This is a genomic window from Saccharopolyspora cebuensis (assembly GCF_039542665.1).
GTDB lineage: Bacteria > Actinomycetota > Actinomycetes > Mycobacteriales > Pseudonocardiaceae > Saccharopolyspora > Saccharopolyspora cebuensis.
Map to the genome: position 1 here is coordinate 718,611 of NZ_BAABII010000016.1, position 48,323 is coordinate 766,933.

Consider the following 48,323-nt stretch of genomic DNA (forward strand, 5'->3'; position numbering starts at 1 on the left):
CGGCGAGACGGTCACCCCCACCGGCGCGGCGCTGCTGGGCGCGGTGGGCACCAGCTACACCCCGCCGCCCGCGATGACGGTGCGGGCCACCGCGTTCGGCGCGGGCACCAAGCGGTTCGCGCAGCGGCCCAACGTGCTGTCGGCGACGCTGGGCGAGCCGCGCGACGCCGCCGCCACCGAACCGATGGTCGTGCTGGAGTCCAATGTGGATGACGTGTCGGCCGAGGTGCTCGGGCACGTCGTCGACCGCGCGCTGCGCGCCGGGGCCGCCGACGCCTGGACCTCACCGGCGACCATGAAGAAGTCCCGGCCCGGCAACACCGTGCACGTGCTGTGCGCGCCGGACCGGGAGGCCGAGCTGACGAGGCTGCTGCTCGCCGAGACCGGCAGCCTGGGCCTGCGCCGCCACCAGGTCGACCGCCGCGCCGTGCCGCGCAGCACCACCACGGTCGAGGTCGAGGGCCACCCGGTGCGGATCAAGCAGGGTCCGTGGCACGCCAAGCCCGAACACGACGACGTCGCCGCGGCGGCCGAGGCCCTCGACCGGCCGCTGCGCACCGTCGCCGCCCAGGCCCTCGCCGCCCACCAGGAGCACCGGCTCACCCGCACGAGCCACGAGTGAGGGGCCCCTTCATCCGGCATGGTCGGATGAAGGGGCCCCTCACCTGGTCCTGACCACCCGGTCGGGTCAGAGGAACTTGTCCAGCGTGATCGGGAGATCGCGCACCCGGACTCCGGTGGCGTGCCAGGCGGCGTTGACCACGGCCGCCGCCGTGCCCACGATCCCGATCTCGCCGATCCCCTTGGCCCCCAACGCGTTGACGTACGGGTCGTCCTCGTCGATCCAGTCCGCGTCCACCGATCCCACGTCGGCGTTGGCGGCGATGTGGTACTCGGCGAGGTCGTGGTTGACCACGTGCCCCTGGACCGGGTCGAGGTAGCTGTGCTCGTGCAGCGCCATCGACATGCCCATCGTCATGCCGCCGATGAGCTGCGAGCGCCCGGTCTTGGCGTTCATCATGCGCCCGACGGCGAACATGCCGAACAGCCGCGGCACCCGGATCTCGCCGGTCATGGCGTGCACCCGGACCTCGGCGAACTGGGCGCCGAAGGCGTGCATGGCGTACTGGTCGCGGTACGGGTTGTCCGGCACCTGCCCGACGACCTCGATCCCCTCGTCGGGAACCGGGCCCCCGGCGGGGAGTTCGTCGCGCAGCCGGCGCGCGGCGTCGACGATCGCCGAACCCCAGGACATCGTCCCGGTGGAGCCGCCCGCGCCGCTGGCGTAGGGCAGGTCGGTGTCGCCGATGCTGAGCACCACGTCGTCCAGCCCCACCCCGAGCGCGTCGGCGGCGATCTGGGTCAGCGCGGTCCACGCCCCGGTGCCGATGTCGGCGGCGCCGACGCGCACCCGGTACCGGCCGTCGGGCCCCACCCGGATGGCCGCCTGGGAACCGCCGTGCGGCAGCACCGGGTAGCTGGAGGCGGCGACCCCGGTGCCGACGAGCCACTCCCCGTCGCGCCGCGCCCCCGGCGTGGGATCGCGGTCGTCCCAGCCGAAGCGGCGGGCGCCTTCGCGCAGGCAGGCCTCCAGGTTGCGGCTGGAGAACGGCAGCCCGGTCTCCGGGTCGGTCCGCGGGTCGTTGCGGACGCGGAACTCGATCGGGTCCATCCCGCACGCCAGCGCCATCTCGTCCATCGCGACTTCCAGCGCGTGGGTGCCGGGGCACTCACCGGGCGCCCGCATCCACGACGGCACCGGGACGTCGAGCGCGGCGATCCGGTGCGTCGACCGCCGGTTCGGCGCGGCGTAGAACATCCGGCTGGGCACCGCGGTCTGCTCGGCGAACTCCTTGATCCGGGAGGTCTGCTCCACCACGTCGTGCCCGATCGCGGTGAGCGAACCGGCGGGGTCGGCGCCGAGCTGGATCCGCTGGATGGTGCCGGTGCGGTAGCCGGCGAGGCTGAACATCTGCTGGCGGGTGAGGGCCAGCTTCACCGGCCGCGGCGTCACCAGCCGGGCCGCCATCGCGGCCAGCACCGTCGGCGCGTGCGGCTGGCCCTTGGAGCCGAAACCGCCGCCCACGTGCGGGCACACCACGTGCACGTGCTCGGGGTCCATCCCGAACACCGCGCAGATCGCGTCCCGCACCCAGTGCACGCCCTGCGTGGAGTCGTACAGGGTGAGGTCGTCGCCCTCCCAGCACGCGATGGTGGTGTGCGGTTCCAGCGGGTTGTTGTGCTCCAGCGGCGTGGTGTAGACGGCCTCGTGGGTGACCGCCGCGTCGGTCATCGCCCGGTCGAGGTCGCCCTGCGCGGTGTCGGTGGTGAACCCGCCGTTGACCGCGTCGGGCTTGTAGAGGTCCGTGCGGTCGGCCGAGAGCCGCGTGTCGTGCTCCCGCCGCTGGTACTCGACGTGGACGAGCCCGGCGGCGTAGCGGGCCACCTCGGGCGTCTCGGCGAGCACGCCGCCGATGAACTGGCCCCGGAAGGCGACCTCGCCGGACTGCAGGATCGCCAGCTCCTGGTCGTCCGCCGAAGCCACGCCGGGTGCGTTGTGGTGGGTGAGCACGCCCACCACGCCCGGTTCGGCCAGCGCCGCGCTGGAATCGATGGCCACGACCCGCCCGGCCGCGACGTCGGCCTGCAGCGGGTGCAGGTACACCGGCCGGTCGACCGGGTGCTCGAAGGAGTAGCGGGCGAGCCCGCGGACCTTGTCGGCGCCTTCGACCCGGTCGACCGGCGCGCCCAGAGGTGTCGTGGTGGTGGCCGTCATCGCTGATCACCCGCCAGTTCGAGGAGTGCGCCGAGGATCATGTTGCGGGCCAGCGGCACCTTGAACTCGTTCTCGGGCAGGGTGCGCGCCTCCGCGAGTTCGGCGTCCGCGGCGGCCCGGAAGTTCTCGGCGTCCGCGGCTGCCCCGCGCAGCCGGTCCTCGGCGAGGCTCGCCCGCCACGGCTTGTGCGCGACGCCGCCCAGCGCCAGCCGGACGTCGCGCACCACGCCGTCCTGGACGTCGAGGGCCGCCGCCACCGACACGAGCGCGAACGCGAACGAGGCGCGGTCCCGGGCCTTGCGGTACCGGGAGCGCACCGCCCAGTCGGCGGGCGGCAGGTCCACCGCGGTGATCAGCTCGCCGTGCTCCAGCACCGTGTCGTCCTGCGGCACGTCGCCGGGCAGCCGGTGCAGCTCGGCCAGCGGGATCCGCCGCTGGCCGCCGGGTCCGCGCACGTGCACCACGGCGTCCAGCGCGGCCAGCGCCACCGCCATGTCCGACGGGTGGGTGGCGATGCACGACCGGGACGCGCCGAAGATGGCGTGCTCCCGGTGGAACCCCTCCAGCGCGGCGCAACCGCTGCCGGGCTCGCGCTTGTTGCACGGCGTGGTGACGTCCTGGAAGTAGACGCAGCGGGTCCGCTGCAGCAGGTTCCCGCCGGTGGTCGCGAGGTTGCGGAGCTGACCGGACGCCCCGGCCAGCAGGGCCTGGGACAGCACCGGGTAGCGCTCGCGGACCAGCGGGTGCCCGGCGAGCGCGCTGTTGGTCACCGCGGCGCCGATCCGCAGGCCGCCATCGGGCAGCTCCTCGACGCGGTCGGAGGTCAGCGTGCGGACGTCGACCAGCAGGTCCGGTTCGGTGACCTCCAGCTTCATCAGGTCGACCAGGTTGGTGCCCCCGGCCAGGTAGGCCCCGGCCGGGTGCTCGGCCACCGTGGCCACCGCCCCCTCGACGTCCGCCGCGGATTCGAATCGGAAGGGCCTCATCGACGCGCCACCTCCTCGATGGCCGGGACGATGTTGGCGTAGGCACCGCAGCGGCACAGGTTGCCGCTCATCCGTTCCCGCACCTCGTCGCCGAGGTCGGCGCCGTCGTCGGTCACCTTGCTGGGCCAGCCGTCGGCGAGCTCGTCGAGCATCCCGACCGCCGAGACGACCTGTCCGGGCGTGCAGTAGCCGCACTGGAACGCGTCGTGCTCGACGAACGACTCCTGGACCGGGTGCAGTTCCCCGGCCTCCTCGGCCAGCCCGGCGGCGGTGGTCACGGTCGCCCCGTCGAACGCCACGGCGAGCATCAGGCAGCTGTTGACCCGGCGGCCGTCGCACAGCACGGTGCACGCGCCGCACTGCCCGTGGTCGCAGCCCTTCTTGGGGCTGGTGATGCCCAGCCGGTCGCGCAGCGCGTCCAGCACGGTGGTCCGGGTGTCGATCGTGACCCGGTGCGTGGTCCCGTCCACCACGAGGGAGATATCGGCGTCCACATTCGCCTCCATTCACAGGCGGTCGCCTTCCGGGCTTACCCCGCCGCACCCCGCCTCACGCCCCGGCGGCCGACTATTGTCGGGCAGCGCAGGCCACGACGAAGGAGCTCAGGTGAGCAACCACGGCTACGGTCCCCGCGAACTCGATCTGGACGCACCGAGCGCCGCCCGCGCCTACGACTACTTCCTCGGCGGGGCGCACAACTTCGAACCCGACCGCCGCTTCGCCGACGAGGTGCGCGCGATGGTCCCGTGGGTGGCCAACGTGGCGAAGCTGAACCGGTCGTTCCTGCAGCGGGTGGTGCGCTTCTACCTGGACCGGGGCATCACCCAGTTCATCGATCTCGGGTCGGGCATCCCGACCGTGGGCAACGTGCACGAGGTCGCCCAGGCGCGGGACCCGGAGGCCGCGGTGGTCTACGTCGACTTCGAACCGGTGGCCTGGCACTCGGCCCAGACGTTGCTCGCGGACAACCCGCGCGCGACGATCATCCAGGCCGACGTCCGCGACCCGGCGGCGATCCTGGGCCACCCGGACACCCGGCGGCTCATCGACTTCAGCCGCCCGGTCGGCCTGCTGGTGGTCGGCGTGCTGCTGTTCGTCGGCCCGGAGGACCGGCCGGCCGAGCTGGTGGCGGCCTACCGGCGGGAACTGCCGCCGGGCAGCTACCTGGCCCTGTCGCACCTGACCGACGAGGACGCCGACCCGGCCCTGCGCGCCGACGTGGAACGGCTGATCGCGCTGTACTGGTCGGCCAACGAGCACGTCCACTCCCGCACCCGGGAGGAGTTCGCCTCCTGGTTCGAGGGCACCGAACTGGTCTCCCCCGGGGTGACGTTCCTGCCCGACTGGCGGCCCGACTCGGCGGAGGAGCGCGACGACGTCGCGCGTCCGCTCGGGTACGGCGGCGTCGGCCGCGTCTAGGGCCCGAACGGGCTACCGCCGGACGACGGAGCACCGCCCGAACGGACCAGCGGGACGCGTCCGGTCGAGCGACACGCCCAACCTGATCGTGTGCAAACGCCTCCGGTGCGTTGGCCGTCGACGAGCGGCCTGGTTTCGTGCAGGGCGTCGGCGATCACCCGAGCGGAAGGACCGGTGCGCACCATGCAGAGCTTTCAACCGCCGGAGTACTACATGCCCTACCCGGCGCGGTTGAACCCGAACCTGGAGCGGGCGCGGGAGCACACGAAGGCGTGGGCGTACCGGATGGACATGATCGACGTGCCGCAGGAGGGCGTGCCGATCTGGGACGAGCACGACCTGGACTCCCACGACTACGCCCTGCTGTGCGCCTACACCCACCCCGACGCCGACGGGCCGGAACTCGACCTGATCACCGACTGGTACGTGTGGGTGTTCTACTTCGACGACCACTTCGTCGAGCTCTACAAGCGGCGCCCCGACCTCACCGCCGCCCGCGCCCACCTGGACCGGCTGCGGGCGTTCATGCCGGTCGAGGGCGACATCACCGAGACCCCCACCAATCCCGTGGAGCGCGGGCTGGCCGACCTGTGGGCGCGCACGGTGCCGGGGACCGGGCTGGACTGGCGGCAGCGCTTCGCCGAGAACACCAAGCACCTGCTCGACGAATCCCTGTGGGAGCTGCTCAACATCAGCGAGGACCGGGTGTCCAACCCGATCGAGTACGTCGAGATGCGCCGGAAGGTCGGCGGCGCGCCCTGGTCGGCGAACCTGGTGGAACACGCGGTGGGCGCCGAACTGCCCGCCGCCATCGCCGAATCCCGGCCGATCGGGGTGCTGCGGGACACCTTCGCCGACGGGGTGCACCTGCGCAACGACCTGTTCTCCTACGACCGCGAGGTGCTCGACGAGGGCGAGCTGAGCAACGGCGTGCTGGTCTTCGAGCGATTCCTGGGGTGCTCCACGCAGGAGGCCGCCGACACCGTCAACGACCTGCTCACCTCCCGGCTGCACCAGTTCGAGCACACCGCGCTGACCGAGGTCCCGGCGCTGCTCGACGAGCACGGCATCGACCCGGCGGGGCGGCTGGCCGTGCTCGGCTACGTCAAGGGCCTGCAGGACTGGCAGGCGGGCGGGCACGAGTGGCACATGCGCTCCAGCCGGTACGTGCACGAGGGCGGCAGCACCGAGACCCCGTTCCTGGACGGCCCGCAGGGCCTGGGCACCTCCGCGGCGCGCATCGCGTCCTCGCTGCTGGCCACCGCACCGCAGCGGTTGCGCTCGTTCAGCCACCGGCCGTTCGAGCCGGTCGGCCCCCGGGCGGTGCCCGAGGTGCACGTGCCCTTCCAGGTCAGCCTCAGCCCGCACCTGGACAGCGCCCGGGAGCACCACGTCGAGTGGGCGCACCGGATGGGCATCCTCGACGACGTCCCCCGGGTGTGGAACGAGGAGCAGCTCCGCGGGATGGACCTGCCGCTGTGCTCGGCCGGGCTGGACCCCGACGCCACCGAGGAGCAGCTGCACCTCTCCGCGGACTGGCTGGCGTTCGGCACCTACGGCGACGACTACTACCCGATCGTCTTCGGCCGCTCCGCCGACCTGGTGGGCGCCAAGGTCTGCACCGAGCGGCTCAAGGAGCTGATGCCGGTCGACGGACCGGCCGCGGTGGTGCCGGTGTCCCCGCTGGAGCGGAGCCTGGCCGACCTCTGGGAGCGCACGGCCGGGCCGATGCCGGTGGAGTACCGCCGCGAGTTCCGCCGCTCCGTCGAGGCGATGGTCGACGCGTGGTTGTGGGAGCTGCACAACCAGCTGCTCAACCACGTCCCGGACCCCATCGACTACGTGGAGATGCGGCGCGGCACCTTCGGCTCGGAGATGACGATGAGCCTGTGCCGCCTCAACCACGGCAGCGCGGTGCCGCCGGAGATCTACCGGACCCGCACCATCCGGAACATGGAGAACTCCGCGATGGACTGCGCCTGGATGATCAACGACCTGTTCTCGTACCGCAAGGAGATCGAGTTCGAGGGCGAGGTGCACAACCTCGTGCTGGTGGCGCAGAACTTCCTGGACTGCGACCTGGCCACCGGCTACCGGCTGGTCCACGACCTGCTGGACGCGCGGATGCAGCAGTTCCAGCACGTCGTCGACACCGAGCTGCCCGCCCTGTGCGAGGAGGAGGAGCTCGGCGCCGAGACCCGCGCGGCGCTCGCGCAGTACGCCACCGAACTGCAGGACTGGCTGGCCGGAATCCTGCTCTGGCACCAGCGCACCGACCGCTACCAGGACGAGAACCTGCGGTACAACCTGCCGCACGCCCCGGCAGCGGCCGAGGAGCCCGCGTTCGTGCAGCGCCCGACCGGCCTGGGCACCTCCGCGGCCCGGCTGAGCCTGGGCTGAAGACCCCCGGGGGCGGTGCCGACCGCCGCCCCCGGGCTCCGGCTAGCGCTCGTCGCCGGCCTGCTGCTCGGCGTCCTGGTCCACGCTCTCGTCGAGCTCGTGCTCCCGCCGCTCGGCGATGGGCCGGTCCTCGACCGGTTCGTTCGCGGTGTCCGGGCGCTCCTGGGCCAAGTACTCGTCGACCGAACCGCGTTCGCGCTGCTCGCGTTCGGTCGGCGGGTCCGCCGCGACCGGGGACCAGCCCTCGGCGGGCTCGATGCCCCCTTCCAACGGGTCGGTGCCCAGCTCCTCCTCGTCCGTGCCCTCGGACTGGTCCAGGGTGGTGCCCGGTTCCTCGGGGGCGTCCGGGTTCGGCTCGGTCATCGTCACTCCTCCCTCTGGTCGGGTCAGCGCGCTCCGAAATCGCTGCCGCGGGCCTCGTCGATCCCGGCCCACGGATCGGCCTTGCGCGCCAGCCGCCTGGCCAGGTTCGCCAGCCCGTAGGACCGCGGCTCGACCCGGGACAGCTCCCCCGGATCGATCGGGGTCGCCGCCGGTGCTCCCGGGCGGGCCCGCAGCGAGTACGGCGCGATCATCGTCTGCCCGTAGGCGTTGCGGTTGATGTCCAGGAAGATCCGGTCACCCCGCTTGTCCTTGCGCTGCTCGGTGGTCAGCCGGTCCGGTTCGGCCTCGGCGGCGGCCTCGACGAGCTCGCGCACCGCGGCCCGCACCTGCTCGAAGTCGCGCCGCGCGCGCAGCGGGGCGACCACGTGGAACCCCTTGCCGCCGGTGGTCTGCACGTGCGGGTCGAGCCCGGCGTCGCGGAACCGCCGCGCGATGGTCCGCACCGCGCGGCGCACCTCCGGGGTCCCCGTCCCCTCCGGCGGGTCCAGGTCCACCACCACCAGCCGCGGCCGCTCCAGGTCGTCCACCCGGGATAGTCCGATGTGGAATTCCAGGCAGGCCTGGTTGGCCAGGTACAGCAGCACGGCGGGATCGTCGACGACGACGTGGTGCACGCTGTCCTGCTTGCCCCGCTGCGGCACCTCCGCCACCGGCACCCAGTCCGGGAAGTGCCGCGACGCCTCCTTCTGGAAGAAGCCCCCGGCGTCGATGCCGTCCGGGTAGCGACGCAGCGTGAGCGGCTTGCCCCGCAGGTGCGGCACCATCACCTCGGCCACCGCGCGGTAGTGCTCCACCACGTCGGCCTTGGTGATGCCCTCCGCCGGGTACATCGCCTTGTCGCCCCGGGAGACCTCGATCCGCCGTCCCGCGACCTCCAGCACGCCCGTCACCGCACACCTCCCGGTCGGCCCGGCCGCACCGGGCGCACGACGTCCTTCGGCCCCGACGTACCCGATCGCCCCGCCCGGCAATCCCCCGCCCGGCGGCCCGCTCGCTCGCCTGTTCGCCCCCGGTACCGGCGTCGCGGGACCGCCGGACGGGTGGTCGCGCACCCCCGTCAGCGCTGTGACCAGCGGCGGACCCGAACAGGCGATGCGTGCGCCGACGTCGGTGCCGGGGTGGGTGATGGTGCCGGTTCCGGGGCCGGGGAATCCTCGCTGGTACCGGCCCGACGCGGCCGCTGGGACGAACGGGTGACCAGCGGAACCAACGGGCCCCGAAAAGGGTCGATCATCGTGGAGGAGCACTCGGAGCCGAACCAGGAGCGACATGGAACAGCACGTGTACGCCGAACTCGTCGGAGGCCCGGAGGACGGCCGGAGCTTCATCATCCCCACCGCCGACGCCGCGCTGCCCCTCGGGCAGTTCACCTTCCCCGCGCCGTGCGACGGCGAGGACGACGACAGCCGCTACGACCGCAGCGACCAGCGGGCGGACGGCGTCTGGCGCTACCAGTACGCCGGGCTGGCGCGCAGCCTGGGCTGATCCCGCGCCGACCGCCTGCGCGTCGAGGCGCTCCCCGCGGGGCACGACTGCGCACCGGACCGGCCGCGGTGCCCGGCGGCGGACCGCAGGGGTGCGGATGGGCACCGTTGACCAACCGCACCGCGGCCATCATCGCCGATGCCGCCCGCGCCGCACCAGGCTCCCGTCACCCGCGATCCGTCGCGGTGGCGTGGTCGTAGTAGGCGAGCACGCCCGCCGCGGCGTGCAGGGCGAATCCGGCGTCCGCGTCGGCGGGTCCGGCCGCCAGCGCGAGGACCCGGCGCAGCGACCCGTCGACCAGTTCGTCCAGCGCGAGCCAGCGCGCCGCCGGGTCGTCCCCTTCCGCCGCGTCCGGCGCGAAGTCCCGGGTGCAGCGGGCGAGACCGGCGCGCAGCGCCGCCACCGCGTCGTCGAACCCGGCGCTGTCGGCCGGACGCGCACGCGGCGCGCGCTCGGCGACCAGGCCGGCGACGTGGCGGATGTCGTCCACGTGGTCGGCCAACCACTTGCGCTTGCGGTGCACGTGCCCGAGCTGCGGCCAGCGCTTGCGCGCGGCCTGGCGGGAACGTCCGGTCACCGCGCTGAGATCGGCCAGGCTCGCGCCCAGCCAGATCGCCCGTCGCGCCGCGTCGGCGGTGACCTCCGCCGCCGCGACACCGATCAGCTCCTCCGCCTCCAGGGCGGCGCCGAACCCGCGCAGGGCCTCCGACCGGCGCCGCCGCTCCTCTCCGATGTCGTTCTGCTTGCTGCCGGGATCGACGGGCTCGACCTCGACCCCGGCGACCACCTCGTCGACCGCCTGCCGCGCGCTGCGCACGCCCACCACCTCCTGTGAACCTGAGGTTCACACTCTAGCGCGTAAACCCTCGGTTCACAACCGGCCCCCGAAGGCCGGGAGGCGCATAGCCGCGGCCTCACGGACCGTTCGGCCCGAGGCACTTGCCCCCGCCGCACCGACTGGAGTTCGATCGGAGGTGCCGTCGACCTCGACCGTCCGCTGTGGACGGCCGCTTCCGGCCGGAGGAGGCCCGCGTGCCCGCAGACGACCACCGCGCAGAACCACCGGGAACCCCGTTCGCCGTCCGCTGGGCCGAACTCGCGGACGCCGACCCGGAGCGTCCCGCGTTGACCTGCGAGGGCACCACCCTGACCCGGCGCGAGCTGGAGCACCGGAGCAACCGGCTGGCCCGGGAGCTGGCCGGGCGCGGGGTCGGACGCGGGGATTTCGCCAGCATCGTGCTGCCCAACGGGATCGGTTTCGCGCTCGCCGAACTGGCCGCCTGGAAGGTGGGGGCGATCCCGCAGCCGCTGAGCCCGAAACTACCTCCGGGCGAGCTGGCCGAGATCGTGGCGCTGACCGACCCGGCCGCGCTGATCGGCGACGTGGAACCGGTCGTCTCCGGTCACCGCCCGGTGCTGCCCGCGCGGTTCACCCCGCCCGAGGAGCAGGACCCGGGCCCGCTGCCGCCCGCGGTCTCGCCGTCGTGGAAGGCGCCGGTCTCCGGTGGCAGCACCGGGCGGCCGAAGGTCATCGTGGCGGGACGACCGGCGCTGGTGGAGGAGGTCGAGGCTTCCGCCGACGCGTTCGGCATCGAACCGGACGGGGTCGCCCTGGTGCCGTCGCCGCTCTCGCACAACGGGCCGAACATGGCGGTGGCGCTGGGCCTGCTGCGCGGCAACCACGTGGTGCTGATGCGCCGCTGGGACGCCGCCGAGGCGCTGCGACTGATCGACGAGCACCGGGTGAGCTGGCTGTACGCGGTGTCGACCATCCTGCACCGGATCGCCAAGCTGCCCGAGGAGACCCGGGCGGCGGCCGAGCTGTCGTCGCTGCGCACCGTCTTCCACACCGCCGCGCCGGTGCCGGTGTGGCTGAAGCGGACGTGGATCGACTGGGTCGGGCCCGTGCTGCGCGAGCTCTACGCCGGGACGGAGGCGCAGGCCTCGACGCTCATCACCGCCGAGGAGTGGCTGGCGCACCCCGGATCGGTGGGCCGGGTGCAGCGCGGGCAGATGCAGGTCCGCGACGAGGCCGGGCACGTCCTGCCGCCCGGGCGGGAGGGCAAGGTCTGGATGCGCCCCGATCCGGGCGTCGAGCCGACCTACCACTTGCTCGGCGCCGAACCGGAGTCCGATGCGGCCGGGTGGGAGACCCTCGGCGACATCGGCTGGTTCGACGAGGACGGCTACCTCTACCTCGGTGACCGGGAGGCGGACATGATCCTGGTCGGCGGCGCCAACGTCTACCCGGCCGAGATCGAGGCCGCGCTCGGCCTGCACGAGTCGGTGCTGGACAGCTGCGTGATCGGGCTGCCCGACGAGGACCTCGGCAACGCACCGCACGCGATCGTGCACCCGCGCGGACCGGTGACCGAGGAAGCGCTGCTGTCCCACCTGCGCGGCCACGTCGCGGCCTACCGGATGCCGCGCAGCGTCGAATTCGTCGGCACCCCGCTGCGCGACGAGGCGGGCAAGGTCCGCCGCTCCCGGCTCCGCGCCGAACGCCTGCCCTGACCGGCGAGTGGGCCGGCAACGGCTCAGGACAACGACCGCAGCACGTGCTCGCAGTCGTCGATGATCTCCCGCGCGATGTCCTCGGCCGGTCGCAGCCGCCGGAAGCCGCCGACGACCTGGCCGATGTAGAACGACTCCAGCTCGCGGGCCCCGGCGTGCCCGGCTCCGGCGGCGGCGTCGATCCGCCGCCACGCCTCGTTGACCAGCACCGGTTGCAGCGGCATCGGCAGCGCGGCCGGCCCGGCGGCCCACTCGTCGTGCCAGGCGCTGCGCAACTGCCGCGCGGGCTTGCCGGTGCGGGTCGGCGAGCGCAGGGTGTCGCCGCTGCCCGCCGCGAGGAACTTCTCCTTGACCACCGGCGAGGTGATGTCCTCGTGGCTGGACAGCCACACCGAGCCGCACCACACCCCGGCGGCGCCCAGCGCCAGCGAGGCCGCCATCTGCCGCCCGGAGGCGATCCCGCCCGCGGCCAGCACCGGAACGTCCCCGGCGAGATCGACGACCTCGGGCACCAGCACCATGGTGGCGATCGTGCCGGTGTGCCCGCCGGCCTCGGTGCCCTGCGCCACCAGCAGATCGACGCCGAGGTCGAGCTGCCTGCGGGCGTGCTCCGGTGCGCCGACCAGCGAGGCGACCACGACGCCTGCGGACTTGCCCCGCTCGACCAGCCCCGGCGGCGGCGTGCCCAGCGCGTTGGCGACCAGCGAGATGCGGTGGGAGAAGGCGACGTCGAGCAGCGGCTGCACGATCTCGGCCCCCACGCTGGCCGCGAAGCGGTCCCCGCCCAGCGCCGAGCGGTCGATCGGTTCGAGGTCGTAGCGCTCCAGCAGCCCGTTGAGGAACGCGTAGTGCTCGTCGGGGATCCGGGCGCGCAGGCTCGCGACGTCCTCGTGCGGATCGGATCCGGCGATGCGTCCCGGGACCAGCACGTCGATGCCGTACGGCTTGCCCCCGACCTGCTCCTCGATCCAGGTGAGCTGGACGTCGAGCTCCTCGGGCGTGTAGCCGGTGGCGGCCAGCACGCCGAACCCGCCGGCGTTGGTGACGGCGGCGACCACGCCCGGGGACCGGTTGAACCCGACCAGCGGGTGCCGCACGCCCAGCATGTCGGTGACAGCGGTGCGCATCGCGCGCTCCTCCCCCTCCGCGGCCCCGTCGCCGTCCCGGGGCCTCCGGGCATGATGGCCGATCGACGAGCCGCCGCACCACCACGCACGCACCGCCCGGCCGCGCAAGCCGCCACCCGGGTGGCATCTACCCGGGGTTCACTGTGGACGGACGATCGCGCGGATTTCCGTCCACTGGGCGGGATCAACGCAGGTGGCGTATTGCTACGCGGGGTGAACAAGTGTTTACTCCAAGTCCGGAACACATCCGCAGCCCAGCCCGAGGAGCTCGAGTGCGCACCGCGCTGCACGTTTCCGGCCCACCCCTGCGGCATTCGCGCACCGTCATCGGCGTGCTCGCGTCGTGCGGTATCGCGGTGTCGCTGATGCAGACCCTGGTCGTCCCGCTGCTCCCGGAGTTCCCCCGGCTGCTGGACACGACGCCGGGCAACGCGGCCTGGCTGGTGACCGCGGCGCTGATCTCCGGCGCGGTGTTCAGCCCGGTGCTCGGGCGGCTCGGCGACATGTACGGCAAGCGCCGGATGCTGCTGGTGGCGCTGGGGCTCATGGCGCTGGGCAGCGCGATCGGCGCGGTCACCGACGACTTCGCCGCCGTGCTCGTCGGCCGGGTGCTGCAGGGCACCGCCGTCGGGGTCGTGCCGCTGGGCATCAGCATCATGCGGGACCTGCTGCCCGAGGACAAGGTGGCCTCCGGCGTCGCGCTGATGAGCGCCACCCTCGGAATCGGCGGGGCGATCGGGCTCCCGATCACCGGGGTGGTCGCCCAGCACCTGAGCTGGCACTGGCTGTTCGCCGGGGCGGTGGCGTTCGCGCTGCTGGAGATGCTGCTGGTGCGGCGGATCGTGCCGGAGTCCGCGCTGCGCACCGGCGGACGGTTCGACCTGCTCGGCGCCGTGGGCCTCAGCGCCGCGCTGACCTGCCTGCTGCTGGCGATCTCGAAGGGCAACGACTGGGGCTGGTCCAGCGCGCTGGTGCTGGGCCTGTTCGGCGGCGCGGCCGTGCTCTTCGCCGGGTGGGGCTGGTACGAGCTGCGCACGCCCGCCCCGCTGGTGAACCTGCGGGTGTCGGCCCGGCCCGTGGTGCTGCTGACCAACATCAACTCGGTGCTGGTCGGGATGGCGATGTTCGCCGGTTTCCTGGTCGGCGCCCAGCTCATGCAAGCACCGGAGGCCACCGGCTACGGCTTCGGCATGTCGCTGGTGCTCTCCGGGGTCGTGCTGCTGCCGATCGGTTCGGCGATGGGGGTGTTCTCCCCGCTGTCGGCCCGGATCACCCGCCGGTGGGGACCGCGCACCACGCTGATCACCGGCAGCCTGGTGCTGGTGGCGGGCCACCTGGCGAGTTCGGCGCTGCACGGCCCGCTGCCGGTGGTGGTGGGCGGGCTGACGGTGGTCGCCATCGGCGGCGCGCTGGTCTACGGGGCGCTGCCCACCACGATCATGCGGGCGGTGCCCTCGACCGAGACCGCCGCGGCCAACAGCCTGAACACCCTCGCCCGCTCGATCGGCACCTCCGGGTGCAGCGCCGTCGTGGCCGCGCTGACGACCGGATCGGTGGTCCACGTCGCCGGGGTCGAATACCCCTCCGGTGCCGCCTACTCCGCCGTCTTCCTGGTCGCGGGCGGGGCCGCGGCGCTGGCCGTGCTGCTCGCCGCGCTCACCCCGGCACTGCCCGCGCCCGGCAGCACGACCGCGTCCGATACCTCCTACGAACCGGTCCGGTCGCGCTAGCCTGGTGCCCATGCCCACGGTCGGCGATCAGCGGCGCGCCACCTGCGCCACCCGCGACGCACTGCTCCGGGCCGCCCGCAGGCGCTTCTCGCTGCACGGCTACGCCGACGTGACCCTGCGCGACATCGCGGCCGATGCCGAGGTCAGCGCCGCGCTGGTGGTCAAGTACTTCGGCAGCAAGGAGAACCTGTTCGCCGAAGCGTCCGGCTTCGAGCAGGACGCGGCCCGGCTGCTGGACTGCCCGCTGCCGGAGCTCGGCGAACACCTGGTCCGGACGCTGCTGGACTACCACGACCGCACCCAGGGCGATCCGCTGCTGCGCGCCCTGTTCACCTCCGCCCGCCCCGCGGGCGCCCAGTTCCGCACCAACTTCGAGCACCAGCTCGTCGAACGCCTGGCCCAGCGGCTGACCGGCCCGGACGCCCGGCTGCGCGCCGAGCTGGTCTGCTCGCACCTGCTCGGCCTGAGCGCCGCGCGGCTCGTGCTGCGCACCGGGGCGATCAGCGCCGAGCCGCGCGATCGCCTCGTCGCCTTCACCGCACCGCTGCTGCAGCGCTGGCTCGACGGCCGCTGACCGGTCGCGCCCGGGTCGTCCGCCCGGTCCGGGTCCCGTCAGTCGGCGAGGACGTCCGGCAGCGGGCGCTTCCCGCTGCGCGGCACGCCGTCCGCGGCCGGATACCCCAGCCGCAGCACCAGGTGCGGTTCGCCGGACATCCCCAGCGCCGCGCGCACCCCGGAGCGGACCTCCGGCAACCGCAGCGGTTGGGTCATCACCGACCCGACCAGGCCGAGCCGGGTGGCCTCCACCCAGGCGCGTTCGGCCGACTCCCCGACCTGGAGCTGCTCGCGCGGACCGTCTCCCCCGGCGCCGAAGACCAGGACCAGTTCCGCGGACAGCCGCTCGGCCAGGCGGTGCTCGTCGGGCACCCGGGCCGCGGGCCCGGCGAGCCCCGCGGCGGGCGCCCCGGAGGCGGCCAGCGCCCCCGGAGCCAGTCCCGCGTCCCGGGAGCGCCCGGTCCACTCCGCCAGCTCCCGCTGGTAGCCCGCGTCGTCGCGGTGCACCCGGGCGGCGTAGCCGAGCAGCTCCGCCACCTCCCGGGCGGTCTCCCGGCCCTCCAGCCAGGCCACCGGGGCGGTCGCCGCGGCCAGCACGGCGGTGCGGGTCAGCGCGGGCACCGGCCGCGCGGCGAACGCCCGCCGGTGGCTGGACCGGCGGGCCAGGGCGCGCAGCCGCTCCCGGTCCAGCGGGGTGACGGGCTGGCGCCCCCGGGCGGTGACCGTCGCGGTGGTCGCCGCCGACGGGCGCCACCGGATCTCCGGCGACCGGCCCAGCGCCCGGACCGCGATCGCGAGGTTGGCCACCGCCGCCCCGCAGGAGATCCGGGCGTCGCGGCCGTGCGGATCGTGCTCCCGCAGCGGCGCCTCGTCGCGCTGCTCCAGGACCGCGCGGCGGCCCTCGACCCGCAGCGACCACGGCTGGGTGTTGTGCACCGAGGGAGCCCGGCTCACCGCATCGGCGAGGACCGCCGTCTCCTCGGCCGACCAGCTCGCGTCCTCGCCCGGCCCCGGAACCCGGTGCCGGGCAGCGGTGTGCCACGCCATCGTTCGTCGACCTCCCGTGCGGCGGATGTCCCAGCGCCACGGTGCCGGGCGGCCACCGCGCGGGCCAGGGGCGGAAGACCCGGCCGGAATCGCCGAGCGGCCGCGGCGGCGGCACCCTTCCAGTAGCGGTCGGACCGATGACGGCCGGGCCGATGGACGCGGTCCGGCCGGCGAAGACCGGACCGGCACTGGCGGGGTGATCGCCTCAGCGGCGAAGCTGGACCACCGAGACCGCAGAGGAGGACCGAACGAATGACGACAGCACCGCACGGCACCGCGCTGTGGCACCCGTTCGCGGACATGTCCGAGGTCAAGGCCGAGCAGTTCTGCGTGACGAGGGCGGAGGGCGTCTGGATCTACGACGACCGGGGGCGGCGCTACCTCGACGGCACCGCGAGCCTCTGGTACGCCAACGCCGGGCACGGGCGCACCGAGATCATCGAGGCCGCCGCCGCGCAGATGCGCGAGCTGGCGGCGTACTCGGTGTTCAACGACTTCACCAACCCCCGCGCCGAGGAGCTCGCCACCCGGCTGGCCGGGCTCGCCCCGGTGGACGACGCGAAGATCTTCCTCACCACCGGTGGCGGTGAGGCGATCGACACCGCGGCCAAGCTCGCCCGGCTGTACTGGGCGCGGCGCGGGCACCCCGAGCGCACCCACATCCTCAGCCGCGGGTCGGCCTACCACGGCACCAACGGCCTGGGCACCGGCATCGGCGGCATCGAGGCCAACCGCACCGGCTTCGGCGCACTGCTGCCCGACGCGGTGCGGGTGGCCCGCGACGACGCCGACGCCCTGCGCGAGACCGTCGAGCGGCTCGGCGCCGAGCGGGTCGCCGCCTTCTTCGCCGAACCCGTGCTGGGCGCGGGCGGCCTGCACCCGCCGGAACCGGGTTACCTGGAAGCGGTGGCCAAGATCTGCGCCGAGCACGACATCCTGTTCGTCGCCGATTCGGTGATCTGCGGCTTCGGTCGGGTGGGTACCTGGTTCGGCGTGGAGCGGTGGGGCCTGCGCCCCGACATGATCACCTTCGCCAAGGGCGTCACCAGCGGTTATCTCCCGCTCGGCGGGGTGGTCGTCGGCGATCGGGTGGCCGAACCGTTCTGGCGCGGCACCGGCGGCGCGTTCCGGCACGGCGCGACCTACTCCGGGCACCCGACGGTCGCCGCCGCCGCGCTGGCCAACCTCGACGTCCTGGAGCGGGAGTCGCTGCTGCGGCGGGCCGACGAGCTGGAAGGACCGCTGCACGAGGCGCTGCGCTCGCTGGCCGGGCACCCGGCCGTCGGCGAGGTCCGCGGCGGCACCGGGCTGCTGGGGGCCGTCGAACTGGCCCCCGACCTGCTGGCCGAGGACCCGGGCGCGGTGCCGCGCGCGCAGCGCGCCGTCCGGGACCGCGGGGTGGTGGTGCGCCCGCTGGGCACGGCGCTGGCCGTCTCCCCGCCGCTGACCATCACCGAGTCCGAGATCGGCCTGATCACCGACGCCCTCCGGGAGGGCCTGGACGCGATGCTGCGCTGACCGCGGCCGCAGGCGGCATCCGAGCCCGCGCGGCCCGGATGCCGCTCGGCGCGGAACGGCGCCCCTGTTGAGGTGGACGGCGGACCACTTGGCAAGATACGACTTCCGGGTGATCCACACGCGCGGGCGGACGGAGGACAGAGCCAGGTGAACACCCCAACCGCACAGGTCGACGACCTACGGCTGATCGCACTCCCGAGCGCGGTGAACTGCACCGAGCTGTTCGTGCGGTTCTCGCTCACGGAATGGTCCCTGCGGTCGATGATCGACGAGGCGTGCACGCTCGCCGCCCAGTTCGTCACCGCCGCCGTCGACAGCGCCGACCAGGAATCGCCCGGTTTCATCACGGTCCGGCTGCGGCTGTCCGGCGAATCGCTGGTCGTCGAGGTCGAGGACGAGAGCGCCACCGAGGCCCCCGCCGTCTCGCCGAACCTGGCCAACGGCCGCTGCGACTCCACCGCGCTCAGCGGCGGCGGCTCCCTGGTGTGGTGCGAGCTGCCGCTGCCCGGTGGGGTGTCGGCCGATTCGGTGCCGCTGCCGCGCCGCTCGCCCAAGCGCTCCGCGCCCGCCGAAGGAGCCGCCGAGGTCACCGCCGAGATCGACCCCGAGGTGATCAAGCGGCTGCTGACCGGGCTCAACCGCGGCGTCGGGGACTGATCGCCGGACGTTTCAACCAGCGCCGCACCGGGCATGTCCGGTGCATGGACGACTTGAGCTTCCGCACCGATCTGGCCCAGCAACTCCGCGTGGACTCCGTGCGGGCCAGCGACGCCGCCGGCTCCGGTCACCCGACGTCGTCGATGTCGGCGGCCGACCTGCTGGCCGCGCTGCTCGACGGCCACCTCCGGCTGGACTTCGGCAAGCCGGACGACCCGCGCAACGATCACCTGATCTTCTCCAAGGGGCACGCCTCGCCCCTGTACTACTCGGTGCTCAAGGCGGCAGGCGCCATCGATGACGAGGAGCTGCTGACCTTCCGCAAGTTCGGCAGCAGGCTCGAAGGCCATCCCACCCCCCGGGTGCCGTGGACGGACGTGGCCACCGGCTCGCTCGGGCAGGGGCTGCCCATCGGCGTGGGCGTCGCGCTCGCCGCCCGCGACCTCGACCGGCTGCGCAACCGGGTCTGGGTGCTCTGCGGCGACAGCGAGATGACCGAGGGATCGGTCTGGGAGGCCCTGGAGCACGCCGGGCACGCCGGGCTGGACAACCTGGTGGCGCTGGTCGACGTCAACCGCCTCGGCCAGACCGGCGAGACCATGCACGGCTGGGATCTGGAGGTCTACTCCGCCCGGTTCCACGCCGCGGGCTGGCGGACGCTGCTCGTCGACGGCCACGAGCCGGAGCAGATCGAGACGGCGATGCAGGAGGCCACCACCCCGGACGGGCGGCCGGTGGTGATCCTGGCGGCCACCAAGAAGGGCAAGGGCGTGGCCGCGGTCGAGGACGAGCCGGGCAAGCACGGCAAACCGCTGCCCGACGCCGCCGAGGCCATCGAGGAGCTCGGCGGGGCCCGCGATCTGCGCGTCGAGGTCGCCAAGCCCACCGAGGACGCCGTGCCGCACACCTTCTCGGCCACCGGGGGCGCCGCGCCGGAGTTCGAGCTCGGCAGCGAGGTCGCCACCCGCAAGGCCTACGGCCAGGCGCTGACCGCGCTGGGCGGTCGGCGCGGCGACGTGGTGGCGCTGGACGGCGAGGTGTCCAACTCGACGTTCTCCGAGGTGTTCCGCGAGGCGCACCCGGAGCGCTACTTCGAGATGTACATCGCCGAGCAGCAGATGTTGGCCACCGCGGTGGGCATGCAGGTCCGCGGGTGGACGCCGTTCGCCTCGACCTTCGCGGCGTTCCTCAGCCGCGCCTACGACTTCGTCCGGATGGCCGCCGTCAGCCGGGCGACCCTGAACCTGATGGGCTCGCACGCGGGCGTCGCCATCGGTGAGGACGGCCCGTCGCAGATGGGTCTGGAGGACCTCGCCGAGTTCCGCGCCGTGCACGGCAGCACGGTGCTCTACCCCAGCGACGCCAACCAGACGGTGCGGCTGGTCGAGCTGATGGCCGAGCAGGAGGGGATCAGCTACCTGCGCACCAGCCGGGGCGCCCTGCCGGTGCTCTACGCCCCGGACGACGCCGACTTCCGCATCGGCGGCTCCCGGACGCTGCGCGAGGGCGACGACATCACGCTGATCGGGGCCGGGGTGACGCTGCACGAGGCGCTGCGCGCCGCCGAGCAGCTCTCGGTCGCCGGCATCCAGGCCCGGGTCATCGACCTGTACTCGATCAAACCGGTGGACGTGGACGCGGTGCGCGGTGCGGCCGTCGAGACGCAGGCCATCATCACCGCCGAGGACCACTGGCCCGAGGGCGGTCTCGGCGAGGCGGTGCTCAGCGCGCTGGCCGGCTCCGGCATCGCCACCCCGGTGCGCCAGCTCGCGGTGCGCGAGATGCCGGGATCCGGCTCCCCCGCCCAGCTCCTGCACCAGGCGGGGATCGACGCCGAGGCCATCGCCGGCGCGGCCCGCAAGGTGCTGGGCCGATGAGCCGCCCAGCACCTTGCGGGCCCGCAGCAGCAGGCCCGGCGCACGGCTCGTGCGCCGGGCCCGAGCACGGAGGAGGATGCGATGTCGTCGGGACCCGAGCACGGTGAACTGCTGCCCTACCTCGCGCACGTCCGGTTCCCCGCCGACGCGCAGGAGATCCGCAGGCTCTGCGAAGAGCAGGGCGCGCCCGCGGCATGCCTCCGGCGGCTGGAGGACCTGCCGGCGGGCGTCTACGTGGAACCGGACACGGTGCTGCAGGCGCTGCGCTGAGCGCGGCACCTGCCCGCCGTCGTGGCCGCGCTAGGGCACTGCCCGAGCGCGCTGGCCAAGTTCGGGCCGCGGGTGGCCGTGACAACACCGCCGGACCCGACCTCGCCGGGCGGCGCGCATCGCCTTCAGCCTGCTGTCGGCGGCCTCCCCCGACGACGATGTCGTTCGGGGGAGGCCGCCAGTTTGTAACATATCGATGAATTGTTACACAAAGTGCCAATAGTCACAAAATGTATACTTCACCCGAATGGTCCACTTGGTCCGAGCTATGTTGATCGACGGACATTACCTCGTGTTGATCATTCAGGGGTGAAGGAATCGTTGACGTGACGCACTTGAGGCCCCGCATGAGTACCCACGGACCCGTTCGGGCCGGAATTGACATAGCAATCAATCTCGCATGTTGACCCAAGAGGGAGAGCTGTCCGCAAATGGCCAACCCCAAGCTTCCGCCACGAAATACAAAGTACCCGCCAGGCTGGTGGATCTGCAGGGTGATCGGATTTGCCATCATCCCGCCGGGAATTCTGCTCAACCTCTTCGACGTGCCGAAATCGATCATATTCCTGGTGATATTTTGCACCGGGCTGATCGGGGTCGGGCTAATTGTCTTCACCGACCGATGGGCCAAGCGAATTCACGAAGCCGGAGAGCATCGACAAGGCGATAGTCACCCGGCAGCGTCGGCAGTAAGCAGTGAAGACGAGCCGCGGTAACGCACCATGATTCACCCCAAGCCCCCACTGCGCGATGTCAAATATCCGCCAAGTTGGTGGACATGCCGAGTGATCGGATTTTCCATCGCGCCACAAGGAGTTCTGCTCAACCTCTTCGACGTGCCGAAATCGATCATATTTCTAGTGATATTTTGCACCGGGCTGATCGGGTTCAGAATAATTGTCTTCACCGACCGATGGGCAAAGCGCATCCGCGAAGCCGCAGAGAACCAAGGCACCGATGGCAACCTGGACGCTGATTGGAAGCGCTGATGCGGCGGGGGCGGCGACCTGCGAAGCGCGCCGATCCCACCCTCCCTGGAACAAAAAACCGCAGAACTCGACCCGCAGTACCACCGGGGGCTGCCGCGGGAGGAGCTATCGGTGCAGTTGTCGTCGACCGATTGATTCAAGGGAGCCGGGCGAGATGAATCGACAAAAAAGGGCGATCACCCTTCCTTTCTTGGCCATAGCGCTCGCGACGTCTTTCATTGCATCCTTTGCTGCCGCACTTTTATGGCCAAGAGGATCAGGGGGGAGCTATATTGCTGGCGGCGTTGGCGTTGGCCTTGCCCTGGCGGCTGTTTTTGTTGCCCTCTACGTCCGTTCGACGAAAAGGTAGGTGCCGGCGGCCACTCCACCTGAATTGCTGGCAGCATAAGAGTTCTGGGCGGCGAACCAGGAACCTCATCGCTTGGGATCCCGCCGGCACGGACGCAAACGTCCAGCGGATTCGCCCGCGAGGCGCTCAGCCGCACGGGCGGCATCCCAAGCAGGCGAGCACACCAGCGACGCGAACCAAACGCATCACAAGCCGTTGCCGCCCTCGAACCTGCCGGGCCCGCCGACCCCCACGTCCCGCACCGTCTACGTCCGCGAACGCCGTACCCGGACTGCTCGGCCAGCGAGGCTGGAAAGCCCTAGCCGGGAGCCGAGCCGCGGCGGTTCCGCCTGGCCTGCACGCAGCACAGCGCGCCGCCCAGCAGGGTGGCCACCGCCAGCACCACGGCGCTCACCATCAGGCCGCTCAGCAGGCACATCACCGCGAGCACCGCGAGCAGCGCCAGGGCGAGACCGGCCAGCGCGTGGCGCAGGCCGCGCCAGCGCGGTCCGGGATCGAACCGTTCGAACTGCTCCGCGAGTCGCGGATCGGCTCCGACGAGACCGGCTTCGATCTCCGCCAACCTGTCCCGCTCGTGTCTGCTCAACATGGCGAGCTCCTAGCGACGTGTGGTCCGACACCAAGGAAGTACCCGCTCCCCGTCGCCCCCAATACCGGGAGTTTTTCCCAGCGTGCCATGGGAAGGCCGGTCACCGCGTGCGGCGAGCCGGGTGAATTCCCGTCACTCCGGGCGACGACCCGGCGCCCGGCGAACACGGTGCGTCGTCACGGGCTCCGGACGGCCGCGCGAGGCGGGACGGGCGTCAGGCCGACGCGTAGTGCCGCACCCCGTCGATCTCCTCGGCGCGCAACCGCCCCTGGAGCACCAGCACGTCGAGGTGCGCCTTGGTTTCGAGCACCGCGAGCATCTGGTTGTAGGGGTCCAGGTCGTCGAGGGCGCGTTCGCGGCGGGTCCAGGTCAGGCCCCGGGCCGCCGCATAGGCGGTGTCGGCGCCGCGCTCGACGACGTCGGCGCTGGCGGCCAGCCGGCCGTCGTGGTGGTCGAGCAGCTCGTCGACCCGGGCGTGCACGCTGCCGGTCACCGGCCCGTGCGCGGGCAGCAGCCGCATGTCCGGCAGTGCCCGGACCAGCCGCAGCGAGTCCAGGTAGTCGCGCAGCGGCAGCGGGCCGGGCGCCTGCTCGAAGCCGATGGACGGGGTGATGTGCGGTAGCACGTGGTCCCCGGCGAACATCAGCCCGTGGGCCTCGTCGAGGAAGACCAGGTGTCCCCTGGTGTGGCCCGGGGTGGCCAGGGCCCGCAACGGCCGGTCGGGCAAGCCCACGTCGGTGGTCTCCCCGATCCACTCGTCGGGTTCCTCCCAGAAGTGCCCGGCGCGAGGGCTCCGGCTCGCGGCCCGCACCGCCTCCAGCACCGGTTTGGCACCGCATTCGGCGAGCAGGGCGAGCTGGGCGCGGTTGGACCGGTGCTCGGGGTCCCGCAACGCGCGGAGGGTGGCCCGTTCGCCCTCGCCGAGGCGCACCGTCGAGCCGTACTCGCGGCGCACCGCGATGGCCTGCGTGTAGTGGTCGCGGTGGGCGTGGGTGACCAGGAACTGCCGGATGTCGCCGAGCCCGGCGCCGAGGGTGCGCAGGGCGCGGTCGAGCCGGTCGCGCGATTCCTCCAGCGCCCATCCGCCGTCGACCAGGGTGAGCGCGTCGCCGTCGGCGATCGCGTAGACGTTCACCGCGCGCAAGCCGTCGTTGGGCAGCGGCAGCGGGATCCGGTGCACCCCGGCAGCGACCTCGAACGCGCCGGGCTCCATCCACTCGTGCCGCGAGCCGCCCATCGAACTCCACCTCCACGTGCGCCGTTCATCAGGACCGCTTCCAGAATGAGCTGCGCAGCGGTGCGGGTAGCGGAACCTCGGCGGCCTTCGCGCTCCGGATCCGCTCCTGATGCACCCACTTCGTACCCGGCGTCGCGCCTGTCCTCGCGAGAAGACCGCCGAGAACCCGCGGCGGTGCAAGCTGCGTGCCCACCGCATGCGGCTCCGCCGCATTCTGAAAGGACACATCAGGAGTACCACACGCATACCGACCGGTCCGCACGTGATCGATGAAGTCCGCCGCCGCAGTGGCGCGTATCACCCCACACCTCTCCGCATTCGTCCACAGTGGACCAAAGGGGGTGTTGACCTCCGTTCGGCGACCGCTCTAAGGTCACCGCGCCGGACATCAGACGTCTGATGGGAGGGGCGATGTCGCTGCCCGACGAGCTGGCCGAGCGCCTGCTCGCCTCGATCATCGACGGGAGCTGCCCGCCGGGTTCGGCGCTGCCCGCCGAAGCCGAGCTGGCCGAGCGGTTCGCGGTGAGCAGGCTGACGGTGCGCGAAGCGGTCACCGCGCTGCGGGTGCAGGGCGTGGTCCGCATCGAGCGCGGGCGCGGCACCTACGTCAACCCGCCGGACCGGTGGACCGCGCTGGACCCGATGATCCGCGCGGCCACCGCCGCCCGGCCCAGCGGGATCGTCTCGGAGAGCCTCATCGACGCCCGGCGGCTGCTGGAGACCGGCGCCGCCGAACTCGCCGCCGCGCACCGGACCGAACACCACCTGCGGCGGTTGCGCGAGTCGCTGCGCCGGATGCGCGAGGCCGACGCGACCGCCGACGTCGCGGCGTTCGTGGCCGCCGACATCGACTTCCACGGCACCATCATGCTGGCCACCGGCAACGCCTTCATCCCGCTGATGTTCGAGCCGTTCGAGCGGCTGCTCGTCGACGGCCGCCGGGAGACCTCCGCGGTGCCGGAGATCCGCGCGCACGCCCTCGCCGAGCACGGCAAGGTCCTGCGCGCGCTGGAGGACGCCGACCCCGGCGCCGCGCGCAGCGCGATGCACGACCACCTCGACCAGACCGCGACCGACCTGCGCACCCACGTCCTCGGGGTGCGCGGCGCGACACCGGAGGCGCCGATGCCGCACGGACCGATGCCGCTGGAGGAGCTGCTGGCGGGGCTCCCGCCGGTCCGCGAGACCGATCCCGCCGCGATCGCCGAGCAGCTCGCCGGCGGCCCCCGCCTGGTGCTGCTGGACGACGACCCGACCGGAACCCAGGCGGTGTCCGGCATCCCGGTGCTCACCAGCTGGGCCGCCGAGGACCTGCGGTGGGCGCTGCGGCAACCGGGTGGCGCGTTCTTCGTGCTCACCAACACCCGCAGCCTGTCCGCCGCCGACGCGGTGGCCCGCAACCGCGACGTGGTCGACGCGCTGGCGGCCGCCGCGGCGGCCGAGGACGTCGACTTCGTGCTGGCCAGCCGCAGCGATTCCACGCTGCGCGGGCACTACCCGGCCGAGACCGACGGGCTCGCCGCCGCGCTGGCCGAGCACGGCCGCCCGGTGGACGCCGCGGTGATCGTGCCCGCCTTCCCGGACGCCGGCCGGGTCACGCTCGGCTCGGTGCACTGGACCCGGACCGCGGCGGGGATGCTCCCGGCCGGGCGCACCGAGTTCGCCGCCGACGCCTCGTTCGGCTACCGCAGCTCGGACCTGCGCGCCTGGGTCGAGGAGAAGACCGGCGGCCGGATCGCCGCCGCCGACGTGCGGGCGATCGACGTGCACGACCTGCGCACCGGCGGGCCGGAACGGGTCGCCGAGGTGCTGCGCGGGTCGCGCGACCAGCAGCCGGTGGTGGTCGACGCCGCCTGCGACGACGACCTGCGGGTGCTGGCCCTCGGCGCCCTGGCGGCGGAATCGGCGGGCACCCGGCTGCTGTACCGGTGCGGGCCCGGGTTCGTCCGCGCCCGCACCGGGCAAGCACCCAGCGCCCCGCTGGACGCGGCGACCCTGGCGCGCTACCCCGCCGGGCGCGGTCTGATCGCGGTGGGCTCGCACGTCGGCCTGACCACCCGCCAGCTCGACGAACTCCGCGCGGCGCACCACCCCGCCGAGTTCGAGCTGGACGTGCCGACGTTGCTCGACCCGGCCGCGGGTGCCGAGCACCTCTCCGACGTCGCCGCCCGCGCCGCCGCCGCACTGGCGGACTCCGACGTGGTGCTGCGGACCAGCCGCACCCTGGTGACCGGTGGGGACGCCGACGACAGCCTCGCCATCGCCCGCACCGTCTCGGCCGCCCTGGTGCGCGCCGTCGGCGAAGCGGTGCGCGCGCGCCGCCCCGCGTTCGTCGTGGCCAAGGGCGGCATCACCTCGAGCGACATCGCCACGGGCGGCCTCGACGTCCGCCGCGCCATCGCCCGGGGCACCCTGCTGCCCGGCATGGTGTCGCTCTGGGAACCGGTCGCCGGGGAGTTCGCGGGCGTGCCGTACGTGGTGTTCCCCGGCAACGTCGGCGACGAACGCGCGCTCGCCGACGTGGTCACCGCCCTGCACCGCTGATCCCCGCACCGATCGACGAGGAGCTGCCATGCCCGAAACCACCCAGCAGGTCGCGGTGATCGGCCTCGGCGCGATGGGGCTGCCGATGGCCGGCCGCCTGGCGCCGGAGTTCCCGGTCTCGGCGTTCGACGTCGCCGAGCAGCGGCGCGAGGCCGCCGCGGCGCAGGGGGCCGTCCCCGCCGCGACACCCGCCGAGGCGGCCGAGGGGGCCGACGTGCTGCTGCTGGCGGTGCGCGACCAGGAACAGGCCGAGGCCGCGCTGTTCGGCCCCGACGGCGCCGCGAGCACCCTGCCGCCCGGGGCGGCCGTGGTGCTCACCAGCACCGTGGGCCCGCCCGGAGCGCGCGCGCTGGCCGCGGCGCTGCCGCGGCAGCGGTTCGTCGACGCCCCGGTCAGCGGCGGGCCGCTACGCGCGGGCAAGGGCGACCTGCTCATCGTGGTCGGCGCCGAGGACGCGGCGCTGGCGGCGGCCCGACCGGTGCTCGACCGGCTGGCCGGGACGCTGACCGTGATCGGACCGCGCCCCGGCGACGGGCAGGCGCTCAAGGCGATCAACCAGCTGCTCGCCGGGGTGCACATCGCGGCGGCGGCCGAGGCCGTGGCGCTGGCCCGGGGCATCGGCCTGGACCCGTCGGTGGTGGTGGAAGCGCTCAGCCAGGGCGCGGCGAGTTCGTTCATGCTCGCCGATCGCGGCCCCCGGATGCTGGACGCCTACGCCGACGGCGCGGAAGTCCGCTCCCGCCTGGACATCTTCGTCAAGGACATGGGCATCGTCACCGACCTGGCCCGCGACGCCCACGTCCCGACACCGCTGGCCGGTGCGGCGCAGCAGCTCTACCTGCTCGGCGAACGCGCGGGCCTGGCCGCGGCCGACGATTCCAGCGTCGTCACGGTGCTCTCGCCCAAGGACGAACCGTCCGGTGAGGACCGCTCCCCGACCGCCTGAGCCACCGCGGGCCCGCGCCGCCGCGCGGACCGCCGGTGGGCGCAGCCCTCAGAAGCCGAGCCGGTCGGCGAGCCGGTCCCGCGCCTGCCCCGGGGTGCCGAACAGCACCTCGGCGCTCTTGGCCCGCTTGTACAGCAGGTGCGCGTCGTCCTCCCAGGTGTAGCCGATGCCGCCCTTGAGCTGGACGCCGTCGGCCGCGGCCTGGAAGCAGGCCGGGGCGAGGTGGACCTGGGCCAGGGCCGCGGCCTCGGCGAGCCGGTCCGGGTCGTGGTCGGCGGTCCACGCCGCGTACCGGACCAGCGCGGTGGCCTGCTCCCGGGTGCACAGCACGTCCGCCAGCCGGTGTTTGACCGCCTGGTAGGAACCGATCGCCCGGCCGAACTGGACCCGCGCGGTGGCGTAGTCGGTGGTGTCGGCCAGCACCCGCTCCACGACGCCGAGCTGTTCGGCGGCCAGCGCCACCACCGCGAGGTCGCGCACCCGCTCCAGCACGCCGGTGGAACCAGCGCCGTCGACCGCGCGCGCCGGGGTGCCCGCGAAATCGAGCCGCGCCATCCGGCGGGTCGGGTCCAGCCCGACCAGCGCGGTGCGCGCCAAGCCTTCGGCGCCGCCGTCGACGACGAACCACCGCGCGCCGCCGGTGGTCCCGGCGAACACCAGCAGCACGTCGGCGAGGTCCCCGGCGAGCACCGGGGCGACCCGCCCGGTCAACGACCACCCGCCACCCCGGTGCTCGGCGGTGACGCTCGTCGCGGCACCGCCCCAGGTTCCGTCGGCACCGGCCGCGGCCACCGCGCCGATCCGCTCCCCGGTGGCCAGACCGGGCAGCAGCTCGGCGCTGACCGACTCGTCGCCGAGGGCTTGCACGGCGTCGACCGCGAGGACCGCCGAGGCGAGGTAGGGCACCGGCGCGGGCACCCGGCCCAGCTCCTGCTGCACGACGGCGCGCTCGACGTGCCCGGCACCCGCACCGCCGTGACGCTCGCCGACCACCAGACCGGCCGCGCCGAGGTCTCCCGCGAGGCGCCGCCACAGCGCGCGGTCGTAGCCCTCGTCGCCCTCCATCGCCGCGCGCACGGCGGCGGACGGGGCGTGGTCGGTCAGCAGATCGCGGACCGAGGACCGGAGTTGTTCCTGCTCGCTGTCCAGCACCAGCCGCATGGTCGGTGCGCTCCTCTCGACTCAGCCCTGCTGTTGGGTTCCGACGCGCAGCTCGCGGAACGGCACGTCGCGGTCGACCTGCGGTTCCTTGGGCAGCCCGAGGATGCGCTCGCCGATGATGGACCGCTGGATCTGGTTGGTCCCGCCCGCGATGCTCGACGCCGGGGTCGCGTTGATCGCCAGCGCCAGCTCGGCGGCGTCCTCGTCGTCGCGGTCCCAGGCCAGCAGCCCGGGCCCGGCGATCCGCCCGGCCAGCTCCACCCCGCGCCACAGCAGCTCGGCGCCGGTCAGCTTGGCCACCGAACCGCGCGCCCCGGGCGCGACGCCCGCGTCGGCCTCCTGGCGCAGCCGGGTGTTGAACAGCTCCAGGGTCCGGCTCGCCGCGTGGTAGGCGGCGAGTTCGCGGCGGATCTCCGGGTCGTCGAGCCGCCCGGCCCGGCGGGCCAGCGCGACCAGGTTCTCCGGGTTCAGCGGCGCGTCCCGGCGGCGCGCCGAACCGCCGATGGACACGCGCTCGTGACCGAGCATCGTCACCGCGGCGGTCCAGCCCGCGTCGACCTCGCCGAGCACCGCGTCGGCGGGCAGCCGCAGGTCGTCGAAGTACACCTCGTTGAACGGCGCGCGCCCGGTCATGTCCCGCAGCGGGCGCACCACCACGCCCGGGGCGCGCATGTCCACGATGAACATGGTCAGCCCGCGGTGCTTGGGCAGGTCCGGGTTCGTCCGGGCCAGCAGCGCGCCGAAGTCGGCGTGCTGCGCCCCGGAGGTCCACACCTTCTGGCCGTTGACCAGCCAGCCCTCGCCGTCGCGGACCGCGCGGGTCTGCAGGCTCGCCACGTCCGATCCGGCACCGGGCTCGGAGAACAACTGGCACCACACCTCCTCGCCGCGCAGCAGCGGCGGGAGGTGGCGGGCCTTCTGCTCCGGGGTGCCGAGGTCGACCACGGTGGGACCGCACATGCCCATGCCGATCATGAACAGCGAGGTCGGCAGGTCGTGGTCGGCGGCCTCCTCGTCGAAGGCCTGCTGGTGCGCGGCGGTCAGCCCCCGGCCGCCGAACTCGGCGGGCCAGGTGATCCCGGCCAGTCCCGCGTCCGCCAGCGCGGCCTGGAACCGCTTGGCCACCGCGATCTGCTCCGCTCCATCGAGCTCCACATCGGACGGTGGCACGTGCGCGGCCAGCCAGTCCCGCGCCTCGTTCCGGAACTCCTCGGGGGAGATCTCCACCTGGGTCATCTCGCGTCTCCTCCGGCGATCACCGGGCGCGGGGGCGCGCTCGGCACCGACGTCGTGGGTGTTGGACCGGCGCTCACAGCAGTTCGAGCACCGTCGCGTTGGCCTGCCCGCCGCCCTCGCACATGGTCTGCAGCCCGTAGCGGACGCCCGCCGAGCGCATGTGGTGCACCAGCGTGGTCATCAGCCGCGCGCCGCTGCCGCCGAGCGGGTGGCCCAGCGCGACCGCACCGCCGTGCGGGTTGAGCGCCTTGGCGTCGGCGCCGAGCTCGGCGAGCCAGGCCAGCGGGACCGTCGCGAACGCCTCGTTGACCTCGAACACCCCGATGTCGCGCACCGACAACCCGCTGCGCGCCAGGGCCTTGCGGGTGGCCGGGATCGGTGCGGTGAGCATGATGACCGGGTCGTCGCCGGCCAGCGCCGCGGTGTGCACCCGGGCGATCGGGCGCAGACCGAGCCGGGCCGCCTTCTCCGAGGTCATCATGAGCAGTCCGGCCGCACCGTCGCTGATCTGCGAGCTGTTGCCCGCGGTGACCACGCCGTCGGCCTTGAACGCGGGCTTGAGCCCGCCGAGCTTGTCGAGGGTGCCGCCGCGCCGCACGCCCTCGTCGGCGCGGACCACGGTGCCGTCGGGCGTGGTGATCGGCAGGATCTGGTCGTCGAACGCACCGGAGTCCTGCGCCGCCGCGGCCTTCTCGTGCGATCCGAGGCTGAACTCGTCGACCTGGGTGCGGCTGAACCCCCAGCGCTCGGCGATCATCTCGGCGCCGAGGCCCTGGTTCGGCCGGACCCCGCCGTAGCGGGCCAGCACCCGCTCGCCCAGCGGGTCGTGCCCCTGCGCCGAGAAGCCCATCGGGACCCGGCTCATCGATTCCACGCCGCCGGCGACCACGACGTCGTGGTGCCCGGCGATGAGCCCGGCGGCGGCGAAGTGCACCGACTGCTGGGAGGAGCCGCACTGGCGGTCCACGGTCACGCCGGTGACGGTCTCCGGCCACCCGGCGGCCAGCACCGCGTTGCGGGCGATGTCGAGCGTCTGCTCACCCGCCTGGCTGACGCAGCCCCAGATCACGTCCTCGATCTCGGCGGGGTCCAGGCCGGTGCGCTCCACGAGACCGCGCAGCACGTGCGCGGAGAGGTCGACCGGGTGGACCCCGGACAGCGCGCCGTCGCGCTTGCCGACCGGGGTGCGGACTGCTTCCACGATCACCGCGTCTGGCACGGTTCCTCCTCGATTGCCCCTGGGGTCCGCGGTCCGCCGCGGCGGGTCCCTTCGAGATTGACGACTCCGGCGCTTCCAGTCAATGCCGACTGTTTCGGTTCCGCGCCCCGGGCCCGGCCCGGTACCCTCGTGCGGTGGCACGAACACCGACGAAGGGACCACGCAGCCGCCAGGAGCGCACCGCCGACAGCCGCGCCCTGATCCTGGACGCGGCGGTGGCCTGCCTCGTCGAGCACGGGTACGCGGGGGCGTCCACAGTGGTCATCCAGGACCGCGCGGGCGTCTCCCGGGGCAGGCTGCTGCACCACTTCCCGTCCCGGGACGAACTGCTCGTCGCCGCGGCCCAGCACCTCGCGGTGGCCCGGATCGGGCAGAGCGAGCAGCGGGTCGCCGAAGCGCTGGGCACCGAACCCGACGGGCCGGAGCGGGTGGACCGCTGCATCGAGCTGCTGTGGGAGACCTTCCAGGAACCGCACTTCTGGGCCGCGATGGAGCTGTGGACGGCGGCGCGCACGCATCCGGCGCTGGCCGCCGCGCTGCGCCCGCAGGAGCGGGCGCTGCGCGACTCCATCCGCTCGGTCTCGGACCGGATCTGGGGCCCCGCGGTGTGCGCCCACCCGAACTACCCGCGGTTGCGGGAGCTGCTGTTCACCAGCATGCGCGGAGCCGCGCTGCCGTACGCGTTCGAAGACCGCCCGGCGGCGACGGATCCGCACCTGGCGCTGTGGAAGTCGCTGGCCCGCGAGCTGCTGTTCGACGGCGAGGTCAGCGCGGCGCCATCCGGATCGAGCCGTCCAACCTGATCACCTCGCCGTTGAGCATCGGGTTGTCCACGACGTGCGCGGCCAGCGAACCGAATTCGTCGGGGTGGCCGAGCCGTTGCGGGTGCGGCACCTGGGCGCCGAGCGAGTTCCGGGTCTCCTCGGAGGCCCCGGCCATCAGCGGCGTGTCGAACAGCCCCGGCGCGATGGTCACCACCCGGATCAGGTGGCGGGCCAGGTCGCGCGCGATCGGCAGCGTCATGCCCACCACGCCGCCCTTGGACGCCGAGTACGCGGCCTGCCCGATCTGACCGTCGAAGGCCGCCGCCGAGGCGGTGTTGACGATGACGCCGCGCTCCTCGCCGACGGGTTCGCAGGCCAGCATCCGCTCGGCGCCCAACCGCAGCACGTTGAAGGTGCCGACCAGGTTGATCTCCACGATCCGGCTGAACTCGGCCAGCGGGAACGGACCCTTCCTGCCGACCACCCGGATCGCGTTGCCGGTGCCCGCGCAGTTGACCACCACGCGCAGCGGACCGGACTCGGCTGCGACGTCCAGGGCCGCGGCGACCTGGGCTTCGTCGCGGACGTCGGCCGCGGCGAACCGCGCCCGGTCGCCGAGCTCACCGGCCACCCGCTCCCCCGCCGACTCCGGCAGGTCCAGCAGCACCACCGAACCGCCCGCCGCCAGCAGCCGCTTGGCGGTGGCCAGACCGAGCCCGGAAGCGCCGCCGGTGATCAGCGCCACGCCGCCTGAGATGTCCATGCGCTCCTCCTCGACCGAGGGCGGTCCGCGGTGACCGCCACCAGCGGCACATGCAAGCGCACCCCACCGCGGACAGTCAAGGTTGACTGCTCGCCCCGGCGCGGGCCAGCATGAGGCACTCCGCAGCCACCGAGTCATCGTCGAGGTAGCCGATGTCCAGCACTGGCCCGCAGCTCTCCGCCGACGTTCCACCGATTCCCGCGCTGCTCGGGCGCGGCATGACGATGGGCGACCAGCTCGCCCGGCACGCCCGCACCCGCGGCGACGACGTCGCCTTCTGCTTCGGCACGACGCGCCGGACCTACCGGCAGCTCGACGAGCGGGTCAGCAGGCTGGCGAACGCGTTGCGCGACCGGGGCCTCGGCCCGGGCGACCGGATCGCCGTCCTGGGCACCAACGCGCTGGAGGTCGTCGAGGCCTTCCTCGCCTCGACGCGTCTCGGCGCGATCTGCGTCCCGCTGAACTTCCGGTTGGTCGCCAACGAGATCGCCTACCTGCTGGCCGACAGCGGGGCGCGCGCGGTCGTCGTGGAAGCCGCGCTGGCCGACGTGCTGGCCGAAGCGGCCGGGCAGGCCGGCACCGCACCCGCCGCGCTCGCCTTCGGCGGCCCGGCCGCCGGGTGCGCGGACTACGAGTCCGCGCTGGCCGCGGCGTCACCGGAGTTCCCCGAGCGCACCGTCGCCGAGCAGGACGCGGCGTTCATCATGTACACCTCGGGCACCACCGGGCGGCCGAAGGGCGCGGTGCTCACCCACCAGAACCTGCTGATGCACGCGTTCAGCAACATCGCGCACCTGGGCGCGCCGCCGGACGACTCGGTGTGGCTGGCCGCCGCCCCGCTGTTCCACATCGCCGGGCTGGCCGGCATGCTGCCCACCCTGCTGCGCGGCGGACGCGTCGTGCTGCTGCCCTCCGGGCGGTTCGACCCGGTCGCGACCCTGGACCTGATGGAGCGCGAACAGGTTTCGAGCGTGTTCCTGGTCCCGGCGCAGTGGCAGGCGATCTGCGCGGCGCCCGGCATCGGCGACCGCGACCTGTCCGCGCTGCGCCGGCTCTCCTGGGGTGCCGCCCCGGCGTCCACCACCCTGCTGCGCACCCTGATCGACACCTTCCCGCAGGCGGAGGTCGCCACCTCGTTCGGCCAGACCGAGTGCAGCCCGGTCACCACGCTGCTGCGCGGGGAGGACTCGATCCGCAAGATCGGCTCGGTCGGCACGCCGCTGCTCAACGTCGAGGTCCGGGTGGTGGACGACGAGATGGCCGACGTCCCGCGCGGCGAGGTCGGCGAGATCGTCTACCGCAGCCCGATGGTGATGCGGGAGTACTGGGGCAAGCCCGAGGCCACCGCGGAGGCGTTCCGCGGCGGCTGGTTCCACTCCGGCGACCTGGTCCGGGAGGACGAGGACGGCTACTACTACGTCGTCGACCGCAAGAAGGACATGATCATCTCCGGTGGCGAGAACATCTACTGCGCGGAGGTCGAGGACGTCCTCGCCGCCCACCCGCGGATCGGGGAGGTGGCGCTGATCGGCGTGCCCGACGAGCGCTGGGGCGAAACACCGCTGGCGGTGCTGGCCCCGCGCGAGCAGCAGGACCCGCCCACCGCCGCCGAGGTCGAGCAGTGGTGCCTGCGGCACCTGGCCCGGTACAAGCGGCCCCGGCGGATCGCGGTGCTGCCCGCGCTGCCGCGCAACCCCAGCGGCAAGGTGCTCAAGACCGAGCTGCGCGCCGACCACGCCGCCGGACGCCTCCAGGTCGAGACCGCCTGACCCGCTCACCGCTCCGCGTCGGCGTCCAGGTGCGCCTCCATGACCTCGGCGAGGCGCGCCAGGGCGTCGACGACGCGCTGCCGATCCGACCCGAGCCCGGCCAGCACTTGCGCGTGCGCGGCGAGCTCGCGCGGGAAGAGCTGATCGATGGCGTCCTCGCCGGTCGCCGTCAGGCTGATCAGGGCGGCGCGCCGATCAGCGGGATTGACCGAGCGGGCGATGAGCCCTCGCCTTTCCATCTTGGCCAGGGCCTTGCTGACTCCGGCCCGCGACATGCCGAGGCGGAAGGCGAGCCCGCTGGCGGTCACCGGCTCGTCGGCGTGGCGGAGCGGGACGAGCAACTCCACCTCGGCGGCGGTCAGCGCCGCCCCCTCGTAGAGCGGCGCAACCGCTCGGTCGAGCGCCGCGACGACGCGCTTGACCTGCGCCACCACTTCCATCGGCGAGGTGTCGAGCCCGGGGTTGTGCTCGCTCCACAGCTCACGGGTGCGTGCGCGCATCGAAACCATGATCACCTTTTCGTTAACCAGCGAACTACATGTTAACTTCCCGGCTCCGGGAACCGCCAGGACGGCGGGGAGCGACAGCGGAGGTGCTCGATGGAATACGACGTGGTGGTGGTCGGCGGCGGCGCGGCCGGACTGGCGGCCGGCATGATGCTGGGCCGATCCCGACGACGAGTGGTCGTCGTCGATGCCGGTGAACCGCGCAACGCCCCGTCCGGGCACCTGCACGGATTCCTGTCCCGGGACGGGACCGCTCCGGCAGAGCTGTTGGCGATGGGCCGGAACGAGGTGACCCGCTACGGAGGTGAACTGCTCACCGATCGGGTCCGCGGCATCGAACCCGGGTTCGTGGTGCACCTGGCCGGCGGGAGGGCGTTGACGACCCGCCGGGTGCTGGTGGCCACGGGCTTGCGCGACGAGCTTCCCGACGTCCCGGGCGTGCTGGAGCGGTGGGGCGACGATGTGCTGCACTGCCCCTACTGCCACGGGTACGAGGTCCGGGACTCGCCGATCGCCGTGCTCGGTGGCGACAACCGGCCGTTCACGCTGCACCAGGCCCACCTGGTGCGGCAGTGGTCCGACGACGTGGTGTTCTTCCCCCACCGGATCGAGCTGGCCGACGAGGAACGGGAGCGGCTGACCGCGCGCGGGATCCGGATCGTCGACGGGGAAGTGGCCCGGGTCGTGGCCGACGACGGTGGTGTGTCCGGTGTCGAACTCGCCGGCGGTCAGGTGGTACCGCGGGCAGCGGTGTTCGTCGGACCTCGTTTCGTGCCGCACGACGAGCTGCTGACCGGGCTGGGGTGCGAGCTGGGCGACAACGGCTGGGTGGCCGTCGATCCGTCGGGCCGCACCAGCGTCGACGGACTGTGGGCGGCGGGCAACGTCGTGGACAACCCGGCCCAGTTGATCAACGCCGCGAGCGCCGGATCGACCGCCGCGATCGCCCTCAACCACGACCTGCTGGCCGCCGACATCGACCGGGCCGTCGCCGAGCAGGACCCGGCCGGGGTCTGACGGGCCGGGGACGCACCCGCTCGGTGCGTCCCCGGTCGGTGGTCAGCCCTTGATCTCGCAGAGCGCGGTGCCCTGCGTGACCGGGTCGCCCGGCGCGGCGCTCAGGCCGGTGACGGTGCCTGCCTTGTGCGCGGTCACCGGGTTCTCCATCTTCATCGCCTCGAGCACCGCGATGAGGTCCCCGGCGGCGACCTCGTCACCGTCGGACACCGCCACCTTGACCAGGGTGCCCTGCATCGGCGCGGTCACCGCGTCACCGGAGGCCGCGGCCTTGGACTTGCCCGCCGAGCGCTTGCGCGGCTGGGGCTGCCCGCCGCCCGCACCGCCGCCGGTCGCCGCCAGGGCGGCGGGCAGCGTCACCTCCAGCCGACGACCGCCGACCTCGACCACGACGGTCCGGCGCGGCTCGGCCTCGTCCTCGGCGGGGGTCCCGCCGGTGTGCGGCTCGATGGTGTTGTCGAACTCGGTCTCGATCCAACGCGTGTGCACGTCGAACCCGTCCGCACCGGTGAACGCGGGGTCGCGGACGATCACCCGGTGGAACGGCAGCACGGTCGCCATGCCCTCGACGACCATCTCGTCGAGCACCCGCCGGGAGCGCTCCAGGGCCTGCTGCCGGGTGGCGCCGGTGACGATCACCTTGGCCAGCAGCGAGTCGAACTGCCCGCCGATCACGGTGCCGGTCTCCACGCCCGCGTCCACCCGCACGCCCGGCCCGGCCGGGGCGACGTAGCGGGTCACGGTGCCCGGGGCGGGCAGGAAGCCGCGACCGGCGTCCTCGCCGTTGATGCGGAACTCGAAGGAGTGGCCGCGCGGCGCCGGGTCCTCGGTGATCTCCAGGTGCCGGCCCTCGGCGATGCGGAACTGCTCGCGCACCAGGTCCATCCCGGTGGTCTCCTCCGAGACCGGGTGCTCGACCTGCAACCGGGTGTTGACCTCCAGGAACGAGATCGTCCCGTCCTGGCCGACCAGGAACTCCACGGTGCCCGCACCGTGGTAACCGGCTTCGGCGCAGATCGACCGGGCGGCCTCGTGGATGGTGCGGCGCTGCTCGTCGGACAGGAACGGCGCCGGGGCCTCCTCGACGAGCTTCTGGTGCCTGCGCTGCAGCGAGCAGTCGCGGGTGCCGACGACCACGACGGTGCCGTGCTGGTCGGCGAGCACCTGCGCCTCGACGTGGCGCGGGCGGTCCAGGTAGCGCTCGACGAAGCACTCGCCCCGGCCGAAGGCGCTCTCGGCCTCGCGGACCGCCGAGTCGTAGAGCTCCGGGATCTCCTCCAGCGAACGGGCCACCTTCAGGCCCCGGCCGCCACCGCCGAAGGCGGCCTTGATCGCCACCGGCAGGCCGTGCTGCTCGGCGAAGGCGATCACCTCGTCGGAACCCGACACGGGGTCCTTCGTCCCCGGGACCAGCGGCGCTCCGGCGCGGGTGGCGATGTGCCGGGCGGTGACCTTGTCGCCGAGGTCGCGGATGGCCTGCGGCGACGGCCCGATCCAGAGCAGCCCGGCGTCGAGCACGGCCTGGGCGAAGTCGGAGTTCTCCGACAGGAAGCCGTAACCGGGGTGCACCGCGTCGGCGCCGGAGCGCTTGGCCGCGTCGATGATCTTGTCGATGACCAGGTAGCTCTCCCCCGGCGTGCTGCCGCCCAGCGCGAAGGCCTCGTCGGCCAGCCGCACGAACGGCGCGTCGGCGTCGGGTTCGGCGTAGACGGCCACGCTGGTGATGCCCTCGTCCTGGCAGGCGCGGATCACGCGCACCGCGATCTCACCGCGGTTGGCGACCAGGACCTTGCCGATCGGCGTCACGTCCACAGTGGTCAACTCCTCTTCGTCCGGCGCGACGCCGGGATAGCGTTTCGAAGCTCGTCGGGTTTCAGCACGGCAGCCCGGAGGCCCGCCACGCGTGCGGGCCCGGCCGCAGCGGGCGGCGGCCCGCCGGGTACCGCAGCGCGGCAGCCGGGTCGCCCCAGCGCGACATCGGTCGCTCGCCCGGCTCCGCGGGGACGTTCGCGGCCGCCACCGCGCTCAGCGCGGCGGTCAGCGCGGCGATCTCGACGTCGTCGGGGGCGCCGCGGACGATGCGCAGCACCGGCCGCTGCGGGTCGGCGTCGTCGCTCATGGGTTCCTCCGGTCCTGGCGCCCGCGTCACAGCGGGATGTTGCCGTGCTTCTTGGCGGGCAGGCTCGCCCGCTTGTCGCGCAGCATCCGCAGCGAGCGCGCCACGTAGCCGCGGGTGTGCGACGGCGGGATCACCGAGTCGACGTAGCCGCGCTCGGCCGCCACGTACGGGTTGCACAGGGTGTCCTCGTACTCCTGCTGGAGCTCCGCCCGCACCGCCTCGACGTCCTCCCCGGCCTCGGCCGCCTCGGCGAGCCGCCGCCGGTGCAGGATGTTGACCGCGCCCTGGGCGCCCATCACCGCGATCTGGGCGGTCGGCCACGCCAGGTTGATGTCGGCGCCGAGGTGCTTGGACCCCATCACGTCGTAGGCACCGCCGTAGGCCTTGCGGGTGATCACGGTGACCAGCGGCACGGTCGCCTCGGCGTAGGCGTAGAGCAGCTTGGCGCCGCGCCGGATGATGCCGTTCCACTCCTGGCCGGTGCCCGGCAGGAAGCCCGGCACGTCGACGAAGGTGAGCACCGGGATGTTGAAGGCGTCGCAGGTCCGCACGAACCGGGCGGCCTTCTCGCTGGCGTCGATGTCCAGGGTGCCGGCGAGCTGGGTCGGCTGGTTGGCGACCACGCCGACCGGACGGCCTTCCACGCGCCCGTAGCCGGTGAGGATGTTCGGCGCGAACAGCGCCCCGACCTCCAGGAACTCGCCGTCGTCGACGACCCGGGAGACCACCTCGTGCATGTCGTAGGGCTGGTTCGCCGAGTCCGGGACGAGGGTGTCCAGCTCGCGGTCGTCGTCGGTGATCGCGTCGGCGATCGCGCCCGCGCCGGTGTCGGCGCCCTCGAAGACCGGCGCCTCGGCCAGGTTGTTGCTGGGCAGGAACGACAGCAGTTCCTTGACGTAGGAGACCGCGTCCTCCTCGTCGGTGGCCAGGTAGTGCGCGTTGCCCGAGGTGGAGTTGTGGGTGCGGGCGCCGCCCAGGTCCTCGAAGGTCACGTCCTCGCCGGTGACGGTCTTGATCACGTCCGGACCGGTGATGAACATGTGCGAGGTCTGGTCGACCATCACGGTGAAGTCGGTGATCGCCGGCGAGTACACCGCGCCGCCCGCGCACGGCCCCATGATCAGGGAGATCTGCGGGATCACGCCGGAGGCGTGGGTGTTGCGCTTGAAGATCTCGGCGTAGAGGCCGAGCGCGGCCACGCCCTCCTGGATGCGGGCGCCACCGGAGTCGTTGATCCCGATCAGCGGGCACCCGGTCTTGAGCGCCAGGTCCATCACCTTGACGATCTTCTCGCCGAACACCTCGCCCAGCGATCCGCCGAAGACGGTGAAGTCCTGGGAGAACACGCAGACCTGGCGGCCGTCGACGGTGCCGTAGCCGGTGACCACGCCGTCGCCGTAGGGCCGGTCGGCATCCATCCCGAAGTTGGTGGTGCGGTGGCGCGCGTGCACGTCGAGCTCGACGAACGACCCGGGGTCCAGCAGCATGTCGATGCGTTCCCGCGCGGTCTTCTTGCCCTTGGCGTGCTGCTTGTCGACCGCGCGCGCCGATCCCGCGTGCACCGCCTCGTCGTTGCGCCGGTACAGATCGGCCAGCCGCCCGGCCGTCGTGTGGATGTCCGGCACGTCAGCCGGCGGCTGTCCGACCGGCTCCGTCGCGCTGCTCATGCAACCAACCTGTTCTCGTCACCTGCTCACCGTGGTCCGCCGCCGCGCACGACCACGGCGCGGGCCGGACCGCCCGGTACCGCGATGCCCGGGACGCCCGCCCGGGCAGACCTCTTCGGCAGGCGAGCCTAATCGAACCAGCTCGCGGAGGTCAATTTCCAAGTGATTGTTCGATAGCCGTAGCCGACCCTGCACGCTGCGCTGAGCTGGCCGTTCCTCAGTTAAGTGAACCACCCCTAGTCCGGATCGACATCGGCGGGGACCGGCGTCTCCAGCATCAGCGCGACGCCGACCCGCAGCAGCGCCTCGGCGTCGCGCACCGCCCCGGTCCGCGCCATGTCGTTGGCCGCGGTCAGCGCCGACTGCACCAGCACCCGGGACCGCAGCGGGTCCAGCTCGGGCCGGGCCTCCCGCAGCAGGCCGACCCACTCGGCGACGTAGGCGTGCTGGGTCTGCCGCGCCCGGTGCCGTTCGGCGTCGGGCAGGTGGTTGACCTCGCTGACCAGGATGTCGATGAACCGGCCGTGGTCGTAGGCGAAGCCGATGTAGGAGCGCAGCAGCGCGCGCAGCGCCTCGTCGGCGGCCGGGGTGGTGGCCAGGGTGCGCTCCAGGTCCACCTCCAGCCACGCCATGCCCCGGTTGAGCACCGCCTGCAGGAGTTCCTGCTTGCTGGCGAAGTAGTTGTACAGGCTCGGACCGGCGATCCCCGCCGCCGCGCCGACGTCCTCGGTGGTCACCTCCGCGTAGCCCCGGTCGGAGAACAACCGGGCGGCGGCCGCCAGCAACCGCCGCCGCCGCGAGGCCCGCCCCGCCAGCAACCGCTGGTCGAACTCCGCCGGGCGCGGGGCGCTGCGGGCCAGCGCGGCGGCGGGCTGCTCGCCGATGACCACCACCATGTCCCGCAGCAGTTCGGCGAACTCCCGCTTCGGCAACTGCACCTGGTGGTAGGACGGGCTGGTCAGCACGCTGAACATGCACCACGCCCGGAACCGGGCCTCCTGCCGCGACAACCCGGGGCGGAACGCCTCGGCCACCCCGGCGAGCCCGGCCGCCACCCCGCGCAACTCCTCGCGCAGCACCGCGCGCTGCTCGGCGGGCAGGTGCCGCGCCTCGCGCTGCCACAGCACCCCGAGCTGCCGGTGCTCCAGCGCCGCGTCGGCGAGCGCGCCGACCACGTCGCCGACCTCGCGGTCGCGGATCGAGCGGCTGATCTCGCTGAACGGGCGCATCTCGTCGAGCACCAGCCGGGTCAGCAGCTGCTGCTTGCCCGGGAAGTGCCGGTACAGCGCGGAAGTGCCGACCCCGACGGCCTCCGCGATGTCGCTCATGCCCACCCGCGCGTAGCCGACCCGGTAGAACAGGTCCGCCGCCACCGCGGTGATCATCGCCCGCCGGTTGCGCGGCCGGGTGCCGCGGGCCACCGGCCCGGCCGCCTTGGAGGTCACCACCTCAGCCATCGTCCCACCCGCCATCGCACGCCTCGGAGCCCGCGAGCATACGGCCGACCCACCGGCCGTGCCGTTCCGGAGCCGGGCACTAGGATGCCCGGGTGGCTTCGCCTGATCTCGCCCCCGGTCTCGACGCCGCCCGCGACGTGCTGCGGCGCGTCTTCGGCTACGAGTCGTTCCGCGACACCCAGCAGGAGATCGTCGAGCAGGTCGTCGGCGGCGGTGACGCGCTCGTCCTGATGCCCACCGGCGGCGGCAAGTCGCTGTGCTACCAGATCCCGGCGCTGGTGCGGCCCGGCACCGGCGTGGTGATCTCCCCGCTGATCGCGCTGATGCAGGACCAGGTCGACGCGCTCACCACGCTCGGCGTGCGGGCCGGGTTCCTCAACTCCACCCAGTCGCCCCAGCAGCGCGCCCAGGTCGAGGCCGACCTGCTCGCCGGTGAGCTGGACCTGCTCTACCTGGCCCCGGAACGGCTGTCGATGGACTCGACGCTGCGGCTGCTGGACCGCCGCGAGATCGCGCTGTTCGCCATCGACGAAGCGCACTGCGTGTCCCAGTGGGGCCACGACTTCCGCCCCGACTACCTGGCGCTGTCGGTGCTGCACGAGCGCTGGCCGTCGGTACCCCGCATCGCGCTGACCGCCACCGCCACCGAGGCCACCCGCGAGGAGATCGCCACCCGGCTGAAGCTGACCGGCGCGCGGCGGTTCATCGCGAGCTTCGACCGGCCCAACATCCAGTACCGGATCGTGCCGAAGAACGAGCCGAAGAAGCAGCTCCTCCAGTTCCTCCGCGCCGAGCACGCCGGGGACGCCGGCATCGTCTACCGGCTGACCCGCTCCGACGTGGAGAAGACGGCCGAGTTCCTGGTCGCCAACGGGATCGACGCGGTGCCCTACCACGCGGGGCTGGACAGCGCGACGCGCGCGGCGCACCAGTCCCGCTTCCTGCGCGAGGACGGCTTGGTCGTGGTCGCCACCATCGCGTTCGGGATGGGCATCGACAAGCCGGACGTCCGCTTCGTGGCCCACCTGGACCTGCCCAAGTCCGTCGAGGGCTACTACCAGGAGACCGGCCGCGCGGGCCGGGACGGCGCCCCCTCGACGGCCTGGCTGGCCTACGGCCTGCAGGACGTGGTGCAGCAGCGCAAGCTCATCGACAACTCCGACGGCGACGCGGCGCACCGCCGCCAGCTCAGCGGGCACCTCGACGCCATGCTCGCGCTGTGCGAGGCCGTCGACTGCCGCCGCACCCAGCTCCTCGCCTACTTCGGCGAGCGCGCCGACCCCTGCGGCAACTGCGACACCTGCCTGACCCCGCCGGAGTCCTGGGACGGCACCGTCGCCGCGCAGAAGCTGCTGTCGACGGTGGTGCGGCTGGACCGCGAGCGGAACCAGAAGTTCGGCGCGGGCCAGGTCATCGACATCCTGCGCGGCAAGACCACCCAGAAGATCACCCAGTTCCGGCACGACGCGCTCAGCGTGTTCGGCGTCGGCTCGGACCTGGGCGACGGCGAGTGGCGCGGCGTGATCCGCCAGCTCCTCGCCCAGGGCCTGCTGGCGGTCGAAGGCGACTACGGCACGCTGGTGCTCACCGAAGCCAGCTCCGAGGTGCTGCGCCGCGAGGACCCGCGTCCGGTGCGGCTGCGCCGCGACCCGGCCCGTCCCGCCGCCGGGGCGCGTGCGAAGGCGCCGAAGGCCGCGAAGGTCGCGGCCGAGGACCTGCCGCCGGAGGCCGAACCGGTGTTCCAGGAGCTGCGGGCGTGGCGCACCGCCACCGCCAAGGAGGAGGGCAAGGCCCCCTTCATGATCTTCCACGACTCGACGCTGCGGCAGATCGCGGCGGTGCACCCCACGACGCTGGAGCAGCTCAGCGCGGTCAGCGGGGTCGGCGAGCACAAGCTGGAGAGCTACGGGCAGGGCGTGCTGGACACCCTGTCCGCCACGACCGCCTGACCGGCCGCGGACCGGCTCAGAACTCGAAGCCGCCGGGCTTGCCGTTGCGGTCGGCGAGCAGCCCGGCCAGCGTCGCCACGGCGATCTCGGCGGGGCGCCGCGAGCCGATGTTGAGGCCGATCGGCCGGTGCACGGTGAGGATCTCGGCCTCCCCCACGCCCAGCTCGCGCAGCGCCTCGACGTGCGGGCCGCGGTGGCGGGGGTTGCCCATCACCCCGATCCACCGCGGTCCGCCCGCCAGCGCGTCGCGCAGCGCGGGCCCCAGCTCCGGGCGGTGGTGGTCGGTCACCACCACATCGGCCGAGCCGTCCAGCTCGGGCATCGAGGCCACCACCGGCACGTCGAGCGCGGCGGCCTCCGCCGCCCGCCCGGCGTCGGGCTCGACGAGGACGGGCCGGAAACCGGCGTCGCGCGCGTAGCGCAGCAGGTACCCGGACACGGGAGAGGCGAACACGGCCACCAGCACGCGGACCTCGGGATCGTCCGCCGCCCCGCCGTGGGCGACCCCGCAGGCGGAATCGTCGATCATGCGGTCAGTCTGCCAGCCGCCCCGGCCGCCATGAAGCCTCTCCCGCACCCGTCAGAGCCGGACGGCGGTGGCCAGCCAGGCGGGCGGGTCCACGAGGGTGCCGGGGGCGACGCCGAACGCCTCGGCGGACTCGCCCCGGGCCACGCCCCGGTAGCTGCTCGGCCGCAGCTCCACCAGCCGCCACCCGGCACCGAAGGCCTCCCGGAGCACGGGCTCACCGACCTCCGGTCCGAACCCGGGCCCGGTGTCGGCCAGCGCGAGCACGTGCACCGCCGCCCCCGGTCGGCACACCGCGTGCAGGTTCCGGACGTAGGCGGCGCGCTCGACGTCGCCGAAGATGTGGAACAGCGCGCTGTCCACCACGGTGTCGAACGGCCGGTCGTCGAGCTCCGCCGGGAGCCGGAGCGCGTCGGCCACCTCGAACCGCGCCTCGATCCCCCGCCGCCGTGCGCCGTCCCTGGCCAGTTCCACCGCGGCGGGCACCAGGTCCACGCCCAGGACGTCGTAGCCGAGCGCGGCGAGGTGCAGGACGTGCTCCCCGGTGCCGCAGCCCGGTTCCAGCACCCTGCCCCGGATGCCGCCCCGGCGTTCCAGCTCGACGATCGCCGGCTGCGGGGCGTCGATCACCCAGGGCGGGGAACCCTCGGCGTAGGCCGCTTCGAAGGTGCTCCCGGGAACTGACTCCGTCATGACGACTCCTCTCCACGCGACGAACCTCGCCGCTGCGCCCACCCTCCGACCTGCACCGCGCTGGAGGTCAAGCCGGGCGCCGAGCACCGGAATCACAGCGCGCCGCGACCTGTTCCCGCGAGTAGGGCGGTGCTCGCCGGGTCCGGACCGGAGCGGGGCCGCGACGCCGGGCGGTGTGAGAGCCGACACAAGATCCCCGGCTCGGAATTACCCGCACGAGACTGACGTTGGTTGATAGCAGAAGGCTCAACTTGGTGGCGGCGGACATTGGCAACCGTCGCGAGGAGGTAATCATGGCGACGTTCTTCGGACCGGCCGGCTTCGGGTCGGGACCGTTCGACGAGTACTTCGCGCGCTTCTTCGCCGGCAGCGACGCCGCGCCCGGCTCCCGTCGGATCGACATCACCGACCTGATGACCGAGCAGGCCCAGCAGCTCCTGGCCGAAGGGGCGCGGTTCGCGCGGCAGCGCGGGCAGAACGAGCTGGACGCCCTGCACCTGCTGTGGGCCACGACCAAGCACCCCACCACCAGCGACATGCTGGGTCGGGCCGGGGTGAACACCGACGAGCTGGCCACCGAGATCGAGGGGCACCTGCCCCGGGCCGCCGAGCCCGCCGACGGGGACGGCGCCATCGCGCTGACCCCGGAGGGCAAGGCCGCGCTGGCCGATTCGCACCGGGTGGCCCGCGCCGTCGGCTCGACCTACATCGGCCCCGAGCACGTCCTGCTGGCGATGGCCGCCAACCAGGAGTCCTCGCCCGGCCGGCTGCTCGGCTCCGCGGGGATGACGCCCGAGGGGATGCAGGCCGCCGCGCGCGGCGAGCGCACCGAGCAGCGCACCGCCGAGCGCCCCGGTGAGGACACCGGCACCCCCACGCTGGACCAGTACGGCCAGGACCTGACCGCCAAGGCCCGCGCGGGCGAGCTGGACCCGGTCATCGGGCGCGCCGACGAGATCGAGCAGACCGTCGAGATCCTGTCCCGCCGCACCAAGAACAACCCGGTGCTCATCGGCGAGGCGGGCGTCGGCAAGACCGCGATCGTCGAGGGCCTGGCGCAGCGGATCACCAACGAGCAGGTGCCGCAGGCGCTGCTGGGCAAGCGGGTCGTGCAGCTCGACCTGTCCGGCATGCTGGCGGGCACCCGCTACCGCGGCGACTTCGAGGAGCGGATGACCAAGGTCATCGACGAGATCGCCGAGCAGCGCGACCGGCTGATCGTGTTCATCGACGAGCTGCACACCGTGGTCGGCGCCGGGGGCGCCGAGGGCGCGGTGGACGCCGGGAACATGCTCAAGCCGCGGCTGTCCCGCGGTGAGCTGCACGTGGTGGGCGCGACCACGCTCGAGGAGTACCGCAAGAACATCGAGAAGGACCCGGCGCTGGAACGCCGCTTCCAGCCGGTCCAGGTGCCGGAGCCGACCGTGCCCGACACCATCCTGATCCTCGGCGGGCTCCGCGAGCGCTACGAGGAGCACCACCGGGTCCGCTACACCGAGGAGGCCGTCGAGGCCGCCGCGCGGTTGTCCGACCAGTACATCTCCGACCGCTTCCTGCCGGACAAGGCGATCGACCTGATCGACCAGGCCGGTGCGCGCAAGCGGCTGGCGGCGGTGTCGAACACCCGCGCGGGCGAGCTCGCCCAGCGCATCGAACAGCTCGAGCAGGAGAAGGCCGAGGCCGTCGCCGCCGAGGAGTACGAGCGGGCGTCGACGGTGCGCGACCGGATCCAGCAGGCGCAGACCGAGCTCGACGGGCTCGGCGGCGTCCCGACCGACGACGTCCTGGAGGTGACCGCCGAGGACATCGCCGAGATCATCTCCCGGTCCACCGGGGTGCCGGTCAGCCAGTTGACGGAGCAGGAGAAGGTGCGGTTGCAGCGCCTGGAGGAGGAGCTGCACGAGCGCGTCGTCGGGCAGGACAGCGCGGTGCGCGCGCTGTCGCGGGCGGTGCGCCGGTCCCGCAGCGGTCTGGGCGACCCGGATCGCCCGGTCGGCAGCTTCCTGTTCCTCGGCCCGACCGGGGTCGGCAAGACGGAGCTGGCCAAGGCGCTGGCCGCGACCCTGTTCGGCGACGAGCGCCGGATGGTGCGGCTGGACATGAGCGAGTTCCAGGAGCGGCACACCGCCAGCCGGCTGGTCGGCGCGCCCCCGGGGTACGTCGGGCACGGCGAGGCCGGTGAGTTGACCGAGGCGGTGCGGCGGCAGCCGTACTCGGTGATCCTGCTCGACGAGATCGAGAAGGCCCACCCGGACGTGTTCAACACGCTGCTGCAGGTGCTCGACGACGGCCGGATGACCGACGGCCAGGGCCGGACCGTGGACTTCCGCAACACGGTGCTGATCATGACCAGCAACCTCGGGTCGGAAGTCGTCTCCAGCCGCGGAGGCGCGATCGGGTTCAGCACCGGCGAGGGCGAACCGGACCTCGACGAGCGCATCATGCCGAAGCTGCGGGACGTGTTCCGCCCCGAGTTCCTCAACCGCATCAACGAGATCGTGGTGTTCAAGCGGTTGGAGGGCGACCAGTTGCGGCTGATCACGCGCAAGCTGCTGGACCACACCGTCGAGCGGCTGAGCAGCCGGGACATCGGGGTGGAGTTCACCCCGGCGGCCGTCGACTGGATCGCCGAGCGCGGCTACCAGCCCGAGTTCGGGGCCCGGCCGCTGCGGCGGGCCATCGAGCGCGAGGTGGAGGACCGGATCAGCGACCTGCTGCTGGACGGTGCCCTCGACGAGCACGACTCGTTGCGGGTCGACGTCGAGGACGGCGAGCTGAAGTTCACCGTCGCCGGTCGCACCCCGGTGGCCTGACCGGAACCGCGCACGAGGGCGGACGCACCTGGTGCGTCCGCCCTCTCGTGCGTTCGGCACCCGTGCTGACCTGCGGCGCCGTTTCACGATCTGCTCCCGGGGGTAATCAGAGGTCACCGGGAGTCGTCGACGGAGGGGCCCAACCCGATGCCGAAGTGGGATGCGGTGGCATCCGGCCGGTCGGAGCGCCGAGCGCACCGTCCCGGGGACCACCGCGGCGCCGTCGCCGGCGGTGCTGACCGGAGGTGGCCTTTTCCCAGGCCCGGCGATGCCCGCCTCGCCGCCCTCCCGGATGCGGTTTCCGGCGGTGCGCACGTCGTCCGGGCCAGTCCCGCCCGACCCCGTCCGGCGTCCAGCAGTCCGGCGGTGGGTGGTTCGTCGAGGTGGCCGATGCGGGTCTCGGGCCACGCGGTGCGCCAGGCCCGCGGATCGCGGCGACGGCCCCCGGCACGCGGATCTCGCGAACACGATCGACGGCCCGGGCCGTCCGGCCCATCACAGCGGCATCGCACGCAGTGCACCATCTGTTCAACCGGCCGAGGACCTGCGGAGGTGGCCATGCTCCCCAAGGACGAACAGCGCCGCCTGAGGGAGATCGAGCAGCAGCTCAGCACCGACGACCCCAAGCTGGCCCGCCGGCTCGGCGAAACCGGGCCGATCGAGCGCGTGCGCGCCGGGCTCTCCCTCACGACCGTGCTGGGCGCGTTGGCGGCGGTGCTCGCGGTCGCCTGCCTGTTCCTCGGCGAAGGCGCGGGCATGTTCACCGCCACGGTGCTCGCAGTCGTGCTCTTCGCGCTGCGGCGCTGGTCGATGATGCCGCACGGCGACGAGGAAAAGGCCTAGCCGGACGCGCGCGGTGACCCCGTTGCACGGGCAGCGAGCAGCGCGCGGTCGTGGTCGGCTCGGTCCTCCGGCCGGTGCGACCGCTCCCGGCCGCTGGCACCGCCCACTGCCCCTCCGGACCAGGCCGTCCCGGTAGCGGGAGCCGTCCCTGGCACTCGCACGCCGAGCCGTCCGGCACCTCCGCAGTGGCGAGAAGACCCCAGCCACTTCCCGACACTCGGCGACCCGACATCCCCAGCCGCGACCCGGCTGGGGGCGCAGACAAAAAAGCGGGGCCCCCGGACCACACAGACCGGAACCCCACACGCAAAAAGGAGGGGTGGGGCACGAAGACCAAACCGTCTCCGTGCCCCACCCCTCTCAGTAATGTGTCGGCGGTGTCTTACTCTCCCACACCCTCACGAGTGCAGTACCATCAGCGC

At 73.2% G+C, this 48,323-nt stretch carries 42 protein-coding genes (1 of these 42 only partly in view); 21 read left to right on the forward strand and 21 right to left on the reverse strand.

Annotated features, from left to right (window positions below; translation table 11 throughout):
- On the forward strand, positions 1-622 hold the 3' portion of the coding sequence (larC, locus tag ABD976_RS23470) for a nickel pincer cofactor biosynthesis protein LarC (protein WP_345366746.1). 548 nt of this gene lie to the left of the window's left edge; 622 of the gene's 1,170 nt are visible here — the last part of the coding sequence; the start codon falls outside the window, past its left edge; the stop codon is at positions 620-622.
- Positions 623-688: 66 nt separating this feature from the next.
- Here the strand turns inward: larC and ABD976_RS23475 are convergent, their stop codons facing one another.
- Genes ABD976_RS23475 through ABD976_RS23485 form a run of 3 tightly spaced genes read right to left on the reverse strand, consistent with a single transcriptional unit; the run spans position 689 to position 4,256 of the window.
- The gene (locus tag ABD976_RS23475; protein WP_345366748.1) at positions 689-2,776 is read right to left on the reverse strand and encodes a xanthine dehydrogenase family protein molybdopterin-binding subunit; all 2,088 of its coding nucleotides are present in this window, start codon (positions 2,774-2,776) and stop codon (positions 689-691) included.
- Positions 2,773-3,762 (reverse strand): FAD binding domain-containing protein, encoded by a 990-nt coding sequence (locus tag ABD976_RS23480; RefSeq protein WP_345366750.1) that lies wholly within the window; start codon positions 3,760-3,762, stop codon positions 2,773-2,775. Before ABD976_RS23480 ends, ABD976_RS23475 begins: the two co-directional genes overlap by 4 nt.
- Entirely contained in the window at positions 3,759-4,256 is a 498-nt protein-coding gene (locus tag ABD976_RS23485; RefSeq protein ID WP_345366752.1) for a (2Fe-2S)-binding protein, read from the reverse strand. The genes ABD976_RS23480 and ABD976_RS23485 overlap by 4 nt, the downstream gene beginning before the upstream one ends.
- A 112-nt stretch (positions 4,257-4,368) precedes the next feature.
- Here ABD976_RS23485 and ABD976_RS23490 point away from each other — a divergent pair, with 112 nt between their 5' ends.
- On the forward strand, positions 4,369-5,181 hold the full coding sequence (locus ABD976_RS23490; RefSeq protein WP_345366754.1) for an SAM-dependent methyltransferase: 813 nt from the start codon (positions 4,369-4,371) through the stop codon (positions 5,179-5,181).
- Positions 5,182-5,364: 183 nt separating this feature from the next.
- On the forward strand, positions 5,365-7,581 hold the full coding sequence (locus tag ABD976_RS23495; protein ID WP_345366756.1) for a terpene synthase family protein: 2,217 nt from the start codon (positions 5,365-5,367) through the stop codon (positions 7,579-7,581).
- 42 nt (positions 7,582-7,623) lie between these two features.
- Here ABD976_RS23495 and ABD976_RS23500 read toward each other — a convergent pair whose 3' ends face one another.
- Both ABD976_RS23500 and ligD read right to left on the reverse strand, forming a co-directional pair.
- A complete protein-coding gene (locus tag ABD976_RS23500; protein ID WP_345366757.1) occupies positions 7,624-7,944 on the reverse strand; it encodes a hypothetical protein in 321 nt (106 codons plus the stop codon).
- A 23-nt stretch (positions 7,945-7,967) separates the two neighbouring features.
- Positions 7,968-8,855, reverse strand: a complete 888-nt coding sequence (gene ligD / locus ABD976_RS23505) for a non-homologous end-joining DNA ligase (protein WP_345366759.1) — start codon at positions 8,853-8,855, stop codon at positions 7,968-7,970.
- Positions 8,856-9,234: 379 nt separating this feature from the next.
- Between ligD and ABD976_RS23510 the strand changes: the two genes are divergently transcribed.
- On the forward strand, positions 9,235-9,450 hold the full coding sequence (locus tag ABD976_RS23510) for a hypothetical protein (protein WP_345366761.1): 216 nt from the start codon (positions 9,235-9,237) through the stop codon (positions 9,448-9,450).
- 166 nt (positions 9,451-9,616) lie between these two features.
- Here the strand turns inward: ABD976_RS23510 and ABD976_RS23515 are convergent, their stop codons facing one another.
- Positions 9,617-10,267, reverse strand: coding sequence for a hypothetical protein (locus tag ABD976_RS23515; RefSeq protein ID WP_345366763.1), 651 nt, complete (start codon positions 10,265-10,267; stop codon positions 9,617-9,619).
- A 215-nt stretch (positions 10,268-10,482) separates the two neighbouring features.
- Between ABD976_RS23515 and ABD976_RS23520 the strand changes: the two genes are divergently transcribed.
- Positions 10,483-11,964, forward strand: a complete 1,482-nt coding sequence (locus ABD976_RS23520) for an AMP-binding protein (protein ID WP_345366765.1) — start codon at positions 10,483-10,485, stop codon at positions 11,962-11,964.
- Between the two features lie 23 nt (positions 11,965-11,987).
- Here ABD976_RS23520 and ABD976_RS23525 read toward each other — a convergent pair whose 3' ends face one another.
- Complete coding sequence (locus ABD976_RS23525; protein ID WP_345366767.1) at positions 11,988-13,091, reverse strand: nitronate monooxygenase; 1,104 nt, start codon at positions 13,089-13,091, stop codon at positions 11,988-11,990.
- A 272-nt stretch (positions 13,092-13,363) separates the two neighbouring features.
- Here ABD976_RS23525 and ABD976_RS23530 point away from each other — a divergent pair, with 272 nt between their 5' ends.
- Both ABD976_RS23530 and ABD976_RS23535 read left to right on the forward strand, forming a co-directional pair.
- Positions 13,364-14,821 carry an MFS transporter gene (locus tag ABD976_RS23530; protein WP_345366769.1) on the forward strand — a complete coding sequence of 486 codons (1,458 nt, stop codon included), beginning with the start codon at positions 13,364-13,366 and terminating at the stop codon, positions 14,819-14,821.
- 10 nt (positions 14,822-14,831) lie between these two features.
- Entirely contained in the window at positions 14,832-15,395 is a 564-nt protein-coding gene (locus ABD976_RS23535; RefSeq protein WP_345366771.1) for a TetR/AcrR family transcriptional regulator, read from the forward strand.
- A gap of 38 nt (positions 15,396-15,433) precedes the next feature.
- On the opposite strand, the gene ABD976_RS23540 is transcribed toward ABD976_RS23535, so the two are convergent.
- Complete coding sequence (locus ABD976_RS23540; protein ID WP_345366773.1) at positions 15,434-16,423, reverse strand: Acg family FMN-binding oxidoreductase; 990 nt, start codon at positions 16,421-16,423, stop codon at positions 15,434-15,436.
- A 252-nt stretch (positions 16,424-16,675) separates the two neighbouring features.
- On the opposite strand from ABD976_RS23540, the gene ABD976_RS23545 reads away from it, so the two are divergent.
- From ABD976_RS23545 to ABD976_RS23570, 6 genes are all read left to right on the forward strand, one after another.
- Positions 16,676-17,941 carry an aminotransferase family protein gene (locus tag ABD976_RS23545; protein ID WP_345366775.1) on the forward strand — a complete coding sequence of 422 codons (1,266 nt, stop codon included), beginning with the start codon at positions 16,676-16,678 and terminating at the stop codon, positions 17,939-17,941.
- A 147-nt stretch (positions 17,942-18,088) separates the two neighbouring features.
- Positions 18,089-18,598 (forward strand): ATP-binding protein, encoded by a 510-nt coding sequence (locus ABD976_RS23550; protein WP_345366777.1) that lies wholly within the window; start codon positions 18,089-18,091, stop codon positions 18,596-18,598.
- Between the two features lie 44 nt (positions 18,599-18,642).
- Positions 18,643-20,475: a transketolase gene (locus ABD976_RS23555; RefSeq protein ID WP_345366779.1), complete on the forward strand. Its 1,833-nt coding sequence runs from the start codon at positions 18,643-18,645 to the stop codon at positions 20,473-20,475.
- An 81-nt stretch (positions 20,476-20,556) separates the two neighbouring features.
- Complete coding sequence (locus ABD976_RS23560; RefSeq protein ID WP_345366781.1) at positions 20,557-20,745, forward strand: DUF2795 domain-containing protein; 189 nt, start codon at positions 20,557-20,559, stop codon at positions 20,743-20,745.
- 431 nt (positions 20,746-21,176) lie between these two features.
- Positions 21,177-21,461 (forward strand): hypothetical protein, encoded by a 285-nt coding sequence (locus tag ABD976_RS23565; protein WP_345366783.1) that lies wholly within the window; start codon positions 21,177-21,179, stop codon positions 21,459-21,461.
- A gap of 69 nt (positions 21,462-21,530) precedes the next feature.
- A complete protein-coding gene (locus ABD976_RS23570; RefSeq protein ID WP_345366785.1) occupies positions 21,531-21,734 on the forward strand; it encodes a hypothetical protein in 204 nt (67 codons plus the stop codon).
- Between the two features lie 647 nt (positions 21,735-22,381).
- On the opposite strand, the gene ABD976_RS23575 is transcribed toward ABD976_RS23570, so the two are convergent.
- Together ABD976_RS23575 and ABD976_RS23580 are read right to left on the reverse strand one after the other, a co-directional pair.
- The gene (locus ABD976_RS23575; protein WP_345366787.1) at positions 22,382-22,672 is read right to left on the reverse strand and encodes a DUF3040 domain-containing protein; all 291 of its coding nucleotides are present in this window, start codon (positions 22,670-22,672) and stop codon (positions 22,382-22,384) included.
- A 214-nt stretch (positions 22,673-22,886) separates the two neighbouring features.
- On the reverse strand, positions 22,887-23,909 hold the full coding sequence (locus ABD976_RS23580; protein WP_345366789.1) for an MBL fold metallo-hydrolase: 1,023 nt from the start codon (positions 23,907-23,909) through the stop codon (positions 22,887-22,889).
- Between the two features lie 411 nt (positions 23,910-24,320).
- On the opposite strand from ABD976_RS23580, the gene ABD976_RS23585 reads away from it, so the two are divergent.
- Positions 24,321-26,453 (forward strand): four-carbon acid sugar kinase family protein, encoded by a 2,133-nt coding sequence (locus tag ABD976_RS23585; RefSeq protein WP_345366791.1) that lies wholly within the window; start codon positions 24,321-24,323, stop codon positions 26,451-26,453.
- Positions 26,454-26,481: 28 nt separating this feature from the next.
- Positions 26,482-27,399 (forward strand): NAD(P)-dependent oxidoreductase, encoded by a 918-nt coding sequence (locus tag ABD976_RS23590; protein WP_345366793.1) that lies wholly within the window; start codon positions 26,482-26,484, stop codon positions 27,397-27,399.
- A gap of 48 nt (positions 27,400-27,447) precedes the next feature.
- Here ABD976_RS23590 and ABD976_RS23595 read toward each other — a convergent pair whose 3' ends face one another.
- From ABD976_RS23595 to ABD976_RS23605, 3 genes are all read right to left on the reverse strand, one after another.
- Positions 27,448-28,560, reverse strand: a complete 1,113-nt coding sequence (locus ABD976_RS23595; protein WP_345366795.1) for an acyl-CoA dehydrogenase family protein — start codon at positions 28,558-28,560, stop codon at positions 27,448-27,450.
- Between the two features lie 21 nt (positions 28,561-28,581).
- Entirely contained in the window at positions 28,582-29,796 is a 1,215-nt protein-coding gene (locus tag ABD976_RS23600; RefSeq protein WP_345366797.1) for an acyl-CoA dehydrogenase family protein, read from the reverse strand.
- Between the two features lie 73 nt (positions 29,797-29,869).
- Positions 29,870-31,015 (reverse strand): thiolase family protein, encoded by a 1,146-nt coding sequence (locus ABD976_RS23605; protein ID WP_345366799.1) that lies wholly within the window; start codon positions 31,013-31,015, stop codon positions 29,870-29,872.
- Positions 31,016-31,149: 134 nt separating this feature from the next.
- Between ABD976_RS23605 and ABD976_RS23610 the strand changes: the two genes are divergently transcribed.
- Positions 31,150-31,818 carry a TetR/AcrR family transcriptional regulator gene (locus ABD976_RS23610; RefSeq protein WP_345366801.1) on the forward strand — a complete coding sequence of 223 codons (669 nt, stop codon included), beginning with the start codon at positions 31,150-31,152 and terminating at the stop codon, positions 31,816-31,818.
- On the opposite strand, the gene ABD976_RS23615 is transcribed toward ABD976_RS23610, so the two are convergent.
- Positions 31,781-32,542 carry a 3-hydroxyacyl-CoA dehydrogenase gene (locus ABD976_RS23615; protein ID WP_345366803.1) on the reverse strand — a complete coding sequence of 254 codons (762 nt, stop codon included), beginning with the start codon at positions 32,540-32,542 and terminating at the stop codon, positions 31,781-31,783. The two genes, ABD976_RS23610 and ABD976_RS23615, sit on opposite strands and share 38 nt — an antisense overlap.
- 218 nt (positions 32,543-32,760) lie before the next feature.
- Here ABD976_RS23615 and ABD976_RS23620 point away from each other — a divergent pair, with 218 nt between their 5' ends.
- Entirely contained in the window at positions 32,761-34,311 is a 1,551-nt protein-coding gene (locus ABD976_RS23620) for a long-chain-fatty-acid--CoA ligase (RefSeq protein ID WP_369775602.1), read from the forward strand.
- A gap of 5 nt (positions 34,312-34,316) precedes the next feature.
- On the opposite strand, the gene ABD976_RS23625 is transcribed toward ABD976_RS23620, so the two are convergent.
- Positions 34,317-34,811, reverse strand: a complete 495-nt coding sequence (locus ABD976_RS23625) for a MarR family winged helix-turn-helix transcriptional regulator (protein ID WP_345366807.1) — start codon at positions 34,809-34,811, stop codon at positions 34,317-34,319.
- A gap of 99 nt (positions 34,812-34,910) precedes the next feature.
- On the opposite strand from ABD976_RS23625, the gene ABD976_RS23630 reads away from it, so the two are divergent.
- Positions 34,911-35,834 carry an NAD(P)/FAD-dependent oxidoreductase gene (locus tag ABD976_RS23630; protein ID WP_345366809.1) on the forward strand — a complete coding sequence of 308 codons (924 nt, stop codon included), beginning with the start codon at positions 34,911-34,913 and terminating at the stop codon, positions 35,832-35,834.
- A gap of 42 nt (positions 35,835-35,876) precedes the next feature.
- Here ABD976_RS23630 and ABD976_RS23635 read toward each other — a convergent pair whose 3' ends face one another.
- The 4 genes from ABD976_RS23635 to ABD976_RS23650 form a co-directional block, all read right to left on the reverse strand.
- Positions 35,877-37,646, reverse strand: a complete 1,770-nt coding sequence (locus ABD976_RS23635) for an acetyl/propionyl/methylcrotonyl-CoA carboxylase subunit alpha (RefSeq protein ID WP_345366882.1) — start codon at positions 37,644-37,646, stop codon at positions 35,877-35,879.
- A 61-nt stretch (positions 37,647-37,707) separates the two neighbouring features.
- Positions 37,708-37,953: an acyl-CoA carboxylase subunit epsilon gene (locus ABD976_RS23640; protein ID WP_345366811.1), complete on the reverse strand. Its 246-nt coding sequence runs from the start codon at positions 37,951-37,953 to the stop codon at positions 37,708-37,710.
- A gap of 26 nt (positions 37,954-37,979) precedes the next feature.
- Positions 37,980-39,620, reverse strand: coding sequence for an acyl-CoA carboxylase subunit beta (locus ABD976_RS23645; protein WP_345366813.1), 1,641 nt, complete (start codon positions 39,618-39,620; stop codon positions 37,980-37,982).
- Between the two features lie 236 nt (positions 39,621-39,856).
- Positions 39,857-41,077, reverse strand: a complete 1,221-nt coding sequence (locus ABD976_RS23650; protein ID WP_345366815.1) for a TetR/AcrR family transcriptional regulator — start codon at positions 41,075-41,077, stop codon at positions 39,857-39,859.
- A 92-nt stretch (positions 41,078-41,169) separates the two neighbouring features.
- Between ABD976_RS23650 and recQ the strand changes: the two genes are divergently transcribed.
- A complete protein-coding gene (gene recQ, locus ABD976_RS23655; protein ID WP_345366817.1) occupies positions 41,170-43,026 on the forward strand; it encodes a DNA helicase RecQ in 1,857 nt (618 codons plus the stop codon).
- A gap of 16 nt (positions 43,027-43,042) precedes the next feature.
- On the opposite strand, the gene ABD976_RS23660 is transcribed toward recQ, so the two are convergent.
- Both ABD976_RS23660 and ABD976_RS23665 read right to left on the reverse strand, forming a co-directional pair.
- Positions 43,043-43,555, reverse strand: a complete 513-nt coding sequence (locus ABD976_RS23660; protein WP_345366819.1) for an XdhC family protein — start codon at positions 43,553-43,555, stop codon at positions 43,043-43,045.
- Between the two features lie 51 nt (positions 43,556-43,606).
- A complete protein-coding gene (locus tag ABD976_RS23665) occupies positions 43,607-44,245 on the reverse strand; it encodes a class I SAM-dependent methyltransferase (RefSeq protein WP_345366821.1) in 639 nt (212 codons plus the stop codon).
- Between the two features lie 293 nt (positions 44,246-44,538).
- Between ABD976_RS23665 and ABD976_RS23670 the strand changes: the two genes are divergently transcribed.
- Complete coding sequence (locus ABD976_RS23670; protein ID WP_345366823.1) at positions 44,539-47,058, forward strand: ATP-dependent Clp protease ATP-binding subunit; 2,520 nt, start codon at positions 44,539-44,541, stop codon at positions 47,056-47,058.
- A 558-nt stretch (positions 47,059-47,616) separates the two neighbouring features.
- Entirely contained in the window at positions 47,617-47,901 is a 285-nt protein-coding gene (locus ABD976_RS23675) for a DUF3040 domain-containing protein (protein WP_345366825.1), read from the forward strand.
- Positions 47,902-48,323: the final 422 nt, after the last annotated feature.

Excerpts from the sequence above, each read along its gene's own strand:
- ABD976_RS23475 (WP_345366748.1), bottom strand. The coding sequence starts at position 2,776 with ATGACGGCCACCACCACGACACCTCTGGGCGCGCCGGTCGACCGGGTC.
- ABD976_RS23480 (WP_345366750.1), bottom strand. The coding sequence starts at position 3,762 with ATGAGGCCCTTCCGATTCGAATCCGCGGCGGACGTCGAGGGGGCGGTG.
- ABD976_RS23495 (WP_345366756.1), top strand. The coding sequence starts at position 5,365 with ATGCAGAGCTTTCAACCGCCGGAGTACTACATGCCCTACCCGGCGCGG.
- ABD976_RS23500 (WP_345366757.1), bottom strand. The coding sequence starts at position 7,944 with ATGACCGAGCCGAACCCGGACGCCCCCGAGGAACCGGGCACCACCCTG.
- ABD976_RS23510 (WP_345366761.1), top strand. The coding sequence starts at position 9,235 with ATGGAACAGCACGTGTACGCCGAACTCGTCGGAGGCCCGGAGGACGGC.
- ABD976_RS23525 (WP_345366767.1), bottom strand. The coding sequence starts at position 13,091 with ATGCGCACCGCTGTCACCGACATGCTGGGCGTGCGGCACCCGCTGGTC.
- ABD976_RS23535 (WP_345366771.1), top strand. The coding sequence starts at position 14,832 with ATGCCCACGGTCGGCGATCAGCGGCGCGCCACCTGCGCCACCCGCGAC.
- ABD976_RS23540 (WP_345366773.1), bottom strand. The coding sequence starts at position 16,423 with ATGGCGTGGCACACCGCTGCCCGGCACCGGGTTCCGGGGCCGGGCGAG.
- ABD976_RS23545 (WP_345366775.1), top strand. The coding sequence starts at position 16,676 with ATGACGACAGCACCGCACGGCACCGCGCTGTGGCACCCGTTCGCGGAC.
- ABD976_RS23555 (WP_345366779.1), top strand. The coding sequence starts at position 18,643 with ATGGACGACTTGAGCTTCCGCACCGATCTGGCCCAGCAACTCCGCGTG.
- ABD976_RS23560 (WP_345366781.1), top strand. The coding sequence starts at position 20,557 with ATGTCGTCGGGACCCGAGCACGGTGAACTGCTGCCCTACCTCGCGCAC.
- ABD976_RS23565 (WP_345366783.1), top strand. The coding sequence starts at position 21,177 with ATGGCCAACCCCAAGCTTCCGCCACGAAATACAAAGTACCCGCCAGGC.
- ABD976_RS23575 (WP_345366787.1), bottom strand. The coding sequence starts at position 22,672 with ATGTTGAGCAGACACGAGCGGGACAGGTTGGCGGAGATCGAAGCCGGT.
- ABD976_RS23580 (WP_345366789.1), bottom strand. The coding sequence starts at position 23,909 with ATGGGCGGCTCGCGGCACGAGTGGATGGAGCCCGGCGCGTTCGAGGTC.
- ABD976_RS23585 (WP_345366791.1), top strand. The coding sequence starts at position 24,321 with ATGTCGCTGCCCGACGAGCTGGCCGAGCGCCTGCTCGCCTCGATCATC.
- ABD976_RS23590 (WP_345366793.1), top strand. The coding sequence starts at position 26,482 with ATGCCCGAAACCACCCAGCAGGTCGCGGTGATCGGCCTCGGCGCGATG.
- ABD976_RS23595 (WP_345366795.1), bottom strand. The coding sequence starts at position 28,560 with ATGCGGCTGGTGCTGGACAGCGAGCAGGAACAACTCCGGTCCTCGGTC.
- ABD976_RS23600 (WP_345366797.1), bottom strand. The coding sequence starts at position 29,796 with ATGACCCAGGTGGAGATCTCCCCCGAGGAGTTCCGGAACGAGGCGCGG.
- ABD976_RS23615 (WP_345366803.1), bottom strand. The coding sequence starts at position 32,542 with ATGGACATCTCAGGCGGCGTGGCGCTGATCACCGGCGGCGCTTCCGGG.
- ABD976_RS23620 (WP_369775602.1), top strand. The coding sequence starts at position 32,761 with ATGACGATGGGCGACCAGCTCGCCCGGCACGCCCGCACCCGCGGCGAC.
- ABD976_RS23625 (WP_345366807.1), bottom strand. The coding sequence starts at position 34,811 with ATGCGCGCACGCACCCGTGAGCTGTGGAGCGAGCACAACCCCGGGCTC.
- ABD976_RS23630 (WP_345366809.1), top strand. The coding sequence starts at position 34,911 with ATGGAATACGACGTGGTGGTGGTCGGCGGCGGCGCGGCCGGACTGGCG.
- ABD976_RS23640 (WP_345366811.1), bottom strand. The coding sequence starts at position 37,953 with ATGAGCGACGACGCCGACCCGCAGCGGCCGGTGCTGCGCATCGTCCGC.
- ABD976_RS23645 (WP_345366813.1), bottom strand. The coding sequence starts at position 39,620 with ATGAGCAGCGCGACGGAGCCGGTCGGACAGCCGCCGGCTGACGTGCCG.
- ABD976_RS23650 (WP_345366815.1), bottom strand. The coding sequence starts at position 41,077 with ATGGCTGAGGTGGTGACCTCCAAGGCGGCCGGGCCGGTGGCCCGCGGC.
- ABD976_RS23660 (WP_345366819.1), bottom strand. The coding sequence starts at position 43,555 with ATGATCGACGATTCCGCCTGCGGGGTCGCCCACGGCGGGGCGGCGGAC.
- ABD976_RS23665 (WP_345366821.1), bottom strand. The coding sequence starts at position 44,245 with ATGACGGAGTCAGTTCCCGGGAGCACCTTCGAAGCGGCCTACGCCGAG.
- ABD976_RS23670 (WP_345366823.1), top strand. The coding sequence starts at position 44,539 with ATGGCGACGTTCTTCGGACCGGCCGGCTTCGGGTCGGGACCGTTCGAC.
- ABD976_RS23675 (WP_345366825.1), top strand. The coding sequence starts at position 47,617 with ATGCTCCCCAAGGACGAACAGCGCCGCCTGAGGGAGATCGAGCAGCAG.